At 73.0% G+C, this 54,672-nt stretch carries 49 protein-coding genes, 4 pseudogenes and 2 riboswitches (2 of these 55 running past the window's edge); of the genes and pseudogenes, 25 read left to right on the top strand and 28 right to left on the bottom strand.

Annotated features, from left to right (window positions below; genetic code table 11):
* Window positions 1–614: the 3' portion of a Ku protein gene (locus tag RMN57_RS01935; protein WP_313761578.1), read on the top strand. Its footprint begins 436 nt before the window's first position; 614 of the gene's 1,050 nt are visible here — the last part of the coding sequence; its start codon lies beyond the left edge, outside the window; its stop codon occupies window positions 612–614.
* Window positions 615–826: 212 nt separating this feature from the next.
* Here the strand turns inward: RMN57_RS01935 and RMN57_RS01930 are convergent, their stop codons facing one another.
* From RMN57_RS01930 to RMN57_RS01920, 3 genes are all read right to left on the bottom strand, one after another.
* Window positions 827–979 carry a hypothetical protein gene (locus tag RMN57_RS01930; RefSeq protein ID WP_209413824.1) on the bottom strand — a complete coding sequence of 51 codons (153 nt, stop codon included), beginning with the start codon at window positions 977–979 and terminating at the stop codon, window positions 827–829.
* Between the two features lie 260 nt (window positions 980–1,239).
* On the bottom strand, window positions 1,240–1,812 hold the full coding sequence (locus RMN57_RS01925) for a dihydrofolate reductase family protein (protein WP_313761577.1): 573 nt from the start codon (window positions 1,810–1,812) through the stop codon (window positions 1,240–1,242).
* A gap of 198 nt (window positions 1,813–2,010) precedes the next feature.
* On the bottom strand, window positions 2,011–2,553 hold the full coding sequence (locus tag RMN57_RS01920; RefSeq protein ID WP_313761576.1) for an ATP-binding protein: 543 nt from the start codon (window positions 2,551–2,553) through the stop codon (window positions 2,011–2,013).
* 394 nt (window positions 2,554–2,947) lie between these two features.
* Between RMN57_RS01920 and RMN57_RS01915 the strand changes: the two genes are divergently transcribed.
* Window positions 2,948–4,192, top strand: coding sequence for an XRE family transcriptional regulator (locus tag RMN57_RS01915; RefSeq protein ID WP_313761575.1), 1,245 nt, complete (start codon window positions 2,948–2,950; stop codon window positions 4,190–4,192).
* A gap of 32 nt (window positions 4,193–4,224) precedes the next feature.
* A complete protein-coding gene (locus RMN57_RS01910) occupies window positions 4,225–5,124 on the top strand; it encodes a phosphotransferase (protein WP_313761574.1) in 900 nt (299 codons plus the stop codon).
* Between the two features lie 96 nt (window positions 5,125–5,220).
* Here the strand turns inward: RMN57_RS01910 and RMN57_RS01905 are convergent, their stop codons facing one another.
* From RMN57_RS01905 to RMN57_RS01895, 3 genes are all read right to left on the bottom strand, one after another.
* On the bottom strand, window positions 5,221–6,585 hold the full coding sequence (locus RMN57_RS01905; RefSeq protein WP_313761573.1) for a carotenoid oxygenase family protein: 1,365 nt from the start codon (window positions 6,583–6,585) through the stop codon (window positions 5,221–5,223).
* An 88-nt stretch (window positions 6,586–6,673) separates the two neighbouring features.
* Window positions 6,674–8,224 carry an MFS transporter gene (locus RMN57_RS01900; RefSeq protein WP_313761572.1) on the bottom strand — a complete coding sequence of 517 codons (1,551 nt, stop codon included), beginning with the start codon at window positions 8,222–8,224 and terminating at the stop codon, window positions 6,674–6,676.
* A gap of 166 nt (window positions 8,225–8,390) precedes the next feature.
* Window positions 8,391–10,391 carry an AAA family ATPase gene (locus RMN57_RS01895; RefSeq protein WP_313761571.1) on the bottom strand — a complete coding sequence of 667 codons (2,001 nt, stop codon included), beginning with the start codon at window positions 10,389–10,391 and terminating at the stop codon, window positions 8,391–8,393.
* An 850-nt stretch (window positions 10,392–11,241) separates the two neighbouring features.
* Here RMN57_RS01895 and RMN57_RS01890 point away from each other — a divergent pair.
* Both RMN57_RS01890 and RMN57_RS01885 read left to right on the top strand, forming a co-directional pair.
* Window positions 11,242–11,874, top strand: coding sequence for a hypothetical protein (locus RMN57_RS01890; RefSeq protein WP_313761570.1), 633 nt, complete (start codon window positions 11,242–11,244; stop codon window positions 11,872–11,874).
* A gap of 208 nt (window positions 11,875–12,082) precedes the next feature.
* On the top strand, window positions 12,083–12,406 hold the full coding sequence (locus tag RMN57_RS01885) for a plasmid stabilization protein (protein WP_313761569.1): 324 nt from the start codon (window positions 12,083–12,085) through the stop codon (window positions 12,404–12,406).
* Window positions 12,407–12,605: 199 nt separating this feature from the next.
* Here the strand turns inward: RMN57_RS01885 and RMN57_RS01880 are convergent, their stop codons facing one another.
* The 3 genes from RMN57_RS01880 to RMN57_RS01870 all read right to left on the bottom strand — a co-directional run bounded on the left by RMN57_RS01880 (window position 12,606) and on the right by RMN57_RS01870 (window position 16,395).
* The gene (locus tag RMN57_RS01880) at window positions 12,606–13,136 is read right to left on the bottom strand and encodes a hypothetical protein (RefSeq protein ID WP_313761568.1); all 531 of its coding nucleotides are present in this window, start codon (window positions 13,134–13,136) and stop codon (window positions 12,606–12,608) included.
* 306 nt (window positions 13,137–13,442) lie between these two features.
* On the bottom strand, window positions 13,443–14,600 hold the full coding sequence (locus tag RMN57_RS01875) for a tryptophan 7-halogenase (RefSeq protein WP_313761567.1): 1,158 nt from the start codon (window positions 14,598–14,600) through the stop codon (window positions 13,443–13,445).
* Between the two features lie 160 nt (window positions 14,601–14,760).
* On the bottom strand, window positions 14,761–16,395 hold the full coding sequence (locus RMN57_RS01870; protein WP_313761566.1) for a LodA/GoxA family CTQ-dependent oxidase: 1,635 nt from the start codon (window positions 16,393–16,395) through the stop codon (window positions 14,761–14,763).
* A 476-nt stretch (window positions 16,396–16,871) separates the two neighbouring features.
* On the opposite strand from RMN57_RS01870, the pseudogene RMN57_RS01865 reads away from it, so the two are divergent.
* Both RMN57_RS01865 and RMN57_RS01860 read left to right on the top strand, forming a co-directional pair.
* Window positions 16,872–17,138, top strand: a pseudogene (locus RMN57_RS01865) (muconolactone Delta-isomerase family protein); the annotation flags it as partial.
* A 69-nt stretch (window positions 17,139–17,207) separates the two neighbouring features.
* Window positions 17,208–17,561: pseudogene (locus RMN57_RS01860) on the top strand (SgcJ/EcaC family oxidoreductase); the annotation flags it as partial.
* A gap of 621 nt (window positions 17,562–18,182) precedes the next feature.
* Here the strand turns inward: RMN57_RS01860 and RMN57_RS01855 are convergent.
* Complete coding sequence (locus RMN57_RS01855; protein ID WP_313761565.1) at window positions 18,183–19,283, bottom strand: DUF5937 family protein; 1,101 nt, start codon at window positions 19,281–19,283, stop codon at window positions 18,183–18,185.
* Window positions 19,284–19,411: 128 nt separating this feature from the next.
* Here RMN57_RS01855 and RMN57_RS01850 point away from each other — a divergent pair, with 128 nt between their 5' ends.
* Both RMN57_RS01850 and RMN57_RS01845 read left to right on the top strand, forming a co-directional pair.
* Window positions 19,412–19,882 (top strand): YbaK/EbsC family protein, encoded by a 471-nt coding sequence (locus RMN57_RS01850; protein ID WP_313761564.1) that lies wholly within the window; start codon window positions 19,412–19,414, stop codon window positions 19,880–19,882.
* A 97-nt stretch (window positions 19,883–19,979) separates the two neighbouring features.
* Window positions 19,980–20,615: a LysE family translocator gene (locus tag RMN57_RS01845; protein ID WP_313761563.1), complete on the top strand. Its 636-nt coding sequence runs from the start codon at window positions 19,980–19,982 to the stop codon at window positions 20,613–20,615.
* A 188-nt stretch (window positions 20,616–20,803) separates the two neighbouring features.
* On the opposite strand, the pseudogene RMN57_RS01840 reads toward RMN57_RS01845, so the two are convergent.
* A pseudogene (locus RMN57_RS01840) lies at window positions 20,804–21,361 on the bottom strand (Tn3 family transposase); the annotation flags it as partial.
* A gap of 14 nt (window positions 21,362–21,375) precedes the next feature.
* Here RMN57_RS01840 and RMN57_RS01835 point away from each other — a divergent pair.
* Window positions 21,376–21,627, top strand: a complete 252-nt coding sequence (locus tag RMN57_RS01835) for a DUF4158 domain-containing protein (RefSeq protein WP_313767689.1) — start codon at window positions 21,376–21,378, stop codon at window positions 21,625–21,627.
* On the opposite strand, the gene RMN57_RS01830 is transcribed toward RMN57_RS01835, so the two are convergent.
* Window positions 21,624–23,234, bottom strand: coding sequence for a CocE/NonD family hydrolase (locus RMN57_RS01830; protein ID WP_313761562.1), 1,611 nt, complete (start codon window positions 23,232–23,234; stop codon window positions 21,624–21,626). The genes RMN57_RS01835 and RMN57_RS01830 overlap by 4 nt on opposite strands.
* 160 nt (window positions 23,235–23,394) lie before the next feature.
* Here RMN57_RS01830 and RMN57_RS01825 point away from each other — a divergent pair, with 160 nt between their 5' ends.
* Entirely contained in the window at window positions 23,395–24,144 is a 750-nt protein-coding gene (locus RMN57_RS01825; RefSeq protein ID WP_313761561.1) for a TetR/AcrR family transcriptional regulator, read from the top strand.
* Window positions 24,145–24,224: 80 nt separating this feature from the next.
* Here RMN57_RS01825 and RMN57_RS01820 read toward each other — a convergent pair whose 3' ends face one another.
* Genes RMN57_RS01820 through RMN57_RS01810 form a run of 3 tightly spaced genes read right to left on the bottom strand, consistent with a single transcriptional unit; the run spans window position 24,225 to window position 26,055 of the window.
* Window positions 24,225–24,533: a hypothetical protein gene (locus RMN57_RS01820; protein ID WP_313761560.1), complete on the bottom strand. Its 309-nt coding sequence runs from the start codon at window positions 24,531–24,533 to the stop codon at window positions 24,225–24,227.
* On the bottom strand, window positions 24,524–25,444 hold the full coding sequence (locus RMN57_RS01815; protein WP_313761559.1) for a phosphatase PAP2 family protein: 921 nt from the start codon (window positions 25,442–25,444) through the stop codon (window positions 24,524–24,526). The genes RMN57_RS01820 and RMN57_RS01815 overlap by 10 nt, the downstream gene beginning before the upstream one ends.
* Window positions 25,441–26,055 carry a phosphatase PAP2 family protein gene (locus tag RMN57_RS01810; RefSeq protein WP_313761558.1) on the bottom strand — a complete coding sequence of 205 codons (615 nt, stop codon included), beginning with the start codon at window positions 26,053–26,055 and terminating at the stop codon, window positions 25,441–25,443. The genes RMN57_RS01815 and RMN57_RS01810 overlap by 4 nt, the downstream gene beginning before the upstream one ends.
* Window positions 26,056–26,279: 224 nt before the next feature.
* On the opposite strand from RMN57_RS01810, the gene RMN57_RS01805 reads away from it, so the two are divergent.
* Both RMN57_RS01805 and RMN57_RS01800 read left to right on the top strand, forming a co-directional pair.
* Window positions 26,280–26,957 carry a response regulator transcription factor gene (locus RMN57_RS01805; RefSeq protein ID WP_313761557.1) on the top strand — a complete coding sequence of 226 codons (678 nt, stop codon included), beginning with the start codon at window positions 26,280–26,282 and terminating at the stop codon, window positions 26,955–26,957.
* A gap of 112 nt (window positions 26,958–27,069) precedes the next feature.
* Entirely contained in the window at window positions 27,070–28,419 is a 1,350-nt protein-coding gene (locus RMN57_RS01800; protein ID WP_313767688.1) for an ATP-binding protein, read from the top strand.
* Window positions 28,420–28,460: 41 nt separating this feature from the next.
* Here the strand turns inward: RMN57_RS01800 and RMN57_RS01795 are convergent, their stop codons facing one another.
* The 3 genes from RMN57_RS01795 to RMN57_RS01785 form a co-directional block, all read right to left on the bottom strand.
* The gene (locus RMN57_RS01795) at window positions 28,461–29,669 is read right to left on the bottom strand and encodes an IS110 family transposase (protein WP_313761556.1); all 1,209 of its coding nucleotides are present in this window, start codon (window positions 29,667–29,669) and stop codon (window positions 28,461–28,463) included.
* A 409-nt stretch (window positions 29,670–30,078) separates the two neighbouring features.
* Window positions 30,079–31,317, bottom strand: coding sequence for a cytochrome P450 (locus RMN57_RS01790; RefSeq protein WP_313761555.1), 1,239 nt, complete (start codon window positions 31,315–31,317; stop codon window positions 30,079–30,081).
* A 217-nt stretch (window positions 31,318–31,534) separates the two neighbouring features.
* A complete protein-coding gene (locus tag RMN57_RS01785) occupies window positions 31,535–33,937 on the bottom strand; it encodes a glycosyl hydrolase family 65 protein (protein WP_313761554.1) in 2,403 nt (800 codons plus the stop codon).
* A 235-nt stretch (window positions 33,938–34,172) separates the two neighbouring features.
* On the opposite strand from RMN57_RS01785, the gene RMN57_RS01780 reads away from it, so the two are divergent.
* The 3 genes from RMN57_RS01780 (at window position 34,173) to RMN57_RS01770 (ending at window position 36,720) form a co-directional block, all read left to right on the top strand.
* Window positions 34,173–34,559 carry a nuclear transport factor 2 family protein gene (locus RMN57_RS01780; protein WP_313761553.1) on the top strand — a complete coding sequence of 129 codons (387 nt, stop codon included), beginning with the start codon at window positions 34,173–34,175 and terminating at the stop codon, window positions 34,557–34,559.
* A gap of 427 nt (window positions 34,560–34,986) precedes the next feature.
* Entirely contained in the window at window positions 34,987–35,598 is a 612-nt protein-coding gene (locus RMN57_RS01775) for a GNAT family N-acetyltransferase (protein WP_313761552.1), read from the top strand.
* 120 nt (window positions 35,599–35,718) lie between these two features.
* Window positions 35,719–36,720, top strand: a complete 1,002-nt coding sequence (locus tag RMN57_RS01770) for a PHP domain-containing protein (protein WP_313761551.1) — start codon at window positions 35,719–35,721, stop codon at window positions 36,718–36,720.
* A gap of 66 nt (window positions 36,721–36,786) precedes the next feature.
* Here RMN57_RS01770 and RMN57_RS01765 read toward each other — a convergent pair whose 3' ends face one another.
* Window positions 36,787–36,912, bottom strand: a complete 126-nt coding sequence (locus tag RMN57_RS01765) for a hypothetical protein (protein WP_313761550.1) — start codon at window positions 36,910–36,912, stop codon at window positions 36,787–36,789.
* 58 nt (window positions 36,913–36,970) lie between these two features.
* Window positions 36,971–37,486 (bottom strand): DUF6328 family protein, encoded by a 516-nt coding sequence (locus RMN57_RS01760; protein ID WP_313761549.1) that lies wholly within the window; start codon window positions 37,484–37,486, stop codon window positions 36,971–36,973.
* A gap of 323 nt (window positions 37,487–37,809) precedes the next feature.
* Between RMN57_RS01760 and RMN57_RS01755 the strand changes: the two genes are divergently transcribed.
* Window positions 37,810–38,406, top strand: coding sequence for a hypothetical protein (locus RMN57_RS01755; RefSeq protein ID WP_313761548.1), 597 nt, complete (start codon window positions 37,810–37,812; stop codon window positions 38,404–38,406).
* A gap of 83 nt (window positions 38,407–38,489) precedes the next feature.
* Here the strand turns inward: RMN57_RS01755 and RMN57_RS01750 are convergent, their stop codons facing one another.
* From RMN57_RS01750 to RMN57_RS01715, 7 genes are all read right to left on the bottom strand, one after another.
* Window positions 38,490–40,166 (bottom strand): CYTH and CHAD domain-containing protein, encoded by a 1,677-nt coding sequence (locus RMN57_RS01750; protein WP_313761547.1) that lies wholly within the window; start codon window positions 40,164–40,166, stop codon window positions 38,490–38,492.
* A 60-nt stretch (window positions 40,167–40,226) separates the two neighbouring features.
* Window positions 40,227–40,760 (bottom strand): flavodoxin domain-containing protein, encoded by a 534-nt coding sequence (locus RMN57_RS01745; protein ID WP_313761546.1) that lies wholly within the window; start codon window positions 40,758–40,760, stop codon window positions 40,227–40,229.
* Between the two features lie 130 nt (window positions 40,761–40,890).
* A complete protein-coding gene (locus RMN57_RS01740; protein WP_313761545.1) occupies window positions 40,891–41,172 on the bottom strand; it encodes a dsRBD fold-containing protein in 282 nt (93 codons plus the stop codon).
* 126 nt (window positions 41,173–41,298) lie between these two features.
* Window positions 41,299–41,997, bottom strand: coding sequence for a 2-phosphosulfolactate phosphatase (locus RMN57_RS01735; protein WP_313761544.1), 699 nt, complete (start codon window positions 41,995–41,997; stop codon window positions 41,299–41,301).
* A 51-nt stretch (window positions 41,998–42,048) separates the two neighbouring features.
* Window positions 42,049–42,465: a tRNA (N6-threonylcarbamoyladenosine(37)-N6)-methyltransferase TrmO gene (gene tsaA, locus RMN57_RS01730; RefSeq protein ID WP_313761543.1), complete on the bottom strand. Its 417-nt coding sequence runs from the start codon at window positions 42,463–42,465 to the stop codon at window positions 42,049–42,051.
* Between the two features lie 194 nt (window positions 42,466–42,659).
* On the bottom strand, window positions 42,660–43,040 hold the full coding sequence (locus RMN57_RS01725) for a TipAS antibiotic-recognition domain-containing protein (protein ID WP_313761542.1): 381 nt from the start codon (window positions 43,038–43,040) through the stop codon (window positions 42,660–42,662).
* Window positions 43,041–43,384: 344 nt separating this feature from the next.
* Window positions 43,385–44,665 carry a tannase/feruloyl esterase family alpha/beta hydrolase gene (locus RMN57_RS01715; RefSeq protein ID WP_313761541.1) on the bottom strand — a complete coding sequence of 427 codons (1,281 nt, stop codon included), beginning with the start codon at window positions 44,663–44,665 and terminating at the stop codon, window positions 43,385–43,387.
* A gap of 220 nt (window positions 44,666–44,885) precedes the next feature.
* On the opposite strand from RMN57_RS01715, the gene RMN57_RS01710 reads away from it, so the two are divergent.
* The 3 genes from RMN57_RS01710 to RMN57_RS01700 all read left to right on the top strand — a co-directional run bounded on the left by RMN57_RS01710 (window position 44,886) and on the right by RMN57_RS01700 (window position 47,810).
* On the top strand, window positions 44,886–45,989 hold the full coding sequence (locus RMN57_RS01710; protein ID WP_313761540.1) for a sensor histidine kinase: 1,104 nt from the start codon (window positions 44,886–44,888) through the stop codon (window positions 45,987–45,989).
* 80 nt (window positions 45,990–46,069) lie between these two features.
* Entirely contained in the window at window positions 46,070–46,690 is a 621-nt protein-coding gene (locus tag RMN57_RS01705) for a response regulator transcription factor (protein WP_313767687.1), read from the top strand.
* 406 nt (window positions 46,691–47,096) lie between these two features.
* Entirely contained in the window at window positions 47,097–47,810 is a 714-nt protein-coding gene (locus tag RMN57_RS01700; protein WP_313761539.1) for a hypothetical protein, read from the top strand.
* Window positions 47,811–47,957: 147 nt separating this feature from the next.
* On the opposite strand, the gene RMN57_RS01695 is transcribed toward RMN57_RS01700, so the two are convergent.
* The gene (locus RMN57_RS01695; protein WP_313761538.1) at window positions 47,958–48,578 is read right to left on the bottom strand and encodes an L-threonylcarbamoyladenylate synthase; all 621 of its coding nucleotides are present in this window, start codon (window positions 48,576–48,578) and stop codon (window positions 47,958–47,960) included.
* 141 nt (window positions 48,579–48,719) lie between these two features.
* A riboswitch (cobalamin riboswitch) is annotated at window positions 48,720–48,911 on the top strand.
* A gap of 209 nt (window positions 48,912–49,120) precedes the next feature.
* On the opposite strand from RMN57_RS01695, the gene RMN57_RS01690 reads away from it, so the two are divergent.
* The 5 genes and pseudogenes from RMN57_RS01690 to RMN57_RS01670 all read left to right on the top strand — a co-directional run bounded on the left by RMN57_RS01690 (window position 49,121) and on the right by RMN57_RS01670 (window position 54,488).
* Complete coding sequence (locus tag RMN57_RS01690) at window positions 49,121–50,620, top strand: CoA-acylating methylmalonate-semialdehyde dehydrogenase (protein WP_313761537.1); 1,500 nt, start codon at window positions 49,121–49,123, stop codon at window positions 50,618–50,620.
* On the top strand, window positions 50,617–51,765 hold the full coding sequence (locus RMN57_RS01685; RefSeq protein WP_313761536.1) for an acyl-CoA dehydrogenase family protein: 1,149 nt from the start codon (window positions 50,617–50,619) through the stop codon (window positions 51,763–51,765). Before RMN57_RS01690 ends, RMN57_RS01685 begins: the two co-directional genes overlap by 4 nt.
* A complete protein-coding gene (locus tag RMN57_RS01680; RefSeq protein WP_313761535.1) occupies window positions 51,765–52,838 on the top strand; it encodes an enoyl-CoA hydratase/isomerase family protein in 1,074 nt (357 codons plus the stop codon). Before RMN57_RS01685 ends, RMN57_RS01680 begins: the two co-directional genes overlap by 1 nt.
* Window positions 52,835–53,719, top strand: coding sequence for a 3-hydroxyisobutyrate dehydrogenase (gene mmsB, locus RMN57_RS01675; protein ID WP_313761534.1), 885 nt, complete (start codon window positions 52,835–52,837; stop codon window positions 53,717–53,719). The genes RMN57_RS01680 and mmsB overlap by 4 nt, the downstream gene beginning before the upstream one ends.
* Window positions 53,716–54,488 (top strand): annotated as a pseudogene (locus RMN57_RS01670) (enoyl-CoA hydratase). Before mmsB ends, RMN57_RS01670 begins: the two are co-directional and overlap by 4 nt.
* A 150-nt stretch (window positions 54,489–54,638) precedes the next feature.
* Window positions 54,639–54,672: riboswitch (cobalamin riboswitch) on the top strand (it continues 107 nt past the right edge of the window).

Below are 54,672 nucleotides of genomic sequence, written 5' to 3'. Positions count from 1 at the left end.
GCAAGGAGTACCTGACCGCCGTCCGCGCCGAGCACGGCCTGCTCGAACTGCACACCATGCACTTCGCCGACGAGGTCCGCGACCCCCGGCGTGAGGTGGACGGCCTCCCCGACGAGGACGTGAAGCCCACCACCAGGGAACTGGACACCGCGGAGCAGCTGATCGGCATGCTGGAGGTCGACTGGGACCCGGAGGAGTACCACGACACCTACGCGGAGCAGGTGCGCAAGCTGGTCGAGGACAAGGCCGCCGGCCGGGAGATCGCCGTCTCCGAGGGCCCGCCGGCCGAGGCCACCAACGTGGTCGACCTGATGGACGTGCTGCGCCGCAGCCTGGAGGGCGCCCGGGGTGGGAAGGCGGCGTCCGGCTCGGCGTCCGCCCCGTCGGAGTCCGCGGACGAGGCGCCCGCTGCAGGGAAGTCCGCTGCCGGGAAGCCTGCTGCGAAGAAACGGCCGGCGGCGAAGCACGGGGAGGACCTCGACCGGCTCACCAAGACCGAGCTGTACCAGCGGGCCTCCGACCTCGACATCCCGCACCGCTCCACCATGAACCGGGACGAGCTGCTGGGCGCCGTCCGGAAGGCCGGCCGGAAGGGCCTGCGCGCCGCGTCCTGAGTCCGGCTTCGCGGAAGGTGCCGCATGCTCTGCCGTGCTGTGCTCTACAACTCGGAGGTCAGTGGCCCGCCGACCGGCCCTCGCCGCCGGTGGCACGGGTCACGCGGTGGCCCCGACGCGAACGGCCGACAGGCGCCCTACAAGTAGGACGCCTGTCGGCCTGTCGGCGGTCCGGCCGTCACGCTGTCGGTGACGGCCCGCCGCGGTGGTGCTCATCCGCCGAGGCGGGCGAGGAGCAGGCGCGCCCGGCGGGTCTTCGCCTCGGCGCGGTTCTTCAGGTACAGCGCGTGGGCGAGCCGGTGCTGCTCGGCCTCACGCATCCGCTCGTCGATGATGGCGCGCGCGGTGTCGAGGTGGTAGTTCATGGCGGTCGTTCCCCCTGCCGGCGGGTGGCCTGCCGCTGGCTTCGGCATCGGCTCCGAAGGCCCCCCTGTACCTATGATTCTACACCAATCTTCGAGCCGTTGCCGCCAATTCTGAGCCGAGTCGGGGAGTTGTCCTGCTGTTTGAAGGTCTGTTGGTTGATGAGCAGTGGATGTGCCGGATGTGGCCGCCCGCCGTCCACTGGGGGACGGCGGACGGTGGACGGTGGACGGCGGGCGTGCGGGTGTGAGCCCGCCTCGCGTCAGTGGACGACGTCGAAGACGTTCAGCTGCAGCCCGTTGTCGTAGGCCCGGTGCTCGACCAGCTTGAGCTTCTGGGCGTCCTTGTCCGTGGTGCTGAACAGGCGCTTCCCCGCGCCCAGCAGGAGCGGGAAGACGAGCAGGTGGTATCGGTCGATCAGTCCGGCGTCCGAGAGGCTTTGGTTCAGGGAGGCGCTGCCGTGGACGATGATCGGGCCGCCCTCGGTCTGCTTCAGCGCGGCGACCTCGTCGAGCGAGCGCAGGATCGTCGTCTCGCCCCAGTTCGACACCAGGTCGCCCTCGTCGAGCGTGGTGGAGACGACGTACTTCGGGATCACCTTGTACTCGGCGAAGTCCGCCATGTCCGGCCACACCGGGCTGAACGCCTCGTAGCTGGTGCGGCCCATCAGCATCGCGGCGGCCTCGCTCTGCTCCCGGCCTTTGATCTCGAACGCCTCGGGCAGGAACTCGGTGTGCTTGAAGGTCCACCCGGAGTTCCGGTAGCCGGGCTCGCCGCCCGGCGCCTCGACGACGCCGTCGAGCGAGATGAAGGCCGTGCTGATCAGGGTGCGCATGTCCGGTGTTCCTTCGTGTTCGGTGGCTACGTCCCGACCGGTCCGTCGGCGACACCGTCACCATCACAGATGCGGTGCCATCCCGACCAGCCATGAGTTCTGACTGTGGATCATGGACGAAGTCATCGGTCGCCGTCCAACATCTTTGCCGGCGACACCCCGAAGCCTCCTCGCGCCGCGGTCCTCGATGCGGAGGACTCAAGCGGGCCTCAGCCCCACCGGAGTGTCCGAACCGTGCGGAATCCCTCCCCGTTCCATACGAGGCCCACCGCCGGACCTCGGCGGTGCGTCCGACGCAGTCCGTCGCCGGGCCGGACCCGTCGCGCCGGGCCAATCGGCCACCGGGGCTTCGAACCAGACGATCGTGCGGCCGTCGGCCCCGAGCTCGACGCCATGGTCGGCGGCCAGGCGCGCCACCAGGAAGAGCCCGCGGCCGTCCTCTGCGTCGGTGCCGGCAACCCTTGCACGCGGGCGGCCACGCCCGGCGTCGAGCACCAAGACGCGAACGCGACGGAGCGGAGGTACGAGTCGTACCTCGACTGTCAGCGTCGCCGTCGGATCGTCGCGATGGCTGCCATGGACAACGGCATTCGTCGCGACTTCGGACACGAGCAGTACGACGGTGTCGATCTCGTCCGGAGACAGGTTGATGCCCAGCCTCACCAGGGCAATGGGAATACGACGGCGGACTGCGGAGACTTCGGACTCCTTGGCGGGCACCGAGAAGATTTCAACAGTCATGAGTGAGCCCTCCCGGGCGGGTTCAAGCTGCGAGGGCCTGGCGGCCGATCGCGGTTGTCGCCAGGTTTGCGATCGCGTGATCCGGCGGCAACAGGAGAAATTTCGGACTGCCCGCCGAAGTCACTGCTTCGAAGCCGAAAGCGGGCTGGAGGCAGTAAGCAGTTACTGCTTCCAGCACACTCCGTATGCCGGATCACTACGCTGGGAAGCTGATTCGGCAGTCGAGGGGGTGACCGGGATGGCCCACGGACCGGCCTGTGCCGAGCGGCTTCGAAGCGACGGGGCCGCGCAGGGCTGGAGTGTCCGGCGGATCGTCGATGCAATCGTGGCGTGCTGCGGGGTCAGCCGGTTGCGGGCGCATCGGCTTGCGCACGGCTGGACACTGAGGACTGCCGTGGGCGTCCTGATCCAGCTGTGCGACGAGGCGGGCATCGAGCGTCCGAGGCTCGACGCGGACCAGCTCGGGCATTGGGAAACGGACCGCCAGCCTCGCGCGAGGACGATCGACCTCCTTTGCCGTCTGTACCGCACTGATGCCACCACTCTCGGGCTGGCGGGCGACTACCGCTCGGACGCTGAGGTGATCTCGGTGCCCCGACATCCAGGGCCCGGGAATCGTGCCGAAGCATCTGTGCGGCCTTCGACGTCGGAAGGGCTGTGGCAGACCTGGAGCGATCCGTTGACCTCCGCATTGGATTCCACCCGGCGGGCGGTCGAACGGACGCTGGCCGCGACGACAGTCGGCCCGACCCAACTTGAGCTCCTGGACGAGCGGGTGATGAGCCTGCGACATGAGTACGTGTTCACGCCACCCATGGCCATGCTCGGCCGGCTGCTTGCCGATCTCGAGGAGATCCGGCTGCACGCCGTGGAGCGCCAGCCCGCCGGCGTCCAGGTGAGGTTGTCCGAGATGACGGCTGTCGTCGCGACGCTCATTGCCGACGCACTGATGAAGCTGGGGCGGCTGGATGATTCCGAACGCTGGTACGGCACCGCCAGGATGGCTGCCGATGACTGCGGGAACGTGCAGATCAGAGCCAGGGTCCGAGTCCAGGCCGCGATGCTTCCCTACTACTACGGCCCGATGGAGAGGGCTGCCGAATTGGCCCGCCAGGCCCGGCTCCTCAACCGCGGACGGCCGACGGCTACGGGGGCTTTCGCCGCGGCCGCAGAGGCGCGGGCGCTTGCGCGGCTGGGGAGAACCGCGGAAGCCCATATGGCGATCGGCCAGGCCCAGGCGCTGTTCGAGCAGTGCGACCAGGGTGACCCCGAGGATGCCTGGGCCTTCCCCGAGCGGAGACTCTTCCTCTACCTCAGCGGTGCCCACACATTCCTCGGCGAGACCGGCCAGGCACGTGCCGCGCAGCACCGTGCGCTCGGCCTCTACCCGGACCGCACGGGGATCGACCCGGCACTACTCCGTCTTGAGGAAGCGATCTGCCTGATCAAGGAGCGCAGCCTGACCGAGGGCTGCCAACTCGCAGGTCACACCTATCTTCAGGTGCCGGAGGCCCACCGTACGGAGATCCTCGGCTCCCGGGCCCGGGCGGTGATCGACATCCTGCCGGCCCGAGTCCGATCGACACGCGCCGTTCGTGAGCTGGGCGAGATCCTTGCGTTGCCGTCGGGGACGACGTGACAGCCGGGCGGTCGTCGGCGAGCCTTGCGGCTATGAGTGAACCGAGCCGGATCGGCGGCTTCAGCGAAACCGAAGTGAACAAGGTCCTCGATGCCGCGTGCCGCAGAGTAGGACTGGACGCGTCAGGCGCCACCGTCCTGCGCGGGCACACCAACGCGGTGTTCCTGCTTTCCCGCAGCCCCGTGGTCGCCAAGATCGCACGGCGCGGCTCCGATACCGCGGAGGTGCGCCGCACCGTCCAGCTGGTCGAGTGGCTGACCCGAAGGGACTTCCCGACCGTCCCCCTGCTGCCGGTCGAACAACCGGTTCTCGTCCACGGGCACGCCGTCACGTTCTGGGAGTACCTGCCGCAGCCCGACCATCCGGTGATGGCGCAGCAACTCGCCGCCCCGCTGAGGATGCTGCACGAGCTCCCGACGCCGCCTTTCCCGCTCCCACCTCTCGACACGGTGGGTGCGATCCGCCGCTCATTGGTCGCTGTCACAGCGCTCGCTTCGGGTGATCTGGAGTACCTGTCCATCCGGCTCGACGGGTTGGAGAAGGCCCTGGCCGACGTCCGGTTCGTTCTTCCGCCGGCAGTGCTCCAGGGGGACCCGCAGCACCGGAACGCACTCCACCACGGCTCGGCCGCCGTCCTCTGCGACTGGGACACGGCCAGCTACGGGCCGCCGGAGATCGACTTGGTGACGATCGAGATCCACTGCCGCCGATTCGGATACGGCACCGCGCATTACGAGGCGTTCGCCGAGGCGTACGGCTTCGACGTCGTCGAGTGGCGGGGCTATGAGGTCCTTCGGGACCTGCGTGAGCTGAGGATGATCACGACGAATGCGAAGCGAGCCGCGCCGGGTTCGGCGACGCTCGCCGAGGTCGTCCGAAGGATCGCCGGTCTGCGCGCGGGTGACGACGAACAGCGCTGGAACATCCTTTGAGATGCGCCTGTTCGCTTCGCGGGTGGTACGTCGAAGGGCCCCGCTCCCTCGTGGCCGGAGGGGCGGGGCCGTTGGCTTCGTGCCGGGGTGGGGGCGTCAGGTGCGGGCGCCGTCCCGGTCGGCGTCGGGGATCCAGGAGCCGTGGAGTCCGGCGCTCACCCGGTGGGGCAGGTGGACGGTGGCGATGCGGTCGAGGCCGGTGGCGTCGAGGACCAGCAGCTGCGAGGCGTCCTGCTTGAGGTCGGACACGACGGTGAGCAGGTAGCCCTCGTCCTCGCCGGTGGCTCCGGCGGCCGGGACGAAGAGGGCCTCGCTGGGCATCCGGGCGTCGCCGATCGGCCGGATGCGGCGCGCCCCGGTGATGCGGTCGTACTTGACGACGCCGTAGCCGCCGAAGCCCTCCTCGTCGGGGAAGGAGACGGCGTACTGGTAGCGGTTCTCGGCGCCCAGGTACTCCTCGTTGAGGGTCGGGAACTCCACCGGCAGGTCGTCGATGATCTGCTCGTCGACGGTGCCGGCCACGAGGTCGATCACCCAGCGGCGGGTGTAGGAGCGGCTGACGGGCTCGCTGCCGCGCCCGGGGGCGCCGATCCACCAGTTCCAGGAGAGCCGGAACCCCTCCCGGTCCACGGTGGGGCCCTCCAGAATGATGCGGCCCAGCCCGTCCTCGTAGGCGTTGGCCACGTGCAACATGTTGCCCGGCTCGATGGAGAACCAGCGGACGCGCCCGGCGCCGTCGCCGCCGCGCGGCATGACGCCGATGCGGGCGGGCTGCTGGTCGCTCCAGCTGTAGGGGATGCCGGAGTGGTCGGTGGGGTCGAAGGTCACGGTGCCCTCGACGAAGACCACGTGGCGGCGGGTGATGGCGAAGTCGTGCTTGAGCGAGGCGGTCGCGCCCGGGACCTCGGCGCTGTGGACGATCTCGCCCTTGGCGTCGGCGACGTAGTACGTCAGGAACGGCGGGAAGGGCGAGGACGCGAAGAAGTGGAGCTCGCCCGTCACCGGGTCCTCCTTGGGGTGCGCGGTCATCGCGGTGCGCAGCTTGCCGCTGAAGTCGTACGCCCCGACCGTGTCCAGCTCCCGGGTGAGCTCGAACGGGAGGTTCGCCTCGCAGAGGGCGAGCAGCCGTCCGCCGTGCTCGATGACGTGGGTGCCGGCGGCGCTGGCGGTCAGGTCGGGACCGTGCTCCGTCAGGTAGGGCGCGCCGTCCAGGGCCGGGGTGCGCACCCAACGGTTGCGGTACCACTCGGCGCGGCCCTCGCGCAGCCGGATGCCGTACACCATGCCGCTGCCCTTGAACCAGTGGGTGGGGGTGACACCGGGCTTGGGGTTGTGGCTGTTGCGGACCAGTCGGCCGGTCAGCTCGGGCGGCAGGGTGCCCTCGACGGTCAGCCCGGTGGCGGTGACCTCGTCGGCGACGGGGGTGTAGTGGCCGGTCAGGTACGGCTTGGGGGTGCTCATGGCATTGGTCCTTCCGGTGTGCGGTGTGCGGTGTTCGGTGTTCGGGTTTCAGGGGTGGTGATGGGGTCGGGCGGTGCCGGGCAGGGGTTCAGGCGGTCTGCGGGTCGGGCGCCGGCCGCGCGGTCGCGGTCGCGCTCTTCCGGCCGGTGCACCTGGTGAGGAGGAACGCGAGGAGGGCGGTGGCGGTCAGCACCGCGGCCGAGACGGCGAAGGCGGTCCGGTAGCCGGCGGTGAGGGCTTCGAGGTGCGGCCGGTGGACGGCCGCGTGGCTGGTGACGGAGCCGGCCAGGGTCGTCAGGGCCGCGAGGCCGATCGCGCCGCCGACTTGGCGGGTGGTGTTGACCAGTCCGCCGGCCAGCCCGGCGTCCTGGGGCGGGACACCGTCCACGGCGAGGGCGGTGAGCTGGACGAAGGCGACGCTCAGACCCAGGCCGATCAGGATGCTCGGCCCGAGGATGTCGGCGAGGTAGCTGCCGTCGGCGCTGATCCGCGACAGCCAGAGCAGACCGGCGGCCTCGGTGAGCAGGGCTGCGACCACGGTCGTGGCGGGGCCGAGGCGCCGGGAGACCCGCGGTGCCACGGCGGCGCCGAGCATGTTGGCCGCGGCGAGCGGGAGTTGACCCGCGCCGGTGGCCAGTGGCCCCGACCCGAGGACCTGCTGCTGGTAGAGCGGCAGGAAGAAGAACAGGGCGATCCACACCGACCCCAGCAGCGCCATCAGCAGGTTGCCCGTGGCCACCCGGCCGGTGGTGAGCAGCCGCGGCGGTATCAGGGCGTCGGGCCGGCGGCGCTCGATCAGGGCGAAGGCCGTGAGCAGGACGGCGGCGGCGCCCAGGGCCCCGAGGACCCCGCCGTCGCTCCAGCCGGCTCCGCGTGCGGTGGTCAGGCCCCAGACCAGGCAGGTCAGGGCGAGGGTGACGGCGGCGGTGCCCAGCAGGTCGAACCGCCCGTTCGCCCGCCCGGTTGCCTGCTCGCCCTTCGGCCCGGCCACGCGTCCGGCGGCCGTGCGTCCGGCGGCCGTGCGTCCGGCCGCGCGCCCCGCCTCCGGCGGGACGAGCGCGGCCACGGCGGCCAGGACCAGCGCCGAGCCGAGCGCGACCGAGTGGAAGATCCACGGCCAACCCCATGCCTGGGTCAGCACACCGCCCAGCAGGACGCCGGCGGCTCCTCCCGCCCCGGAAACCGCGCCCCACACCCCCAGGGCCATACCGCGCCCGGGACCGGTGGGGAACTGCTCCATCGCCAGGGCGAGTGCGGCCGGGGCGATGGCCGCGGCGGCGAGGCCCTGGACGGCCCGGGCGGTGATCAGCACACCGGCGGTGGCGGCCAGCCCCGCCACCAGCGAGGCCGCCGCGAACAGGGTGAGCCCGGCGACCAGCACCCGGCGGCGGCCGAGCAGATCGGCCGCCCGTCCGCCGGCCAGCAGCAGCGCCCCGAACGCCAGGCCGTAGGCGTTGACCACCCAGGTGGTCGAGCCGTCCGAGAGGCCGACCCCGGTCCGGATCTGGGGCAGCGCCACGTTCACGATCGAGGTGGCGAGCATGACGGTGAACTGGGCTGCGGCGAGTGCCGCGAGCGCTGCTCCCGGTCTGTGAGCCCGGCCTGCCGCCGGCTCCGTCTGCGTGCGTGCAACGTTCATGGCGCACAGACTCGTTCGGGGCGCTGTCCAGTTGCCAGGCCCGACCGGGGCGAGGACTGTCCACCCCTGTCCACGGCCGTCCACTCGCGCCGCAAACCGCGCCGCCGCGTGGGCCGCACCGCCGCGTGGCCCACGCCGCGCCCGCCCCGGAGGCGGGCGCGCGTCCTCAGCGGGTGCCGTGCAGCTCCTGCTCCCACAACGCTTCGCAGAGCAGGTCCAGGCCCTGCCGCAGGTGACGCCGGTAGGTGCCGTACGGGAGGTTCAGGCGGCGGGCCGCGGCCTCCTGGGTGGGTGCACCGGAGAAGTACCCCGCCGTCACGGCGTCGCGGGCCCGGACACCGCGCGGGTCGCGGCCGAGGTCGTCCACGCTCCGGCGCAGCAGGTCGCGCAGCTCCTCGACGGGCTCGTCGAAGTCGGCCGCCAGGCGGACGCGCATCAGGGCGCAGGCCGCGAAGGCGCCCGGATCGCGCCAGTGCGCCAGCGCCTCGCGCACGGCCTGGTCGAACGCGCCGCGCGAGACACCCGACGGTCCGGCCTGCACGGGCACGGAGGTGGACGCCATCATGTGCCGCAGCCAGGTCTCGACGGGCACCTGCCGCCAGTCCACGCCGAACACGCCGTACGTGTGCTCGCCGACCCGCGGGCGGGCGCCGGTGTCGGTGAGGCTGCCCTTGACGCGCGCGGCCCACGCCTCGGCGTCCCGCCAGACGGCGAAGCCGAAGGCACGGCCGCGGGCGCGGGCGGACTCCGCCTGGGCGCGGGAACTGCTCAGGTCGATGACGCGCGAGGGTATCTGGTACCGCTCGGGGTAGACCGTGAAGCGGCTGACGCCGATGTGTTCGCCGGGGCGCACCGGCGCGGTGGCTTCGGTGTACGCCCAGGCGGCCGCCACGACCGGATCGGTGGCCAGGTCCTCCGGGTCGGCGGGGGCGGGCAGTGCCAGGCGGGCCGTGAACGCCACGATCCGGCCCGTGCTCACCAGGCGGTAGACGCTGAAGGCCTGCGGCTGGCGCTCCGCCCAGTAGCGGACCACCTCCGCGGAGGCCGGCCCCTCGGTCTCCGTGGCCATGCGCAGCACGACGTCGAGGTCGTCCGGGGTGAGGGGCCGGTCGTGCACCTCGTCCTCGCGGGACCAGGTGCGCAGGCGGGCCACGATCTCGCCCTCGCGGAAGAGGTAGAGGAGTTCGTCGGTGACGGTCCAGACCCGCTCCTCGGGTGCCTCGCGCAGCAGGCGCAGGTACTCCTCTGCGAGTCGGTGACGCATCGTCACGAAGGCGTTGGGGGCCCGCCAGCGCAGGTCGGCGGCCAGCGTCTCGCGCGCGGCGTCGTGCGGGTGGAGGCCCCGGTGGGTGGACTCCATGAAGGGCAGGTCCCTGAGCCAGGCGAAGAGCGGGTGGGCGTCCTCCTCGGGCAGGACGGCGGCGAGCACCTCCTCCGAGGTCGAGTAGGCCTGGGCCGCCACCTCCAGGGCGCGGCGGTGGGCCGGCGTCGGCACCTCGCCGATCAAGCCCGACAGCAAGGTGCGCAGGACGTCGGCCGAGGGCGCCCAGACGTCCTCCCGGTTCCAGTCGGCCGTCCTCGCGGCGGCCGCGAGGGAGAGGGCCAGCGGGTTGCCGCCGGCGAAGCGCAGGACCCGCTCCCGGAGCTGCGGGACGACCTGCGCCGTCGTCAGCAGGCTCCGGGCCTGCTCCTCCGAGAGCGGCCCGAGTTCGCGGACGGACAGTAGCCCGGCCCAGGCCGGGTCGGCGGTCCACTGCGGCTGCGGTGCGAGGCGGCCGGCCAGGACCACCAGGCTGTCGTCGGCGGCGCGGGGCAGGAACCGCTGCCACAGCCAGCTCTCCAGCCACTGGCAGTGCTCGAAGGAGTCGACCAGCAGGACCGTCCCGGGCACGTCCAGGAACGGGGCGGCGGTCCGTTCGAAGTCGGCCGGGTCCCGGCTCACGAAGCGGCCGTCCAGTTCCAGGAGCAGCCGTCCCGTCGCCCGGGCGTCGTCCGCCAGGCGGCGCAGCAGCGTCGACTTGCCGATGCCGCCCGGCCCGAACACGTAGAACGCGAACGGCGCCTGTGGATCACCGGCCAGCGCCTGCGCGAACTGCCCGAGCTCCTCGTCCCGGCCGATGAAGGCCTGGACGCGTGCGCTGCTCAGTCTCTCCCGGACGGACGCCATGACGGCTCCTCTCCCCATCTCGCGGTACCGGACCGGCCCTGAGGTCCGGAGGTCTCTGCAGCGCTCCTGCGGTGGCGGGCGCCGGGGTCGGCTCGAAGCCGCTCGGTGCCGAGCCACTCCCCGGTCACGCACGCCTTCCGGGCCACCTGAGGAGCCCCGCGTTCCGGTTTGACGCCGACCTGGTCCTTCGGCGTTGTCCCGTGGAGCTCCGGAGGGCGGTCTTCCGCTTCCTCGGGCGGGCGGCTGACGTACGGATCGGCCATGGCCGGGGCGGACCTCTCGGGGAACGGGCCCACCGGGGCGGCAGGGTGACGGGGTGGCGGGGTGACGGGGTGGCGGGGCTTCGGTGCCGGTGGGCGGTGGGCGGTGGGCGGTGGGCGGTGGGCGGTGATGAACGGGGGCGGTGCCCGGTCGGGTGCGGCCTCGGCGATGCGGATCCGCCTGTTGGCCGGAGGAGCCGCCGCCGACGGCCGAGGAGGTCCACCGCCAGGACGGCCCGGCGCCGACCCGCCCGCGGAAGTTGTCGTGGGCACTATAACTGACCCCCCGTCGACACCGTCCCCGGCCGATCCGGCTCCCGGCCGGCCCGCCGGGACCGGTCCTCGGGCGGTGGGCGCGCACAACACCTGCGCCAGGCTCGGCAGGAGGCGGCGTCGATCGGCTGACATGAACCGGAGGAACCGCGCACCGGCGTGTAGACGGCCGTCGGCGGAATGATCAATCCGGGACGGAGCATCGGGCTGACGGCCAACCGTGCGTGCTAGAACCTTCGACGGCAGTGAACGCTCACCCGCGACCACCGCCGTCAGCACCGTGCATCCATCGGCAACTCCCCACCCGAAGGAGACCCATGTCCGTCGCACGAACCGCACGAACCGCACGAACCGTCCGATCCGCGCTGCTCGCGGCCCTCGCCGCGCTGGCGCTGCTGCTCTCCGGTGCGGCCGCCACCACACCCGCCTCCGCCGCCACGACCACCACAACCACCACGACCGGTCTGGACGGCGTGTGGGCCTGTGACGTTCCGGCCGGCTACGTCTACGACCAGGTGTCGATGAACCGCACCTGCAGCGGCGGCGGCACCTGGAACTCGCCGCAGTTCCACCTGCGCACGCCCGTCGACGGGCTGACCGCGTGTGTCAGCTCGCCGGCCTTCGTCTACGACTCCATCTCCTGGGGCTACGCGTGCAGCCAGCAGTCCGGCGTGATCTCCAACGCCTACCACCTGCGCACCCCGTACGACGGCCTCACCGCCTGTGTGGGCACCCCGGCCTTCACCTATGACTACGTCGGCCGCAGCACCTCCTGCAACATATCGCCCGGAAGCGGCATCCCCTCCACCACCTTCCACCTCCGCACGCCGGTCAACGGCATGTGGGCGTGCGACGTCCCCCGCGGCTGGACCTACAGCGCCACCACCTCGAACCTGGACTGCGCCAGCATCCAGGGGGTGCCGACCACCAAGTTCCGCCTGGTCGGCTGAGTCCGAGCAGAACCCGTGGAACGGGCGGGCGACCCGGCGAGCGGCCGGGTCGCCCGCCCGCGGCCGTAGCCCTTCGCCGCCCTGTGGTTGAGCGGCTGCAGGGCGGGCAGGCGCGGGGCGGGGCGGCGGCGGCCGGGCGCGCGCGAGGCGTCGGAACCGGGGTTCCGGGTAGACGCTGCGCTGCATCCCGACCGGGTGAGGAGGAACCATGCCTGCCGGTTCGAGCAAGAAGCGCGAGCGCCAGTACGAGCACATCAAGGAGAGCGCGAAGGACCGCGGCGAGAGCGAGCAGCGCGCCGAGGAGATCGCCGCACGCACCGTGAACAAGGAACGAGCCCGGCACGGCGAGTCGAAGACCGCCAGCCGTTCCTCGATCCACGACATGTCGTCCGCGCGGCGCGGTGGTCTGCGTTCGCACACGGGCTCGCAGGGCCCGACGTACGACCAGCTGTACAACGAGGCGAAGCAGCGCAACATCCACGGCCGTTCGAAGATGAACAAGAAGCAGCTCGCCAACGCCCTGGGCCACTGACCGGCAGCCCCCACGAGCACGTGCGCGCGGGGGCCGGCGGGCGGGCACAGGCTGGTGCTGATGCCGTCCGTGTTCGGTTGGCCGGGCCCGGGGATCGGCAGCGCCCGCCCCCAGCGGCCCGCCGCTGCGCGGCCGGCGCCATGTCCGGGTACACGTTCGTCGCGATCCCGGCCTCGGCCGGTCCGGACCGACTGACCTGTCAGGCGGGTCGGCGGCGCCGGTAGTAGGCCCAGGCCAGGACCAGCACGATCGGCCCCCACAGCATCGCCGGTGTGATGCACACCCGGGCCAAGGCCATCCACCATCCGTTGCTGAATCCCGTCTCGGGCAGGATGCCCGCCCAGGCGAGCGGGTAGAGGTCGAACATCGCCACCAGCGCCAGGCTGCCCAAGGCCGCCGGGACCACCGCAGCGAGTGGCGCCACCCGCCTGCCGCCGAGGAGTGGCACCCGGCGCGGAACCACCTCGCCCCATCCGCTGACCAGGCCGGTGGTGAGCAGGGCCAGCAACTCGGTGAGCACACTGAGCCCGACGACGTAGAACGGAGTCCACCAAGGAGCGACCGGTGCCGCCGGGTCGACCATGCCCATCCGGAAGTCGGCGGCGAACGGCAGTCGCCACAGGCAGTGCGGCAGCACGACGAACGGGAGGGCTCTGGCGAGCCGGAGGGCCCAGACGGGGACGGGGCGCTCGGTGTCGCCGAGCGGGAAGATGGGACGTGTGGTCGGCATGACCCCACCCTCGCCGAACGCCGACGGCACTGCGTCGGCCACACGCACGATCGCGATCCCCCGCGAGAGCCACGCCTCGATCGTCCTGACGGCCGACCGGCGGCAGGAGCCAGTCAGCCGGCTCGGAAGTCAGTCACGGGACGGCCCTTGGCTTGATCTTCGACCTGTCGCGTCGAACGGCCTGCCGAACGCGATCACTCGTTCTGGTAACTGCCGTGCAGGGAAGCGGTTTCCGTCCGATCCTGTGCTGCGGCCAGCCTGTCGCTGCAGGACGGTGTCGCCGCCGAGCGGTGAACGCGACCGGCGCTACGGCGTGCCGGCCACCGGCAGTTCGGCGGTCGCCGTCTCCGCACCCCGGTGCCGGCGGCGCCAGAACACGGTGTCCCAGCGCGTCTCGCGTCCGTACACCGCGGCCCGGGTGCGGACGTATTCGGCGTGGACGGCCGCGATGCGCCGGGCGTAGGCCGGCAGGGCGTCGGGGTCGCCCGCCCGGTCGGCCAGGATCGCGCGCGCCGCGACGAGACCGGTGGCCAGGGCGGTGACGATGCCCCGCGCGGCCAGAGGGTCGGTCGCGGTGGCGGCGTCGCCGACCGCCAGCCAGCCCGGGGCGCCGGCGGGCGGCGCGGTGCAGGCCGAGCCGGCGGCCAGGACCCGCAGGTACGGCGGCGGGCCCTGGTGGTGGGCGATGCGGTCCCGGAGGTGACCGGCCCGCCGGGCCCGGGTCCACCACACCACCGGATCGAGCAGCCGCAGGCCGGGGAGCAGGTCGGCGTCCGTGACCGCCATGACGACCCGTCCGCCGTCGGGCAGCGGGGCGGTGTACCACCAGCCCCAGCGCGTGGACTGCACCAGCGAGGTCCGCTCCGGCTCGCCGGGTCGCCGCTGCGGGGCCAGCAGCCCGGCGACCGCGATCAGGCGGTCGGACCGGGTGGGCGTGGCGCCGATCCGGCGGGCCAGCCGCGCCGACCGGCCCGTGGCGTCGACGACGCGGCCGGCGCGCAACACGGCGCCCTCGGCGGTGAGCACATGCCAGTGGTCCGCCTCCCAGCGGGCGTCGCGGACGCGGCCGACGTGCCGGTCGGCGCCGTCGGCGAGGGCCGTGCTCAGGAGCGCGGCGTCGAAGCGGGCCCGGTCCAGGTGCCAGCCCGCGCCGTACGGCCCGAGGCGGTGGTCCACTGCCGTGAGCGCGTCCCCGCCCCAGGCGGCGAGGTTGCCGTCGCAGGGCGCGTGGCCGTCGGCGGCGAGGCGGTCGAGCACTCCCAGCCGTTCGAGCAGCGGGCGGGCGGTGGGGGCCAGGCTCTCACCGACGCGCCAGCCGGGCGAGGCGTCCGGGGCGACGAGGACGACGTGCGCCCCGGCCCGGGCGAGCGCCGACGCGGCCGCGCACCCGGCGGGGCCGCTCCCGGCGACGAGGACGTCGCACCGTCGGGTCCACGCGCCGTCGGCCGACCGGTCGCTCGTCATCGCACCGCCCCGGTTTCGGTGCGGTCGGTGTCGGTCCGGTCCGCGCCGTTGGGGCTCGCGCCGGTGAGGTCCGCTCCGTTGGGGTTCGCGTCGTTCCGGTCCGCTCCGTTCGGGCCCGCGCTGCTCGGGCCTGCGCCGGTGAGGTCCACGTCGGTCCGACCTACGGCGGATCGGGGGAGGACCGCTCGGTCTCGACCAGGACCTCGCCGCCGTCGGGAGCGGTCCGGGCGACGATGAACCCCAGCGTCCCCCAGTGCGAGACCATCTCGTTCATGCCCTTGACCGAGCCGCCGCCGTCGGCGATACCGCGGTCCCACTCCCGGAACGCGTCGGCCGACACCTGGAGCAGCGCGTCGTGCTCCGGCTCGGGCAGGACTTCGTCGGGCCGGGCGGCCGGCCACCAGTGCGTGTTGCACAGGAAGAAGTCGGCCTGCCACGGGACGGCCATGTACTTGCTGATGTCCCCGGCCGCCAGCCCGGTACGCAACCGGAAGGGCGCGGCCCAGGTCGCCGGTTCGGCGGCGATGTACGTCATCTCGATGCCCGGGAAGAACCCGCCGCCGTTGGCCGCCTCCAGCGCCGCCCGGACCAGGGCGTGCGGCTGGTCCTGCGGCGTGAGATCGGCGAAGGGGACCGGGGTGGGCGCAGCGGTCCCGTCGGGCAGGAAGTCGCCCGCCGCCCAGCGCCGCATCCGCTCGTACTGGCCGGGCAGCAACGCCAGCCAGGTCCCCGGCCGACCGTCCTGCGAATCGCCGTCGTCCCCCGCGAGGAGGGGCATGAAGCCGTCGTTGGCCTGGCTGACGTCCGTCCCCCCGGGCGCGCGGAGCCTGCGGAACACGGCCTGGCGGAAGGGGGCGTCGGCGGCGGCGTTCGAGGACAGCCGGGCCAGGCGTCCGGGGGACAGGAAGTTGTGCGCGGCATCGCCGTGCCGTCTGCGGGCGACCTCGTTCACCCAGGCCAGGCCGATCGGCCTGGCGAGCAGCGGGTATATGTCGCGGGTGAAGGAGACCTCCGGCGGCGTCGGCAGCCCGAGCGACGTGCGGGCGACCTCCAGCGCGACGTCGTACAGGGTGATCAGGCTCGGCGTGTACGGGGCGAAGTCGGGCGGGGTGACCAGGCACCAGGCCGGGGTCACCGGCACCTCGCGGCCCTGGGGGCCGCCCAGCCGCACCGTCGCGGTGACCGGGCCGTCGGAGGTGTCGTCGAACCAGGAGTCGTTGTTGGCGAAGTGACGGACCGGGTGGGCGGGTTCGACCGAGCCCGACCTCCCGAAGCCGCCGAGGACGAGCAGCCGCCCGGCCTCGTCGGTGCGCAGCTCACCCAGCGGCACCGGGGTGCCGAGGAAGGTACCGGTGTCGAAGCGGGCACCCGTGCCGTCGGCGGACGGGCCGGCCACGCTGCGCGGGCCGGGCCGGACGACCAGCCGCGCCCGGGCGACGGGATCGGCCGGATCGACCTGCCGGTTGCGGCGGGCCGAGTCCGCGGTGGACGTGTGGAACCGCCCGGCGAACGCGAACCACGCCCCCTTGGCGTTCGCCAGTTCCGCGGTCCAGGTGATCTGCGCGTCGGCCGAGGTGAGCTCGCCCAGGACACGGCCGGCGCCGTCGTAGGCGTACACCCGGAACCGGGCGGCCTGGCGCTTCACGCGTCCGGAGGCGTCCTTGAACCCGCCGTCGGGCCGGGGCGGGATGCCGGGGGCCTCGGGGCCGACGAAGAAGCCGTCGGGGCTGTTGCCCAGGCGGGCGATGCCGATGGTCGGATGGATCTCGCAGTGGACGACGTCTTCGGGATTCATGGTCGCTCCCGGTCGGGTGGGTCGACGTCGGCGGGCCGGCCGATGGGGCGTCTCGCAAGGCCCACTTCCCAGGCTTCCACACGGCCCGGACGGCCGCCACACGAGTCCCGTGACCACGAAGAGTAGTGGAACGGGCCTGCCGCACACCCATGGTGACGACCCCGCAGGCCCCCGGCCTGACGCGCACAACGCGTAACCGACCCGGCGGGCCCGGCCGACGGTCCTCGGGCTGTGCTCGGCCCGGCGCCGGCCGCATGCTCGGCCGGCCTGATCGTCGACGGTAGGATCCGCGCCGCCTTACCGCGCCGGATAACGGTGAGCCCTTGACGTGCCGTCACCTACGGGGGAGCGTGATGCAGAACTGCCCGAAGCCTCCGGGCTGGTAGCAGGCGTTCGGCGTCGTCCTGGTGTCGCTCCCGCTTCCGGCGCGCCCGGGCCCCGATACTCCGAGGCACCGGCACACGAGAGGGCGTTCCATGGAGTTCCTGGTCGACATGGTGACCACCGTTCCCGACGGCACGTCCGACGAGGCGGTGGCGGAGATCCGGGCGCGGGAGGCGGCCCGAGCGCGAGAACTGGCCGCTGGGGGAAGCCTGCTGCGCCTGTGGCGGCCGCCCCTCGAACCCGGACAGTGGCGCACCTGGGGGCTGTTCCGTGCAGCCGACGAGGAGCGGCTGGAGGAGGTGCTGGCGTCGATGCCGCTGCGGGTGTGGCGGCGCGACACGGTGACCCCGCTGTCCCCCCACCCCAACGATCCCGGTGCTGCCGCGGCCACGGGCGGCGACCCGGCCACTGCCGGGGACCGGGCGCGGGACGAGGAGGAACTGCGCGCGGTGATCGACCGCTGGAAGGCCGCAGTCGACGCGCACGAGCCCGAACGGGTCGCCGCCTGCTTCACGCAGGACGCGCTGTTCCAGGGCCTGCACCCGTACAGCGTCGGACGGCAGGGCGTGGCCGACTACTACCGGGCCCAGCCGCTCGGGATGGCGGCCGCCTATCGGGTGCTGGAGGTCCGGCGGCCCGGCCCCGACCTGCTGTCCGGCTACCTGGGCGTGGACTTCTCGTTCGTCGACCGGCCGACCCTGGCCGTCCACCTCGGCGTCCAGCTGCGGCGGACGGGCGACGGGTGGCTCATCGACCACTACCAGGTGTCGGCCCTGCCGTAACGGCGCGCAAGGTCGTCGTGACGCCGTCGGCAGACTGCGGTCGGGGCCCGGGGTCAGGCCTGCGCAGGCGTTCGAGTCCACGGACCAGGAGCGCCCTTGGCGCGCTGCCGGATTCGACAGCCCGGTCGGACGATTCCGGACATGGTTCCGATCAGGCCCTTTGAAGGTGTCCCGGGTGCCGGGTCGAACGATATTCGGTCTAGCTTTGGGGTCCCCGCCGGCGCTCGGAAGCCGGGTGCGGACACGACTGGACAGTGTCGGCCACTGCCGTGCCTGGACCCGTCGAACCCCCCTGCCTCGACCGGGTCCTCGATCCCGGCCTCGTCCAGGACGACGTTCTGCCGGGCGGTGGACTGCTGGTCGGTCGAGACCCGCTTGTAGACCAGGTTCGCCACCGAGGGGCCCCTTCCGCACGGATGATCGGACCCTATCTGTCGTCAAACCCTGTCTGTCGTCAAACCCTGTCAGCAATCACCATCGGATCTGATTGGATTCGCGGCGCCGCGAACCCCCGGATTGCGGGGGTTCATTGGACGCGTCGACCGCCTGTCGTCAAACGATCGCTTGCCGACACAGGTCTTGCTTCTGGCGATGCCCGCGGGGGCCTGCAACAGCGTTCGCTCAGGCCTCGGGCCTGGGGGCGAGGGTGATGAGGGCGGTGGCAATCTGGTCGAGGCGGGCGGGGGCGAGGGCGTAGAGAACGTAGTAGCCCTCGCGCTGGGTGGTGGTGAGTCCTGCCTGGGTGAGCTGATGGAGGTGGCGGGAGGTCACGGAGGGGGACAGGCCGAGGAGGGTGGCGAGTTCCTGTGTGGTGCGGCTCTGGGCGGCGAGGTGGGTGACGATCTGCAGGCGTGGGGCGGCGGCCAGGGCCCGGAGCACGGTGAGGGTGTCTTTCTGACTGGTGGGGCGGGCGGTCGAGGCGGGCGCGAGGGGCAGAGCGGGGTAGGTGATCCGCATGGGCCAGGGGGCGTCGCAGGTGACGCGGACGTGGGGCCAGACGTAGTGGCTGGCGGTGAACGTCACGGGGTGTTCATGGGTGACGGTGACGTCGTGGTCGTGCGGACGGTCGAGCCGCAGGGTCCGCCGGCCGGGGTCCACGCGGATCTGGGGAGCGAGGGTGCGGAGCATCGGGAACAGGCCCTGGTGGGCGATCCGGGCGCCTGAGCGGGCGATCGACTCGTACAAGGAGGGCTCGATGCGCTCCCACTCCTGGGCGAAGCCGGCGTCCCAGTAGTCCTCGAGCACGGTGAGTGCGTCGTCGAGGACGGGTCGGGGGTCGGTGAGGATGCCCTCCAGCCGTGCCGCCCGGCCGGGGTCGCTGTCCCGGTACTCGGTGAGTACCGCGTCGCGGGCGGCGGGGTCGTCGACGAGGTCGTCTCCGGTGTGGCGGGTGGTGTCGACGAGCGTTCTGGCGAGTTCGGCGGCCAGCAGAGCGGGCGGCAGGTCCCGTACGGCCGCGAGCTGGTCCGCGAAGTCGGCGTCGTGATCACCGGTGCGGCTTTCAAAGAGGGCGGGGATGTGGTCGGCCACGACGAAGTCGTGCTCGCGCATGCGCCGGCGCAGGGCGGTTGGCAGGCGGCGGCACCGCCGGACCCAGGGGACGTGCAGGGCGTGGTGGCCGGGGTCGGTGAGGACGTGCCAAGAGTGGACGGCTTCGAGTAGGGGTGAGACGGAGAAGGCGATGTCCTCCTCGGCCGTCTCGGCGAAGCGCAGGGTGATCACGATTGCAGGATTTCACAATCAGTTGATCGGAACCCGCTGCGTCGATCAGGCTCAGGAGCAGACCGCGCGCCGTCCGGCCGCAGGTCGACTCCCGTCCGTTTCGAGCCGAAGGCTGCAGGTGTCCCTCCATGAGTACGCCCGAAGCGCCCTGGCAAGCCGTGCTGGACGCGGATGGCTGCCCGTACACCGTCCACCAGCATGCCGCCGCGCACAGTGTCGCCGAGCGCCAGGCCTTGCCTTTCCCCTGGTCGCAGGCGGTGAAGACGCTCGCCTTCACCACTCCGGACGTCCCGCTGTTGCTCGTGGCGCTGCGGGCGGAGGACCGGGTGGACTTCGCCCGTCTGGCGGCCGTCCTGGGCACCAGCCGTTCCCGGCTGCGCACGGCGGACGCCGGCCTGCTCGCCGCGGAGGGCCTGGTGCCCGGGGGCGTGCCGCCGGTCAGCCACCGGCCCGGGGTGCCGTGCCTGGTCGATGCCACGGTCGCCGAACCGGACCGGCCCGTCTACTGCGGCGCCGGATCAGCCGACCGCACCCTCCAGATCGACTCCGCCGTCCTGGCCCGCCTCCCCCGCGCCCAGGTGGCCGCCCTCTCCCGGTAGCCATCCCGCCTGCGCGCCAGGCCCGCCCCCTCGTCACAGCTCGCACCTCGCGCAGCCCTTCACCGGCTGCGCGGCACAGATCAGGAAGTCCCGGCACATGGTGAGTACCGAAAGCCTTCTGGCGTTTGCCGCGATGTCCCTCGTTGTGATCGCGATTCCCGGCCCGAGCGTCCTGTTCATCGTCGGCCGCGCCCTCGCCCACGGTCGCGGCACCGCGCTCGCCACCGTCCTGGGCAACCTCCTGGGCTCCTACGCCCTCGTCCTCGCCGTCGCCCTCGGCGTCGGCGCCCTTGTCCAGAGCTCGACCACCGTGTTCACCGCCGTAAAGCTGGCCGGCGCCGTCTACCTCGTCTACCTTGGCGTCCAGGCGTACCGCCGGCGTGGTCGGCTGCGCGCCGACCTGACGACCGGGGAGGGCGAACGGCGCGGTGATCTGCGCACCGTCCTGGACGGCCTGCTGGTGGGCGCCACGAACCCCAAGGGCCTGGTCTTCTTCGCCGCGGTTCTGCCGCAGTTCGTGAACCACGACGCGGGGAACATCCCGCTGCAGATGATGGTCCTTGGCCTGATCCCGGCCGGGATCGGCCTGGTCTGCGACACCGTCTGGGGCCTGGGCGCCTCGGCGGCCCGAACCTGGTTCGCCGGCTCCGACCGGCGCCTGTCGATGATCGGCGGCGCGGGCGGCATCGCGCTGATCGGCCTCGGGCTCATCGTCGCCACCACCCGCCGCTGACCCCTCCCGAACCAGCGCAGCCGTGGGCCGCGCGGCGCTTGCTCGCTAGCCCGCATCAACGAGATCGACCCCTACGGCTGCCTCGGCGGACGCCTGAGCTGACTCCCACTGCAACGCCCATCCAGCGCGTCCGGCGGGGCGGGCGCGCTGGCACCGCCACAGCCGCCTGTCAGTCTCCGGTGCAGTCGTCTTCCCAGCTCAGGCGCGTCCGGGTCGCGCAGCGGGCGCAGGGCGCCGGCGGCTGGGACCCTGGCAGTGAAGCTGGATCGGCCGAGCAGGTTCAGGTTCTTGTGCTTGAGCGGGGAGAGACGGGCGATGTCCTCGTCGCGGATCTCCTGGCCCTCGGCCTTCAGCTGGTCGACGGCGGCGTCAATGTAGCGGGCGGTTCACAGCACGATGGCGTTGAGAACCAGGCCGAGCGCGCCGAGCTGGTCCTCCATCCCGTCGCGGTACGGCTGGTGGATGGTGCCGCGCTTGCCGTGACACACGTCCCGCGCGAGCTTGTGGCGGGATTCCTGCACGGTGAGCTGCCGGTTCATCTGCCGCCGATAGGTGTCGTCGACCGGGTCGACCACGCGCAGCAGGTGCTCGGTCTTGGCGATCCGCCCGTACTCCGCGAACGCTGCGCCCAGCGAAGTGGGGCGGCCCTCGCGGCCGAACATGCGGAGCAGGTCGTAGGCGCGGACCTGGTTGGTGACCAGGGAACCGGCGACCTTCAGCATGTCCGGCCACTGCATGATCACCTTTTGACGTACCGGGGCTGGAGGCAGCCCGCTCGAAGCGGTCGCCGGCGAACCGGCTTGGCTTCGCGGTGCTGTGGGGCTCGGTGCGGATGCTCGGGGCCTTCCCGACCGACGACCTGGCGGTCGTGCCGGCCGTGGTGGTGCGCTTCGCGGCTGAGCAGCTCGATGTCGAGGAGTTCGAGTGGGTCGGGTACGGGGTGCGGAAGCAGAGCCGCTACGAGCATGCCTGGGAGATCCGGGACGCCGATGAGGAAGGCGGCGATGCCTAGTCAGCTGCGGCCTCGTCTGCGATGGGGAGCACGATCACTGACGGGTGGTGGAGCGAGATCCGAACCGGTGCGAGGCGGGTAGCCGTTGCCGTGGGCTCGCCGGTTCCGGCGTTGCGGGCAAAGCGTGGGTGGGCTCCACCGCTGATCTGCAGGCGGATCCGGTGTCCGGCGGGGAATCGGTAGGCGGTGGAGCTCATGGCCACGGTGACGGTGGCCGGGTCCTCCTCATCGGGCTGGAGCCGTCGAATGCCGTCACAGACGTTGGTGGAACGGTTCCGGGGGTCCACGTCGCAGAGGCGGGCGAACACGTCGGCGTGGCCGGTGTCGGTACTGATCCGCAGGATCGCGCGCACCGGTCCGAGGATGGTGACCGGATCGGGGAGCGGTGCCGTGGTGAAGGTCAGTACGTCCTTGCGTGCCTCCAGAGGGCGGTTGTCTGCCTGTGCAGCCTTCCCGCCGGCCAGGGCACCGCCGAGGGAGGGTGTCGGGTCCGCCGGGTCGTAGCGGAAGGACAGCGGCTCGCTCGTGTCCTCGGGCGCTCGGTGGGTCAGGGCCCCGTCGGTGTCGATGTACCAGCGTCGGCCCCGGAGGACTGGCGGCCAGTCGGGCAGATCCTGCCAGGCTCCTCGGCCGCCGACCTGGACGCGAACCCTTGTCGGCCGCAAGGCGGACAGGTCGTCATACAGGTGGGCCCGCAGCCAGGCGAGGCTTTCGGTGAAGACCTCGGGCCAACCCTGCTGGAGTGCCGACTGATGCGACCAGGGGCCGACGAGCAAGGCTGTATCACAGCCGGCACGCCGCAGTCGCTCGTACTGCTGCAAGGTCTGGTCGAGATTCACGTCGTGCCAGCCGCCTATCAGGGCGGTCGGCACGATTAGGCCGTCGGCGGCGGATCCCACGTCCGCGCCGTCCCAGTGGATATCCCCGGCGTCGGGGTGCGCCATGGCCCCGTCGAGGAACGGCACCGGGCCTCCGAGGGCGGGCCGATATGCCTCGACGAGGGGGAGGTCGGCGGCAGCCCTTCGCAGATGGCGCTGCAGCCGCAGGGTCGCCCGCAGGAAACTCGGTACGCCTTGGTGCTGCGTGGTGAGGCCCATGGCGACGACGAGCGCGTTCTCCAGGGAGAACGTGCCTCCAGCGTGGAAGAAGCCGTGCGGATCGTGCATGCCGATCTGGACCACCATCGCGCGCAGCTCCGGGGGCGGATCCATGGCGAGCGCCCACTGGACGTAGCCGAGGTAGCTGGGGCCGATGGTCCCCAGGACGCCCGAGAACCAGGGTTGCTGGCGCAGCCAGGCGACGGTGGCCCGGCCGTCGGCGGCCTCGTTGCGCCAGAGGTGGAAGTCGCCGCCGGAGCCGCCGGTGCCGCGGCAGCTCTGGAGGACGACGTGGAAGCCCTGCTCGGCGAGGAGCACGCCGTACATCGGCGCCCAGGGGAATCCCCGGCCGTAGGGCGAGCGCACCAGCAGTGTGGGGAAGTCCCCTCCGTCCAGCGGGAAGTAGTGGTCGGTCAGCAGGGGGCTGCCATCTGCGGCGGGTACGACGAGGCCGGGATCGTAGGCGATGTCGTGCAGCTTGGGAGGAAGTCCCCGCATGGACCGCCGCATGGCCCTGGTACTCAGGGGTGGCTTCTTCCCGACTGGGCGGTGCGTGGGCATCGTCACGGTGCCTCGTTTCTGGGATGGCGCAGGCAGTCTCTCGCTTCTCGTACGATGTACGAGAATAGCTCATGCTTGGATTGACCGTCAGAAGGAGGGAGGTGTCACCATGGCCCGCACAGGCTCGGCGACCCCGTCAGGCAGCCGCGTCGGGGTGGATCCGGAGGCGCTCTGGTCGGCGGCCGAACGCCCGCGACGTGGCAGGCCGCCCGCCCACAGTCGCGCCGAGATCACCACGGCCGCCGTCGCCATCGCCGACACCGAAGGACTTGCCGCCGTCACGATGCGTGCGGTCGCGGCCCGGCTCGGCGCCGGAACCATGTCCCTGTACAGCTACGTCCCCAACAAGGAGACGCTGCTGGAGCTGATGATCGACGAAGTGAGCGGCGACCACCGGCTGCCGACCAACCCCACCGGCGACTGGCGCTCAGACCTTCGGCAGATCGCCCATGAGCAACGCGCCATCATGCGGCGCCACCCGTGGCTTCCGGCCGCGCTCCCGGCCCGGCAGACCCTCGGCCCGAACACCCTCGCCGTCCTGGATTACGCGCTCGCCGTGATGACCCCCACCGGCCTGGACGCCCAGGCCCGGCTAGAGACCTTCAGCCTCCTCACCGGGTTCGTGGCCAGCCAAATGTCGTACGAACTCGCCCAAGAGCGCGCGATCGAAGCGGCAGGGCGGACCCCCGGCGAAATCCTCGACGCCCAGACTCGCTACCTCCGCGCCGCAGTCGCTGGCGGCAACTATGCCCATCTCGCCCAAGCCCTGGCCGCAACGGGTGGCGACCAGAGCGCCCAAGCGGTTTTCGATCGCCTCCTCGACCGCGTGATCAACGGGATCGCGCCAGAGTCCGGGTAGTTGATCATTACGCCGCCCATTCAACAAACCGTCGTTTCCTGAAGACTGCCGGCCGGACCCCCGGCGGCCGGTCAGAGCCTTCAAAAGAAGTCCTTCAAAAACCAGGGCTGTTCAAGAACTTCCGAGCACCCTTTTCTGACAGAATCCAGGGTGGGAGCAACCCTTTCGAGCCCGCCGCCTTCGACTTCCTGGTCGCCGAGCCCACCCACCGCACCGAGATCCGCGAGGGCCTGGACGCCGCCCGTGCCCGCGGTCGGATCGGCGGCCGCCCTACCGTCGCCACCCCCGAGATCATCCGGGCCGCCCGTGACATGCTCCCCAACCCCGAGAACTCGGTCACCTCGATCGCCAAGATCCTCGGCGTCAGCCCCGGCACCCTCTACAACCACATCCCCGACCTACAAGAGCTCCGCATCTCCGGCCGCATCCCCGGGCAGCTCACCACCGGCTGGCCGCTACCGCCACTGGCCGTTCCGATCCTCCCCGGAGGCCAAGAGCCAGGCCACCCGTCGGCGACGGCGCTACGCACACCACCGCACCCCCGTGGCGAGCGGGCCGTTCGCCCCCGATTCCAGTGTGTCGGGCCGGGGGGCTTCAGGGGGAGTGGGGGAGAACCGGTGCCAGCGGGGTCGGCGTCGAGCCGCGGTGGTGGGGAGCGGTGCAGCAGGCGCAGGGCCGCGGCGGCGATCGCCAGCCAGCCGGCGGCGAGGAGCCAGGACCCGAGGACGTCCAGCGGCCAGTGCACCCCGAGGTAGACGCGGCTGAGGCCGATCGCGACCGCGAACAGGGCGGCACCGGCGGCTGCCGCCCGGGCCGCGGTGGGACGCGTACGGGCCACGGCCATGGCCAGGAGGCCCGCGCTCACCGCGGAGGTGAAGGTGTGCCCGGACGGGAAGGAGAACCCGGCGGCGGTCGTCGCCCAGTCCGTCCGGGGCGGGCGGGGACGGTCGAAGGCCTGCATGAGGCTCCGGCGCAGATACTCGCCCGCGAGCAGCCAGCACAGCGGCGCCACCAGCAGCAGCACGGTTCTGCGCAGCGGGCGGGGGCCGGGGGTGGCCCGCACGAGGACGACTCCGGCCGTCATCGCCATCAGGTAGGGCACCACCCCGGTACCGAGCGCGGTGAGGGCGACCACCGCGGACCGGGCGGCCGCGGGCCGGTCCGCCGCGCTCCAGCCGACCGCGGCCCGCTCGAACGGGAACGGCGCCCAGCTGCGGGTGGCCAGCAGCACGGCGAGCACGGCGAAGAGCAGCCACGCCGTCCCCAGGACGACCAGCCACTCCCGTCCGCGCCCGGTCATGCGCCCAACCACCTCTCCAGTGCACCCCCTCGGACGCGTTCCACCAAACCCCCGCCGCGGCCGGCCAGCAGGCCCAGCCCGTATCCCGCCGCGGTGCCGACCAACGCGCCGAGCACCACGTCGTGCGGGTAGTGCACACCGACCACCACCCGCGAGACCCCCATGGCCACGGCCAGGAGCAGCGAGAGGGCGCCGATCCGCCGGTCCACCAGCCACAGTGCAGCAGCACCGGCGAACACGATCACGGTGTGGTTGCTCGGCAGGGCCCAGTCCCCGGTCCCCGGGCAGGCCTCCAGGGTCGGAGCAGCGGGCAGCACCTGGCACGGGCGGGGCTCCTGCAGCACGCCCTTGAGCAGGGTGTCGGCGGCGAACGCCAGCGTCACACAGAGCGGGGCCGCCAAGGCCCGCGCCATCGCCGCGCTGCCGATCCGTCGGGCCCGCCACCAGGCCGCGAGCATCAGCACGGCCAGCAGGCCCAGCCCGTACGAGGAGAACGCCGCGACGGCCTCCTGCCAAGGGCGCGGCAGGTGCTGCGCCCAGTGGACCACCTGCAGGTAGAGCCCGCCGTCGACCGGGCGGCCGTCGAACGCCAGCAGGCCGGGGCCGGTCATCGGGGGGTCTCCCCGAACGAGCCGGTGTCCGGCGGGGCGACGGCCGGCATGCCGGACGAGAGGTGCATCGGGGTGTGGGCCCTTCCTCGGGAGACGGTGCGGACGGCTCGGCTGGGGCGGTCCGCGTGCTGTAGGGCCAGCATGGCCCGGTCCGGCTGAAGGAGAGCTGAAGACCTGAAGACGCCTTCAGCTTCGCTGCGGCGCGACCTGCCACCCTGGTGGGGATGCGGGTACTGGTGGTGGAGGACGAGCGCCGACTGGCGAGGGCGCTGCAGCACGGGCTGACCGCCGAGGGATTCACCGTCGACCTTGCCCACGACGGGCTCTCCGGCCTGGCCATGGCCGTGGACCACCCGTACGACCTGATCGTGCTGGACATCATGCTGCCCGGCCTCGACGGCTACCGGGTGTGCTCGCGGCTGCGCGCGGTCGGCAGCGACACGGGCATCCTCATGCTGACCGCGAAGGACGGCGAGTGGGACGAGGCCGAGGCCCTGGACACCGGCGCCGACGACTTCCTCTCCAAACCGTTCTCGTTCGTGGTCCTCGTCGCCCGGCTGAACGCGCTCGCCCGCTGCCTCGGCAGCCGCGCACCGCGGCGCACCGTCCTCGGCGACCTCGTCGTCGACTCCGCCGCCCGCACCTGCACCCGCGCCGGCACGGCCGTCCCGCTCACCCCGCGCGAGTTCGCCGTCCTGGACCACCTCGCCCGCCGTGCCGGCGAGGCCGTCTCCAAGCGCGAGATCCTCGACGCCGTCTGGGACGGCGCCGGCGACGGCGACCCCAACACCGTCGAGGTCCACATCAGCGCCCTGCGACGCAAGATCGACGCTCCGTTCGGCCGGTCGTCGCTCCAGACCGTCCGGGGGACCGGATACCGGCTGGCGGCCGACGGTGGCTGACCCGACCCGCGCGACCCGAACCCCCGGCCCCGCCCGCAGGGCACTGCGCCGCCTGCGCGGCGCGCTGCGCAGGGCCGCGACCCGCTCCCGGTTCGCCGCCCTGGCGACCCGCCTGGCGCCGCGCTCCGTCCGCACCCGGACCACCCTGGCCGCCTGCGCCAGCGTGGCCGTCGTCCTGCTCGTCGCCTCCGCCGCCGCGGTGCTCCTGGTCCGGGCCAACCTGGAGCGCAGCGCCGAGGCCGACGCACGCGAGCAGGCCGAGGTCGTCGCCGGGCTGGCCGCGGACGGCCGTCTCGACGCGTTCCTCCCGCTGGACCACGGGACCGACTTCGTCCAGGTGGTCGACGCCGGCGGGCGAGTCGTCGCGGCCGGCCAGAACCTCGCCGGGCGCCCCGCCCTCACCCAGGGCGGCCAGAGCTCCCACGACCTCCTCCGCGGCGAGCACCACCAGAGCGTCACCACGATCACCGCGGCCACCCCCACCGGCCCCATCACCGTGCACGTCGGGGCCTCGCTGCGCACCGCCGACGACGCCGAGGACGTCACCAGGGCCGCACTCGCCGTGCTCAGCGGCGTCCTGGTGCTCACCGTCGGCGTCCTCACCTGGCGTGCCACCGGCCGGGCCCTGCGCCCCGTCGAGGACATCCGGGCCGAGGTGGCCGCCATCGGTGACCGCGACCTCCACCGCCGCGTCCCCGAACCCCCCAGCGACGACGAGATCGCCCGTCTCGCCGACACCATGAACGCCATGCTCGCGCGCCTCGAAGCCGCCGGCACGCGGCAGCGCCGCTTCATCGCCGACGCCTCGCACGAGCTCCGCAGCCCCCTCGCCGTCCTGCGTACCCAGCTGGAGGTCGCCCTGGCCCACCCCGACCCCCAGGTGCGGTCCGACCTGGTCGCGGGCGCTCTGGAGGACACCGAGCGCCTCCAGGCTCTCGCCGCCGAACTCCTCCTGCTCGCCCGTCTGGACTCCACCGGGCGCACCGGGCGCACCGGGCCCGTGGAGCCCGTCGACCTCGCCGAGCTGGTCCGGAACACGGTCACGGCCCGCGGGGCCGAAGCCCACCCGGTCACCGTGCGCGCCTCTGCCGCGGTCACCGTGGCCGGCAGCCCCCTGTGGCTCGGCCGGCTGCTGACCAACCTGCTCGACAACGCCCGGCGTCACGCCCGGAACGCCGTCACCGTCCGTCTCGACACCGACCGGGCCTCCGGCACCGCCACCCTCGACGTGGCCAACGACGGCCCGGCGATCGAGCCCGGCGACCGCGAGAAGATCTTCGAGCGGTTCGCCCGCCTCGACGACGCCCGCAGCCGGGACGACGGCGGCGCCGGACTCGGCCTCGCGATCGCCCGTGACATCGCCACCCTCCACGGCGGCACCCTCACCGTGCTCGACACTCCCGGCGAGACGACCTTCCGAGCCCGCCTCCCCACCACCCCGGCACCGCCCGCCGACCGGTGAGCCGGGGGGTGCCTCTATGTCCTTCGTCAAGGCTGGGCGGGTCATGCTGGCGCGGATTCGGGGGTGCGGGGTTCGTAGAGGGTGCCGTCTCGGAGCATGGCGAACAGGACGCTGATGCGTTGGCGGGCGAGGCGGAGGAGGGCCTGGGTGTGGGTCTTACCGCGGTCTCGTTGCCGGTTGTAGTAGGCGCGGGAGTCGGGGTCGTGGAGGGCGGCGAACGCGGAGAGGAACATGGCTCGTTTCAGGAGCCGGTTTCCGGTCCTGGGGGCGTGTTCGCCGCGGATGGAGGACCCGGAGGACTTCGTCGTCGGCGCCAGGCCGGCATAGGAGGCCAGGTGGGCGGCCGTGGGGAAGCTAGTGCCATCGCCGATGGTGACCAGAAGGGTGGCGGCGGTCCTGACGCCGACTCCGGGCATCGAGGTCAGGACCGTGGAAAGAGGGTGGGCCTCCAGCAGTTCGCTGATCTGGGCTTCGACGGCTCGTCGTTGTTCGTGGACGGCGGCGAGCGAGCGGGCCAGGGAGGGCACGACCGTGTCCAGGGTGGTGGTGCCCGGGACGACGACGGTCTGCTCGTCGAGGGCGTCGAAGATCTCGTCGATCAGGCGTTCGGCCATGCGTGGGGCCTTGGGCCGTATCAGGCTGACGAGTTTTCGTCGGCTGGCCTTGCGCAGGGCGGCCGGGGAGCCGTGCTGTTCGAGCAGGTGGGTGACGGCGGGGTGGTCCAGGCGCGGGCCGAGGACGCGTTCGAGGGAGGGGTGGAACTGGGTGAGCAGGCCGCGCAGGCGGTTGCTGGTGCGGGTGGCCTCGGCGGCGAGGTCCTGGTCGAAGCCGGTCAGGACGGTGAGCTGGGCCGCGGTCTCGTCGGCGAGTTCGAGGGCGCGCAGGGTGTGGGGCATGGTGCGGGCGGCGTCCGCGATCACCTGGGCGTCGCGGGCGTCGGTCTTGGCCTCGCCGGGGTAGAGGTCGGCGATGCGGCGCATGGCCAGGCCGGGCAGGTAGGCGACCTCGCAGCCGGCGTCACGGGCTACGGCGAGTGGCAGGGCTCCGATCGAGGCGGGCTGGTCGACGATGACCAGGACGCGGCCGAACTTGGCGGTGAGTTTGTCGAAGACGGCCCGCAGTTTCGGTTCGCTGTTGGGCAGCCGCTTGTCGAACACGGTCTTGCCGGCTGTGGTCAGGCCGTGGCCGTGGTGGTCGCCCTTGCCGACGTCCAGGCCGAGGAAGACCGCGATGTCACTCGTGTCGAACACCGAACCCCCGAGGGTCGTTCGCCGTCCTGGCCTCGCCCTTTGGCACCGTTCGCGCGCATCCACGTTACGCAGACCCGGCACCCGTCAGCGGCCGGGCGTTGCGCTCGGCCGGGTGCCGGTCAGGCCTCTCATCAGCGGTCATACGGTGCTCCGGGCCGCGGTGACACCACCCCCCAGGTCATGCGATCGACAGGGGGCAACAGTCATGCCGGGCCCGGAGGCCAGGAGCCCCGTTTCAGGGCCACGAAGAAGGTAACGGGGTGGGCCGGGCGGTCGGTGGGCCGGTGGGCGCCCGTGAGCCGGTGGGCCGGTGCCGCAGGCGGACCGGCCCGTTCGGTCGCGGGCGGGTACAACAACCAACCAGGGCCATGCATTTGACGGGCCGTCAACCACCCTGACGGAACGCGTCCTACGGTGCGCGGCGGACGGGCACGGTGCGGGGGCCGCGGACGAGGAGGCCCGGGCGGTAGGGGAGGGTGCCCGGGTCGGCAGCCAGGTGCAGATCCGGCAGGGCGTCGAAGAGCCGGGGCAGCGCAACCATGGCCTCCAGCCGGGCCAGCCGGGCGCCGAGGCACACGTGCGGGCCGTGACCGAACGCGAGGTGCGGGAGCGCCCGCTCGCCGCCGGGTGCGTAGCGGTCGGGGCGGAAGGCGTCCGGGTCGGTGAAGACGGCCGGATCGCGGTTGGCGGCCGCCAGCACGACCAGGACCGAGGCGCCGGCCGGGACGACCGTGCCGTCCCCGAGGTCCACCTCCTCGCTCGCGCGCCGCCAGGTGGTCCCCTCCAGCGGGCTCGCGTGCCGGAGCGTCTCCTCGATCACGGCAGCCCAGCCGGAATCGCCGTCCCGCCGTGCGGCGCGCAGCTCGTCGGGGTGGCCGAGCAGCAGCAGGGCGGCGGAGGCCAGGAGGTTCATCGTCGTCTCGTAGCCGGCGAAGAGCAGCAGGAAGGCCATCGCCAGCAGCTCCCCGTCGTCCAGGGCCGCCTCGTCATCGTCGTGCGCCAGCAGGCTGAACAGGTCCTCGCCCGGCCGGCGGCGCTTCTCCGCGATGAGCTGCGAGAAGTACCGGTGGAGGCTCTGCCAGGCCTGGTCGAGCTCGCCCGGCGCGAGGGCGCCGGCGGGGGAGCCCACGCGGTAGGTCCAGGTGCGCAGGTCCAGGCGGTCCTGCTCGGGGACGCCGAGGATCTCGCTGATCACCAGGACGGGCAGCGGGAAGGCGAAGTCGTCGACGAGGTCGACCACCCCGCCGCGCTCCGCCCGTGCCGTGAGCTCCGCGAGCACGGAGTCGGTGAGGCCGGCGATCCGGTCGGTGAGGGCGTCCACCCGGCGGGGCGTGAAGGCGACCGACGCCAGGCGGCGCAGCCTCCGGTGCTCGGCGCCGTCGGTGTTAAGCATGTGCTGCTCCAGCACCGACCGCGCGCCGGCCGTCGTCCCCTCGGAGGTGCGGCGGCCGGCCTTCGGTGCGGGGACGTTGGAGAATCTCGGATCGGCCAGGACCGTCCGGGCCTGCCGGTAGCCGGTCACCAACCACGCCGACGTCCCGTTGGACAGGGCCACCGGCGCCGCCGGGCGGCCCTGCTCGCGCAGCGCGGCGTAGAACGGGTACGGGTCGCGGGCGAACGCGGCATCGGCGGGGTCCAGAGCAGTCATCACCCGGTCATTCTCGTCCGGGGCCCGGGACGGGGCGGACGCGGCCCCCTCACCCGCCGACACGGCCCCTCACCGGCGGCCTGCGGAGCCGCGCCGACCGGCCGCGCGGGAGCCGCTGGCCGGGCCGTCCTTTGGACCCGAGCGCGAACCGCCGGACCCGAGCGCGAGCCGCCGGACCACAGCGGGAGCCGCCGGACCCGAGCGGGACCCCGCGCGGTCACAGCGGGAAGCGACGCACCTCCCCGGGCCGGACGATCGTCGGCCTGCCGCGGAAGCGGATCAGCACCGGCTCCTGCCGGTCCTCGCGCAGGCTCACGGTGGCCGCGCCCCGGTCGACGGCGACCACGACGCCCCAGTGGCCCCGGTAGCGCAACTCCAGTTCCAGCCGACCGAGGGCCGAGGGCAGCCGCGGGTCCAGCCAGAGGGCGTCCTCCCGGATCTCCAGGCCGGTGTAGCAGCGCTGCAGCAGGTCGACCGCGCCCGCCATGGCGCCGAGGTGGACGCCCTCGGCGGTGGTTCCCCGCTGGCTGTCCCGGAGGTCGGCCACCAGGGCGTCGCGGAAGTACCGCCAGGAGGCGCGGCGGTCGGAGCGGGTGAGCACCCAGGCGTGCACGACGGAGCTGAGCGTCGAGCCGTGCACGGTGCGCCGCAGGTAGTACTCGGTCGTGCGGCGGAGCAGTTCGTGGCCGGCGGGGTGGCCGAGGTGGCGCAGCAGGTCGCGGACCTCGCGGGCGGAGAACAGGTACCAGAGCATCAGCGCGTCGGCCTGCTTGGACGCCTTGTAGCGGTTGACCGTGTCGCCCTCGGCCTCCAGGATCCGATCGAGCCGGCGCAGGTCGGTGTACCGGCTCCGGTAGGCGGCCCAGTCGAGTTCGGCGAGCCGCTCGTAGCCGTCGAACTGGCTGAGGACGCCCGCGTGGAACGGGACGTGCAGGCGTCGGCCGACCTCCTGCCAGCGGTCCAGTTCGAGCGCGTCGAGGGCGAGGCGCTCGCGCAGCTCGTCGCGCCGGTAGCCGGGCAGGGCCTCCAGGGCGTCCCGGGCGCGGGCCAGCACCCAGGAGGCCAGCACGTTGGTGTAGGCGTTGTCGTCCAGGCCGGGGCCGCGGGCCCAGGGGTAGGCGTCGTGGTACTCGTCCGGCCCGAGCACGCCGCGGATCGACCAGCGTTCGCGGCCCCGGTCGTAGGTGGCGGCGGAGGACCAGAACCGGGCGATCTCCAGCAGCATCTCCGCACCGGCCGTGGCGAGGAAGTCCCGGTCGCCGGTGGCCTGGTAGTACTGCCAGACGTTGTAGGCCACCGCCGAGCCGACGTGCCGCTGCAGGTGGCTGTGGTCAGGCAGCCAGCGGCCGGACAGCGGGTTGAGGTGCAGCCGCTGCGACTCCTCGCGGCCGTCGCTCGCGCTCTGCCACGGGTACATCGCGCCGCGCCGGCCCGCCGCGCGGGCCTGCCGGCGGGCGGCGTCCAGGCGGCGGTGGCGGTAGCGGAGGACGGCGCGGGTGAGTTCGGGGAAGCGCAGGTTGAGCAGCCGCAGGACGAACAGGTCGTCCCAGAAGACGTGGCCCCGGTACGCCTCGCCGTGGAGTCCGCGGGCGGGGATGCCGGCGTCCAGGTCGACGGAGTGCTCGGTGTAGGTCTGGAGCAGGTGGAACAGGTTCAGGTGCAGCGGTCCGGTGCCGTCGAAGTCCGCCTCGATCCGGCAGCGGCGCCACAACTCGCTCCAGCGCAGGGCGTGTTCGGCCAGCAGCCGGTCGAAGCCCGGGGCCTCGGCGGCGAGCAGGGCCGAGGCACGCAGCGGTGTTCCGACCGCCGGGTCGCGGGAGGTGTGCAGGGCCACCGTCTTCTCCACCGTGACGGGCCGGCCGCGCTCGGCGTCCGCGGTGAGGAGGTGGGCCGCCCAACCGGTGCGGTACTCGGTCGCGACCTCGGCTCCCCGGCCTCCCTCGATACGCGTCCGGGCGCACAGGGCGATCCGCAGCGGTGAACCGGCCGTCCCGGCCTCCAGCCAGAGCCGCCCGGCGTCGTCCACGCCCTGGCCGGCCGGGACGAGGTGCCGCTCGGCCAGCCCCCGGTAGCGGGCGACGCCGGTGTTGGCGATGTCCCCGTCCAGTCCCGAGCGGACCTCCAGGGGGCCGGACCAGTTCTCCGGCGTGAACGTGCTCTCCAGGGCGAGCAGGTGGGGCCGGGCCTGGCTGGCGAGGCGCCGCTGGAGGAGGCGGGTCCGCCGCCCCCGCTCGTCGACGACGAGGGCGGTCCGGGTCAGCACACCCCGGCGCAGGTCCAGCTCCAGCGCCTGTTCGGCGGGTGGACCGGTGAACCACGGGCCGCCCGCCGGGCGGAAGGTCAGCGGCAGCCAGTTCGGGCAGTTGACGAGGTCCTCATTGGCGACGACGCGCCCGGCGACCGTCGACTCCGCCCGGTCGTAGCAGCCCGCCAGGTACGTCCCCGGGTAGTGGACCCCGTCGGCCACCGACTCGGGCGCGGCACCCCGGGTGACCGCGTAGCCGTTGCCGACCGCGCACAGCGCCTCCCGAAGCCCCTCCTCCGCGGGGTCGAAGCCTTCGAAACGCAGGATCCACGGGTCCGGCATGAGGGGATTGCCCGCCGCTGCGTCCGCTGCCACGTCGCGACCTCCGTGCCGACCGGTCTGACTCCAGTGTGCGCACCGCACCCCCCGGGTCGCTCGTCGCCGGGGCGGAGGCCGAAGGGCGGCCTTCCCCGGAGCGGCGGCGGGCCGGCGCGGCCGGGCGTCGACGGTGCGACCCGTGGACGGTGCGACCCGTGGTCTGATCGAGGTGACGGCGAGTAGCCTCCTCCCAGGACCCGTCATGCCGCTCCACTCGCCGGGAGGACCCGCCATGCCCGACTCTCCGCAGGTAGCCGCCGTCCGCCGCTACTACGGCGCGAAGGGGGACCTGGACGTCATCCGGTCCGTGGTGGCCGAGGACGCCCGGTGGGACGTGGCGGACGGCTTCCCCCGCGGGGGCGTGTACGACGGCCTGGACCGCATCGTCGGGGACTTCTTCCCGTTCCTCGCGGACTTCCGGGAGTTCGAGTGTGTCGGCGACGCGTACTACGAGGACGGTGACCACGTCATCGTGCTGGGCCGCTACCTCGGCGTCACCACCGCCGGCAAGCCGGTGACCTCACGGTTCGCCCACTTCTTCACCCTGCGGGACGGCAGGATCACCCAGCTGCGGCAGACCTCCGACACGCTGCCCATCGCCCGCGCGCTGGAGGACTGACGCCCGCCGGCCGCCCCGCGGCCGGGAACCTCGGCGCTGCCGGGGACGGGGATTCACGCGATGCCCCGCTATCCGATCATGCAACCCGTCCGTGCCGCAGGCGCGTTGCCCACCCGACGTCCAGTGGCTCCGCGAGTTCCGGCGATCCGAAGGCCGCCGGACGTGGGCAGGCCAGCCGCTGAGCGGCCCCGTCACGGGGGCGCACGTCGTACCGCCGCGGTCGACCCGGCAACCGCCCCTTTCGCCCTGCCGGAAGGGAGTGACGGGGTGTCACCGACTCGATTCGTCTCCATCGCGCGCGGGCCGTGGGCGATCTGACGCCCCATTCTCCTCGCTGCTCAGCGGATTCCGCCGGAATCAAAACCCTGTGCGGCTTGTTGCGCATGAGGTGCAGTTACCTCACTGGGAAGAGAAGGAGCCGGGGTCGATGGCGGGAACGCCGGTGGTGCCCAACGTCCGCCGCGTGGACGGGACCGCGCTGCTCGGCCTGGCGGCCGACGTCCGCGACGTGTACGCGCTGGCCTTCGGCAGGCCGCCGTGGAACGAACCCGCGGCCTTGGCCGACGACTACCTGAGCCGTCTGCGCCGGGACGTCGGCCGGCCGGGATTCACCGCGGCCGCCGCCCTCCGCACCGACGGCCGGCTCGTCGGCTTCGCCACGGCCTGGACCACGCCGGAACCCTTCCCCTCCGAAGGCTCCTACCGCCACGCCGGCGACGGCCTCGGTGAGCACGGCGTCCGCGAGCTGCTGGGCGGGGCCCTGAAGATCGACGAGCTGGCCGTCCACCCCGACCACGCCCGCCAGGGCCTCGGCCTGGCCCTGCTGAACGCGGTGTCCGCGGCGGCGCCCGGCGGCCGGAGCTGGCTGTTCACCGTGGCCGCCGCGGACGGGCCGATGGCCTTCTACCTGCGGCACGGCTGGAGCCCGGTCACCCGCCCGGCGCCGGACCCCGACGGCGTGGTCGTCATGCTCGGCCCCGACCACCCGGGAGCACCGGCGTCCACCGACCGCGACGCTCGCGCCGCAGCCGTACGCTGACGTCGCCCGCACCCTGCGCCCCGCGATCGGCCCGGGGCCCCTGCTGTCGCGTTTCGCCCGTGATGCCCGCGGGAAGACGCGCTCGCGCAACCACGCCCGCGAGCTGAGGCGGTACCGGCTGTGGACCCCGTGGAAGCGCTTCGGCGGATCGCCTTCCTCCTGGAGTGGAACGGCGCCTCGCCCTACCGGGTCCGGGCCTTCCACACGGCCGCCGACGCCGCCCGCCGCCTCCCGCCCGGCCCGGTGTCCGCCGCCCGGGCGCAGGGGCTGAGAGGGGTCGGGCCGGTCACCGCCGCCGTGATCGCCGAGGCCTCGGCCGACCGGACGCCGGCCTACCTGGCCGACCTGGAGGCGGCGGCCGGACCGGCCGGGCAGGCCGGCTGGGAGCTGGCCGCCGTGGCGCAGGGCGACTGCCACCTGCACTCCGACTGGTCCGACGGCGGTCACCCGATAGAGGAGATGGCCGCGGCCGCCCGCGAGCTCGGCCACCGCTGGGCCGTGCTCACCGACCACTCGCCCCGGCTGACCATCGCCCACGGACTGAGCTCCGACCGGCTGCGGCGCCAACTGGACACGGTCACGGCGTACAACGGGGCGGACGGCGGCTTCCGCCTGCTCACCGGGATCGAGTGCGACATCCTGGAGGACGGCTCCCTGGACCAGGAGCCCGACCTGCTCGACCTGCTCGACGTGGTCGTGGTCTCGGTCCACTCCAAGCTGCGCTCCGAGCCGGAGCCGATGACCGACCGGATGGTGTCCGCCGTGTGCAACCCCCGGGCGGACGTCCTCGGCCACTGCACCGGCCGGATCGTCACCGGCCGTGGCCGGCCGCAGTCCCGATTCGACGCCGCGGCCGTCTTCGCCGCCTGCGCCGACGCCGGAACGGCGGTGGAGATCAACTGCCGCCCCGAGCGCCGCGATCCGCCCGACGACCTGCTGCTCCTGGCGGCCGAGGCGGGCTGCCTGTTCGCCGTCGACACCGACGCCCACGCCCCCGACCAACTGCACTGGCACGCCTCCGGCTACGCCCGGGCCGCCCGGATCGGTCTCGGGCCGGACCGGCTGGTGACCACCTGGCCACGCGAACGGCTTCTCGCCTGGACGCGACGGGCCTCCGGTTGATCGCGTCTCCGGTTGATCACACGGCCGGTGCGGACGTGGCAGGACGTGGCGGCGGGAGCGCGGCCGCTACGCGGAGGCGCTTGCCACCTCCAGGGGCTCGCGGGTGGCCGTGCGCTTCGCCACTTCGAGCCGGTCGCCGAGCTCCCGCAGGCGGTTGCGGCCCGTGGCCTTGCGGCGGGCGGTGCGGTACACGGCTGCGCCGCGGTCCTCAGGACGGGACGGGGCGGGGCGGCGCGGTCCCGGCGGCCGCTCAGCGCGAGGGGCGGGCTCGGCGGCCGTTCGGCCGGCGGTGGAGCACCAGTTGGGGGAGGACGAGCCAGCACACGCAGAACCAGACCGCGGCCGCGCCGGTCAGGACCCAGGCGGTGGCGGAGAGCCCGGTGGCCGTGCGCAGCAGGAGCAGCAGGGCCGCGGTGATGGTGAGCGCGAGCAGGACCAGCCCGAGGGAGATGAGTCGGCCGGCGACGCGGATGAGCTCTGGCTTCAGCCCGTGACCGGCCAGGAGGCGGTGGAACGCCACCGGGGCGATGAGGGTTCCGGTGGCGAGGGCGCCGAGGAAGACGGTGGCGACGTACAGGTGCCGGTCGAACTCGGGCAGGGTGGGGAAGCGGGGGGTGAAGACGACGCTGAGCAGGAAGCCGAAGAGGATCTGCGCGCCGGTCTGGCACACCCGGACCTCCTGCAGCATCTCGCTCCAGAGGCGGTCCGCGCGTTCTTCGGGCGTTTCGTCCCGGCCGGGGCCGCCGGAGCTCTCGTCGTCGGTCATGGGCGGCTCCTGCGGCGGGACGCCGCGGCGGGGTGGGCGGTGCGGCGGGGCACGGCTCCAGGGGTGTCGGCGGTGCTCAGCCCAGTCTGCGTGCGGCACACGGGGGCCGCCACCGAGGAGCGCGAACGGGGCGGAGGGAGCGTGCGGAGGGACGGTGCGCGCAGACGGGGCCCGTGCCGTTTCCGCCCGGTCGCAGTGGGCAGCCGCGACCGGGCGGAGCACGAGAACGGCCCCACCGCGACGACGGCTGGACGAAGGCCCTGCTGCGACCCACCGCACTGGCCGCCCGACCGGCGGCCACCGCACCGCGGAGGAGGAACACCATGACGGACACCGACCGTCACATGACGACGGGCACCGGCGGCACGACGACGGACATCGACGGCGAGCACCTGCTCGCGATCTACCTCAACGACCACCTGGCCGGCGCCTACGGGGGTGCGGCACTCGCGCGCCGGATCGCCCGCGAGCACGCGGACGGCCCGGACGCGGCCGACCTGCGAACCCTGGCCCGGGAGATCACCCAGGACCGCAACGAACTCGTCGACCTGATGCGGGCCCTCGGCGTCCGGCCCCGGTGGCACCGGCGGCTGCTCGGCGCCGCGGCCGAGAAGGCCGGCCGGCTCAAGCTCAACGGGCGCCTGGTGCACCGGTCGCCGCTGAGCGACCTGCTGGAGGCGGAGGCCATGCGCTCGGGTGTCCAGGGCAAGATCGCGCTCTGGCGGACGCTGCGGGCGGCGGGCTTCGACGAGCTGCTCGGCTCCAGACTGGAACGCCTGGAGGCGCGGGCCGGCCGCCAGGCCGACATCCTCGACGCCCGGCAGACCCAGGCCGCTGCCCGGGTGCTGCGGCACGCCCTCGACCGGCACTGGCCGGTGACCGGGCACCCGGTCCGTCTCACGACGGCCCACCATGCGTGACGGTACGGCCCGCCGACGACCACTGCGGTCGTCGGCGGGCCGTACCGTTCAGCCGCCGACCGGCTCACGCCAGCCGGGTCGGCTCACGCCAGGCGGGTCGGCTTGCGCCGGGCAGCGCGGCTGCGGAGCGCGGGCAGGCGCCGGACGGCGGCGTCGGCCCGCTCCCGCTCCCGCTCGTGGAGCACCCCGTAGGCGAACGCGTGCGGCGCCGTGGTTGCGTCCTGGCCGGCGAGTCGACTCAGTTCCCGGCGTTCCACGACGCTGTCCTGGTGAGTGCCCAGCACCTTGTGGAGCTTCTTCATCCGCTTGCCGAACGTGCGGGTGCGCTTGCGGGCCCGCTTCGACAGGGCGGGCCGCCGGCCGTCCTCGGCCGTGTACCGGGCGCGCTTCGCGGCCTTGCGCGCCCGGTGCAGGGCCTCGTCGCGCTGCGGGCCGGGCTCGCTGCGCAGTGCCCGGTCGAGCCGCTTGACGGTCCGTCGCTGCTCGTGCCGCAGCACGTCGGACAGCTGCTCGGTCGCATCGCGGTCGGCCCGGGCGCGCAGCGGAGGGTCGGCCGCGAAGGCTTCGAGGTCGGCCAGCAGGGTGAAGTACCGCGGGCCGTCCATGGTGGCGACGGCCCGTTCCCAGGCCCGCTGGTAGCCCCGGTCGTAGCGCTCGGTGACCAGAGCACGCAGCGTGCGCAGGGCACCGCGACGTCCCCGGTCGGGCACCGCACCCAGTCCGTCCAGCAGCTGCTCGCCGAGCACCTCCTGGTCGCGGGCGTCGCCGAGGACGTGGCCCAGCCAACGCAGCTCGTCGGCCAGGTGGTCGGCGCGGTCCCGATCGAACAGCCGGTGGTGGACCCTCAGCAGGCTGCGCAGACGCCGCGTGGTGATGCGCAGCTGGTGCACCGAGTCCTCCTCCCCCCGGCGCACCGCGGCGTCGAGGCCGAGAAGTCGCGCGAGGTGCTCGCGGAAGCCGGCCATGACGAGGGCGCCGGCCGTACCGGTCGGCAGTGCGGCCGGTGCGGCGCTCCGAGCGCGGTCCGGGCCGAGGGCCCGGGCGAGCTTGGCGGGCCACGGGGAACGGAACAGCCCCGCGTCTGCGAACACCGCGTCCACGCGGTCCAGCAGGTCGGCCGTGCCGGCCGCCTCCAGCTCGACCTCGATCTCCGTCCACCCGCTGACCTCGGTCGGGCTTCCGTCGCCCGACCCGGGCCCGGACGGTTCCGCGCCGCGCTCTCCGTCCCCGGGCGCGGTCGGCCGCCCGGCGAGCACCTGGGCCGTGACCCGGTCCTCGACGATCTGGGCGAGCACCGCGCCCTCCTCGTCCTTGAGCTCCACCCCCGTGCGGCGGGTCCGCAGGTGGGCCACCGGTACGAGCGTGGCGCCGCGCGTGAACGCCTTCACCCGGACGGCGAACTCCTGCGGCGCCGCGCGCTCGCCCTCGCCCGCTGCCTCGCCCTCGCCCTCGCCCGCTTCCGCGGCGTCCAGCGGCAGCCGAAGCTCCTGCCGGGAGTCCCCGTCGAGGGGCAGTTTGAGGTGCCAGCCCGCATCCGTGCCGCCGCTGCGCCGCCGCAACGTGACGTGCCGGTGCAGCAGCCGCAGGTCCTCGGTGTCGTAGTAGACGGCGTCGAGGTCCTGGGGCTCGACCGGCTCGGCGGCCGCCACGCCCGGCAGCTCGTCCAATCGGCGCGGCAGCGGACCTCCGTCGTACTTCCGTTCGGTCTCGGTGTGGTTCGTGCCCATGCCCGCGCGGGTACCCACCCGGTCGGCGGTCATGCCGGGAGCCTGCGGTCGTTGCCCGTGGGCGGAACGGCGCCGACGACGGGGCCCCGGCGGTCAGAGCAGCCCGGCGCCCCAGGCGCGCGCCCGCTCGACCTCACCCTGCCGCAGCGGGCCGTCGCCCTCCTCGACGATGAACCCCTCGGGTTCGGCGACGACGTCGTAGTGGTGGCGGGTGAGCCGTTTGGCGATGCCGTTCGCGGCTCCGCCGCTCCTCCGTATGTCGGCGCGGGTGTCGAAGGCCGCCGCGTGCGTTCCGCGCCCGGCCTTCGGGAGCGAGTGGAACCAGGACCGCAGTCCGGGACCTTCGGCGGTCTCGTACGCCTCGCGTGCGGCGTCCTCATGGCCCTCCTTCTTCGCCTCGGCCATGGCGGCCATCCGGCGGCTGGCACCGGAGGACATGCCGTGCATGTGGGTCGGTCCGCCGACGACCAGCAGGTCTGCCGTGCGGGTCGCCTCCGCGTCCGCCCGGGCCACGGGCAGGCAGTCGACGGATGCCTCCGGATCGGCCTGGTGGACGCCCTCGGCGATGGCCTCGGCGATCTCGCGGGTGTTGCCGTACATGCTCTCGTACACGATGACGGTGTGCATCGATCCCACCTCCTGGCACCAGTCTGGGGCCGTGGGACGGGCCGGAACCTGGGCCGTTCGTCCCGTTCGCGGGAGCCGACCGGCCTTCGGACGGGCACCGTGGCGGGCACCGTGACCCACGAACGACCGGTCAGGCCGAGCCGGACCGGTCGTTCGCGGTCGCATCGGCCATCCCGGACCGGAGCAGCAGGTGCCCGAGCTCGACCAGGGCGCGCCCGGCGGCGTACTCGTCGCCGATCTCCGGAACGGGCGGGTCGTGCGGGTTGCGGCGGGCCTCCGTGCGGCTCTCCAGCGTGTTGTCGCCCGTGTCCAGCACGGCGTGGACCTTGGTGACGTCCTCCTCCTCGAAGAGGTCCAGTCGCAGAGCCCAGCGCTTGGTCCGGACGGGGCCGGTTGGGGCGCTCTCGTTCATGGGGGTCTCCTCACCGACGGAGGGTTCCGGACGACCGACCGGTCGTCCCGCGGGAGCCTTCCCGCACCTCCATGGTGGGCCGAACGGGGCGCACCGGCGCGGGGAGGGCCCGGCAGCGGGACGGGTTCAGACGGGGAGGTCGGCCGGCGACGGCACGGCCCGCGGACGCAGGACCATGTGCGAGTCCTCCAGGGCCGCCACCATGGCGAAGGGGAACCGGTCGAGTTCAAGGCAGAGCGCGACGTCATCGGGGTGGACTCCCTCGCGCACACCGTTCGCCAGCTCGGCGGCGGCGCGCGACTCGCCGGCGCGGCGGAGGAACGCGGCCGCATCCGTCCCGGCCCCGCCGGCCCTTCGGGCGATGTACTGGGCGCAGGCCAGGTCCTCGTCGGCTTGCCCGTCCTCGCCGGTGACCACGAACGTGACGCTGTCGCTCCCGTGCGCCCGCAGGAGCCGGGCCGTGGCCTCCGCCACCACGAAGCCGGCGCACAGCACCAGCGACGCCTCCTTGACCGCGAGGGCGCCGACCGTCCCTGCCGTGGTCTTCTGCACGACGGTCCGTCCAGCGAGGTCGGCAGAGCGCAGCAGACCCGGCGAGTTGACCAGGTCGAACCCGGGTGCGGCCGGACCGTCCTTGAGTGCCACCCAGCCCGGGTGGCGGGCCTTGAGGGCCAGGGCCTCGTCCAGCGACCCGGCCAGAACGATCCGTTCCGCTCCCCGGGCAAAGGCCCAGGCCGCCACGGTGTAGGCACGCATGACGTCGACCACGACCGCCACGGGCGGGGCTTCGACCAAATCGGGGATGCCGAGGAAGCGAGTGTTCATCGCGTCATGATCGCGCACGCCCGCCCCGGAGCACCCGGTGGGGGCGGGTGGTCAACGCTCGCTGCTGCGGGGCAGGACGGGCTTGACGTCCAGCACCGGGGTCCCGTCGATGGCCTCCAGGTCGCTGACCCGGATCCGCCGCCCCTCGACGGCGAGGATGGTGACCCGGTGCAGGCCGATCGGGTTGGGTCGGTCCGGGGAGCGGGTGGCGAAGACCCCGGTCTCGGGCCGGGAGAGGTCCCCGCGCGGGTGGACGGCGAGCACCTCGCGGTCCGCCCGGTCGAGCCAGGTCAGCAGCAGTACCTCCTGCCCGACCACCAGCTCGCGCAACCCCCGTTCCACCGAAGGGTCGAAGGCCAACCAGGCCTCCGGCCCGCCCTCGTCGCCCTGCTTCGGCGCGTCCCGTCGCTCCAGCAGCGACGATTCGACCCTGCCGATGACCCGTGCCTGGAAGTGCTGCTCCGCCATCGTCGCCCCGCTCGCCGGTCCTGCGTCCGAGAGTTATGCCGCGCACCACCGTAGCCGCGTCCCGACGGCCGATGAGGTGGACGTGGCCCGCCGCGCCCGCGCGGCGGGCCGAGACGGGGCGGGCGGTCGCGTCGTGCCGCTCCGGAGCCCCTCCCCCTTCCCCGGCCGGCAGGACACGATCCACAGGTGGAGTACTACGAGGTGAAGCCGACTCCCCGGTCGGCGAACATCCTCATCGCCTCGCCGAGGAATTCCACCATCCTGGGGTGGTAGGAGTTGTGAAACTCCCTCATGGAGTCGTCTTCCGCATAGAAGAGTGCCATCCCGACGTACGCTTTCCTGCTGGGGGCGTAGAACCGGCAGGCTATGCCGAAATGCCGGCGGACGAGTTCCTGGATCCGGGGATCCCCGGGCAGGGAGTCGTCCAGGCAGGCCGCGATCTCCCGGTACAGCACGTCCCAGTCCTGGTGGACCTGAGGCCTGTCGACGTGATCCCAGTTGTTGGTCTCGGCAAGGCTCTTGGCCTGCTCCTCGGCCAACGACCGACGACACTCTTCCTCGTACTGATTCCCCATGGCACCAATTCTCTTGTCCGGCTGTCTATCCAGGCGGAACAGTGACACAGGCTCACCGGATCGGCAACGTATTTGATTTGAGTGGCTCGGTCGAGGCAGGACTCGTTGCCCTCGGCGCCCTGCATCCCGATGCACGACTCGTTCTCGTCATCGGTGAGCAGGACCCGTTCGGGCAGAGGGCCGCATGCGACCAGTCGTGCGAATCCGGCCTCGAGTGCGGCCAGGTATTCCTTGCCGACAAGTCCGGTGCCGACGTTCGGCCAGTGCCGCCCACGAAGGACGCGGGACGGCCCGGCCCCTGCCGCGTGGGCGGAAAGGGCCGGGCCGTCCGCTGCGAGGCCGGGCTATGAGCGGGTGGTCGGCCGCGCCCACGCCTCCAGCTCGTTGAACGCCGCGACGAAGGACGGCAGCATCGGCTTGTACAGTTCCTTGTCGATCTTCACCAGCCCGTCGGTGTGGGTACCGCCGGGAACGTGGACGTAGCGGTGCAGGGGCGCGTTCCCGGCAGCGGTGACCATCCGGTCGTACACGTCGCCGAAGGTGGCCGGCGGGGTCAGTGCGTCGAGCGTGCCCTGGATGCTGATCAGCGGGCGCTTGATGTTCCCGGTCAGCGAGATCCGCTCGACCGTCCGGTGCACCGACTCCGGGCGCGAGGCGAAGTCGTAGTCGGTGTCACAGCCGGGCGCGGTTCCCGGCAGGCAGAGCGGGGTGCCGCCCTGCTGGGCGCCGTCGTAGTCGGGGTCGACCTCCTCGCGGACGGTGCGCTGCAGCAGGTCCCACTGGTTGTAGTAGTGGTAGCCCCACTGCTTCTCGGAGCCCTCCGGGTAGCCCGCTGCGAGGATCTCGTCGTGCGCCGACTGGTCGCCCTTGACCAGTCGGGGGTAGGCGCGCAGGGCCGGCGGGAGCGTGGCCAGCAGGCCGCCCTCCTTGGTGAAGACGAGGGCGTTCCAGTCGATGCCTCCCGTGTAGAGCTCCGGGTAGTGTTCCAGCTGCCAGCGGACCAGGTACCCGCCTGCGGAGAGCCCGGCGGCGTAGGTGACGCGGGGCGAGCACCCGTAGTGCTGCCGGGCGACCTTCTTCGCCGCCACGGTGAGCTCCGCCACCCGGCGGTGCCATTCCATGATGGCGTCGCCGGGGCGGTCGCCGTCCTTGTAGAGCTCGTCGCCGGTGTTGCCCTTGTCGGTCGCGGCGTAGGCGTAGCCCTTGGCGAGGACCTGGTCGCTGATGATCGGGTCGTTGGCGTACTGCTTGCGGGTCCCGGGCGGGCCGGCCACGACGAGCCCGCCGTTCCAGTTCCTGGGCAGCCGGATGACGAACTGGCTGTCGTGGTTCCAGCCGTGCTCGGTGTTGGTGGTGGAGGTGTCGGGGAAGTAGCCGTCCACCTGGACTCCGGGGACCCCGGACGGCAGGACGGCGGTCTCCGCCAGCAGTCCCTTCCAGTCCTTGTCGTCGGTGTGCCCGGTCAGGGCGGTTCCTGCGGTCGTCAGGTCGGCCAGGCAGCTGGACACCGCGTACTCGGCTCCCGGGACCCGGACGCCGGAGCAGCGGTCCCCGTGGTCGGTGCCCACCGGGACGGTCAGGGCGGTGGCGAGCAGCAGCGGTGCGACGGCGAGGTGGCGAAGCAAGACGCCCCCCTCTCGATCGGGAATGTGACGCCTCGAAATCTAGGAATCGCAGGTCATCGTGGGTAAGTGAGGGATGGCCGATCGGCTGTGGCCGGAGGTCACATGACCTCCGGCCAAACCTCGGGCCGGGTCCCCGCGCGCATGCCGGATCGCGGCGGCGGCCGCGTACGCTGCGGGGCAGGAGAGCCTTCGAGCTTCCACGAGTCCTGGAGGAGACCCGATGTCACGGCCCGTTCCCTGGATACCCGGCGTCCTGTACGGCGCCGTCCTGCTCGGGGGTGTCTACTACGCCGTGATCGGTCCGGGCCCGGGGGCCAGGACCGCCGGATTCGTGGGTCTGCTCGGTGCCCTGATCGCCCTGGACGCGCGTGACCGGGGGCGGTGGCGGGGACGCCGGACCGGGCCGGGCACGGTGTTCGCCCTCAGGGTGCTGCTGCTTTGCGCGGTCGCTGCCGTCGACGAGTCCGGACTGTCGCGAGTGCTGTTCGTCCTGGTGCCGTTCCTGGCGTTCTTCGTGTACGGATCCGCCGTGGCCGTCGGTCTCGGTGCCGGCTGCGTGGTGGCGCTGGCGGGCGCGTTCACCCTGTGGGTCCCGCACTGGCAGGTGCGGGCCGAGTACATCGCGGACCTGCTGATGTTCGCCCTCGGGGTCGTCCTGGCCCTCGCGATGGCGGCGGTGGCCGTCCGCGAGCAGCAGGCCCGCGCCCGGCTGGAGGGCACGCTCGCCCAGGTCGCCGAGCTGTCCGCGGCCCGCGAACGCAACCGGCTGGCCCGCGAGATCCACGACAGCCTCGGCCACCACCTGACCGCGATCGGGATCCAGCTGGAGAAGGCCGAGGCGTTCGCCTCCCTCGATCCGCGGGCCTCGGCCCAGGCGGTGTCGCATGCCCGCTGGTCGGCCAACCGCGCCCTGGACGAGGTCCGGGCTTCCGTGCGCACCCTCGGTCCCGAGTCGGAGTCCGGGCCGGTCGTGCTCTCCCGGGCGCTCGCCGACCTCGTCCACCACCTGGACGGCGGGAGCCGTCGCGTCACCCTGGAGATGTCGGGCGTCGAGCGCCGGCCGCTGCTGGTGCTGTACCGGGCCGCGCAGGAGGGGCTGACCAACGCCTGCCGGCATTCCGGTGCCACCGAGATCGGGGTTCACGTCGCCTACGACGAGCGCGGAGCCCGACTCCGAGTGGTGGACAACGGCACCGGGTTCGACGCCGCCGAGGAGGGGTTCGGCCTGACCGGCCTGCGCGAGCGGGTCCGCCTCGCCGAGGGAACGGTGGCCATCGACAGCTCGGCCGGCGGTACGGTCCTCACCGTCGGGGTCCCGTGGTGACCGAGGACGGGAACGAGAACGGGCACGAGGACGCGAACGAGAACGGGGTCGGAAACGTGCGGGTGGACGGGAACGCGGACGTGGACGCGCCCGTACGGGTCTTCGTCGTCGACGACCAGGACCTCGTGCGGGAGGGCATCACCGCACTCCTCGGCATCCAGCCGGGCATCGAGGTGGCGGGCAGCGCACGCGACGGGGCCGAGGCGGCCGCAACGGCCCCGGCCTGCCGCCCCGACGTGGTGCTGATGGACGTCCGGATGCCCGGGATCGACGGCGTGGCGGCCACGGAGCTGCTCCGCCGCAGTCTGCCCGTCTGCAAGATCGTGATGCTGACGACGTTCGACGACGACGAGTACGTCACCCGGGCGCTGAAGGCCGGGGCGGTGGGCTACCTGCTCAAGAACCTGCCCGCCGTCGAGTTGGCGCGGGCCGTACGTCTCGCCCATGCGGGGGTGGCCCAGTTCGACCAGACGGTGATCGCCAACCTGGCGGCCGGGCTCCCCACCCCCGAACTGCTCACGCCCCGCGAGACGGACGTCCTCCGCCTCGTCTCCGCAGGTGCCACGAACAAGGAGATCGCCTCCCGCCTCTACCTCAGCGAGGGCACCGTCAAGAACCACATCTCCCGCGTGCTGAGCCGTCTGGGCCTGCGCGACCGCACCCAGGCCGCGCTCTACGCCAAGGACAACGGCCTTGTCTGACCCGGTCACGAAGCCGCCGTCCCCGGCGCCGAGGAGGTTGCAGACGTCGCGGGGGCGGTGGCCCAGGGCGGCCGGTCAGGGCCGGGACTGGCGCCGGTAGGTCGAGGGGCTGACGCCCATGCACTCCCGGAAGTGGTGGCGGCTCGTCATGCCGGCACGCCACCTGTCCCCGGCCGGGCGTGGTGAGCCGATGCGAGGGGCTGTCGGCGGCGGCAACCAGGTGAAGGAGGGGACGCGTGATTCGGGAGCCTACCTCGGTCATGTTCCGGCCAAGTTGTGCCGCCCATGGTTTGCACACCGGATATCCACGTGATCTCCGCACTAGGGTGAGGCCGATCCACCGCTCGGTTACCCCCGACCAACGGGCGTCGCGCATGCCCGCCGCCAGGACTGGAGTGAACCGCCCATGCATCTCCGTCATCTGTGGAAGCGCCTGACCGGCGCCGTCGTCCGCCGCGGCGTCGGTGCGACCGTGGGCGCACTCGCACTCGTCGCCGCGTTCGTCCTCGCCGGCACCGCCACGAGCGCGTCGAGCGCGGCCGCGCAGCCGGCCGGCCTGACCGGCTCCGGTCAGTGGTCCTGCGCCGGCGCCCCGATCCCGAGCGGGTACGTCCTCACCGCCTACAACGCGGCCGGCTGCAACGGCAGGGGTTCCTGGTTCCAGGAGCCGGTCAAGGACGGGATGTGGACCTGCGGCGGCTCCCCGGTCGTCCCCGGCTACGTGAGCACCGCCTACAACAAGGCGGGCTGCAACGGCGTCGGCGCCTGGCAGCACAACCTCGCCAAGGACGGCATCTGGACCTGCGGCGGCTCCCCGGTCGTCCCCGGCTACGTCATCACCGCCTACAGCCGGACCGGCTGCCAGGGCGTCGGCGCCTGGCAGCACAACCTCGCCAAGGACGGCATCTGGACCTGCAGCGGCTCGCCGATCGTCGCCGGCTACGTCACCAACGACTACCTTCGCTCGGGCTGCAACGGCGTCGGCGCCTGGAAGCACCGGATCGCCAAGGCGGGCATCCTGACCTGCCCCGGTTCGCCCATCCCGCCCGGCTTCCGCTCGACCACGTTCCAGGCGAGCGGCTGCGGCGGCCTCGGCGCCTGGCTCCTCGCCCGCGCCTGACCGCCGGACGGCGGTCGGCGGTCGGCCCGCGGCCGGGTGGCTACGTGCCGCCCGGCCGCGGGTCGTCCACGGCCTTCGTCGACCCGCCGGGCCCGCCGGCCCCGCCCGGCCCGGTGGAGTCCGGGGCGGGTGCGCAGGCCCGGCCCGTCACTCGAAGCGCGAGGGATCGCCGGCCCCGCGCCGGACGATCTCCGGCTCGCCGCCCGAGAAGTCGACGACCGTCGTCATCTCCGTGCCGCTGTCGCCGGAGTCCACCACGGCGTCCAGCACGTGGTCGAGGCGTTCCTTGATCTCCCACCCCTGGGTCATCGGCTCGTCCTCGCCGGGGAGGATCAGGGTGCTGGAGACCAGCGGCTCACCGAGTTCGGCGAGCAGGGCCCTGGCGACGGTGTGGTCGGGGATCCTGACTCCCACCGTCTTCTTCTTCGGGTGCATCAGGCGGCGGGGCACCTCCTTGGTGGCGGGCAGGATGAAGGTGTAGCTGCCCGGCGTCGCGGCCTTGACGGCACGGAAGACGTTGTTGTCGAGTTGGACGAACTGCCCCAGCTGCGCGAAGTCCTCGCACATCAGAGTGAAGTGGTGGCGCTCGTCGAGGCGCCGGATCGACCGGATCCGTTCGAGGCCGTCGCGGTTGTCCAGTCGACAGCCCAGGGCGAAACAGGTGTCGGTCGGATACGCGATGAGGGCACCGGACCGGAGACTGGCGGCCACGGTGCCGATGGTGCGCGGCTGGGGGGACTCTGGGTGCACGTCGAAGTACTTCGCCATTGGCCGACCCTACGGCATCCCGGTGCCCGGCCGGCGCAGCCGGGGCCTCCCGCGTCCGGTGGGGAGCGGCCCGGGTGCTGCCGGCGGTGGCGGGACCGGGACGGCGCGGCGGCGCGGCGCGTGCGCGAACCCTGGACTTACTAGGACGTCCAACTATATGGTCGACGACAGGTCCGCGGTGTCAGGGAAGCCGGTGTGAGTCCGGCACGGTCCCGCCACTGTGACCGGGGAGTTCGTCCTCGCAGATGAAGGCCACTGGCAGCCAGCCGGGAAGGCCCGGGGGCGGGCGCTGATCCGGGAGTCAGGATACCGGCCGCGGGTGGTCCGTGTTTTCCACGAGGATGGAGACGACACGCATGACTTCGGGCTGCCTCTCCCGTTCCGCCGCCCCTCGCCCGGCCGTGCCGAGTGTCGGGGCGCAACTCCGCCCCTGACGCCGACGTCAACCGTCGACTGCCGTACGCGTGCACGACCGTGCGCCCGGACGGTGGCGGTGGTCTCTCCATTCCTCCTCTCCCCATCCGCGATGAGAGAAGGAACCGATGGTCCGTGAACTGACCCATTTCGTCGGCGGCAAGCGCACCGCCGGGACGTCCGGCCGCTTCGGCGACGTGTACGACCCCAACACCGGCCGGGTGCAGGCCCGGGTTCCGCTGGCCGACCGGGCCGAGGTCGAGGCGGTGATCGCCGACGCCGCACAGGCCCAGCCCGAGTGGGCCGCCTGGAATCCGCAGCGGCGGGCCCGGGTGCTGCTGCGCTTCCTGCAGCTGGTCGAGCAGGAGAAGGAGGAGCTCGCCCGGCTGCTCTCCGCCGAGCACGGCAAGACCGTCGCCGACGCCCACGGGGACATCCAACGCGGCCTGGAGGTCGTCGAGTTCGCCGCCGGGATCCCGCACCTGCTCAAGGGCGAGTTCACCGACAACGCCGGCACCGGCATCGACGTGTACTCGATGCGCCAGCCGCTCGGCGTCGTCGCGGGCATCACGCCGTTCAACTTCCCGGCGATGATCCCGCTCTGGAAGGCCGCGCCCGCGCTGGCCTGCGGCAACGCCTTCGTCCTGAAGCCCTCCGAGCGGGACCCCTCGGTGCCGCTGCGCCTCGCCGAGCTGTTCCTGGAGGCCGGCCTGCCGCCGGGCGTGCTCAACGTCGTCAACGGCGGCAAGGAGGCCGTCGACACGCTGTTGGAGGACCCGCGGGTGGAGGCCGTCGGCTTCGTCGGCTCGACCCCGATCGCCCAGTACGTGTACGCGACGGCGGCCGCCCACGGGAAGCGGGCACAGTGCTTCGGTGGCGCGAAGAACCACATGATCGTCATGCCGGACGCCGACCTCGACCAGGCGGCCGACGCGCTGATCGGCGCGGGGTACGGCTCGGCCGGCGAGCGCTGCATGGCGATCTCGGTCGCCGTCCCGGTGGGGGAGGAGACCGCCGACGCCCTGGTGGCGAAGCTGGTCGAGCGGATCGCCGGGCTGAAGGTCGGCCGCTCGGACGACCCGGCGGCCGACTTCGGCCCGCTGGTCGGAGCCGACGCGCTGGCGCGGGTGCGCGGCTACCTCGATCTCGGGGTCGAGGAGGGCGCCGAACTCGTCGTCGACGGCAGGGACTTCCGCCTGGACGGGCACGAGGGCGGCTACTTCCTCGGCGCCTCGCTGTTCGACCGGGTCACCCCGGAGATGCGGATCCACCGGGAGGAGATCTTCGGCCCGGTGCTCACCGTCGTCCGCGCCGCCGACTACGAGCAGGCCCTGCGCCTGCCCAGCGAGCACGAGTTCGGCAACGGCGTCGCCATCTTCACCCGCGACGGCGACACCGCCCGCGACTTCACCCGCCGCGTCAACACCGGCATGGTCGGCGTCAACGTGCCGATCCCGGTGCCGATCGCCTACCACAGCTTCGGCGGCTGGAAGCGCTCCGCGTTCGGCGACCTCAACCAGCACGGCCCGGACGCGATCCGCTTCTACACCCGCACCCGCACCGTCACCTCGCGCTGGCCCTCCGGGGTCAAGGAGGGCGCGAGCTTCACCATGCCGACGATGGGATGAGCGCCGTGCACGACCTCACCGAGGACCAGCGGGCCGTCGCGGACACCACCCGGGCCTTCGCCGACGAGTACCTGGCGCCGCACGCGGTGGAGTGGGACCGCGCCAAGCACTTCCCGGTCGACGTACTGCGCAAGGCGGCGGACGTCGGCCTGGCCGGCGTCTACGTGCGCGAAGACGTCGGCGGCTCCGAACTCTCCCGCGCGGACGGGGTGGTGGCCTTCGAGGCGCTCGCCACCGGCTGCCCGTCGATCGCCGCCTACCTGTCCATCCACAACATGGTCGGCTGGATGGTCGACCGCTACGGCACGCAGGCGCAGCGCACCCGCTGGCTGCCCGCGCTCTGCTCGGCCGAACAGCTGGGCAGCTACTGCCTCACCGAGCCCGGCGCCGGCTCCGACGCCGCCGCGCTCACCACCCGGGCCGTGCGGCAGGGCGACCACTGGGTGCTGGACGGCGTCAAGCAGTTCATCTCCGGGGCGGGCACCTCGCAGGTGTACGTGGTGATGGCTCGCACCGGTGGTGCGGGTGCGCGTGGTGTCTCCGCCTTCGTCGTGGAGCGCGACGACCCGGGCGTCTCCTTCGGCCCGAACGAGCAGAAGATGGGCTGGAACGCCCAGCCGACCCGGCAGGTGCTGCTGGACGGCGTCCGGCTGCCCGCCGACCGCCTGCTCGGGGCGGAGGGCGAGGGCTTCCGCATCGCCATGGGCGGCCTCAACGGCGGACGGCTCGGTATCGCGGCCTGCTCGCTGGGCGGCGCCCAGAGTGCGCTGGACCGCGCGGTGGCCTACCTCGCCGACCGCGAGGCGTTCGGGGCCCGCCTGCTGCACGCCCAGGCGCTGCAGTTCCGACTCGCCGACATGGCGACCGAGTTGGAGGCCGCCCGGGCCCTGGTCTGGCGGGCCGCCACGGCCCTGGACCGGGGTGACGCCCGTGCGCAGCAGCTCTGCGCGATGGCCAAGCGGCACGCCACCGACACCGGCTTCACGGTGGCCAACGAGGCCCTCCAACTGCACGGAGGCTACGGCTACCTCGCCGAGTACGGCATCGAGAAGATCGTCCGCGACCTGCGGGTGCACCAGATCCTGGAAGGGACCAACGAGATCATGCGCGTCATCGTCGCCCGCGGCCTGACCGGAGCCGCGTGATGACCGGCAACACCGTGGACGAGGTCATCGTCCAGCGTGAGGGCAGGGCGGGCCTGATCGTCCTCAACCGGCCCGCGGCCCTGAACGCCCTCACCCACGGCATGGTGCAGCGGATCTCGGAGGCCCTGGACGCCTGGGAGCAGGACGAGCGGATCGAGACCGTCGTCGTCACCGGGGCCGGCGACCGCGCCTTCTGCGCCGGCGGCGACATCGTCGCCATCCACCGCGCCGCCACCGGCGGCGACCCGCGAGCCGTCGAGGAGTTCTGGCGCGACGAGTACCGGCTCAACGCCCGGATCGCCCGCTACTCCAAGCCCTACGTCGCCGTCATGGACGGCATCGTGATGGGCGGCGGCGTCGGCGTCTCCGCCCACGGCAGCGTCCGCATCGTCACCGGGACCACCCGCGTCGCCATGCCGGAGGCGGGCATCGGTTTCGTCCCCGACGTCGGCGGCACCTACCTGCTCGCCCTCGCACCGGGCGAGCTCGGTACCCACCTCGCCCTGACGGCCGGCTCGGTCGGCGGCGCGGACGCCCTGCTGTGCGGGCTCGCCGACCACTTCGTGCCCGCCGAGCGGCTCCCGGCCCTGCTGGACGACCTCGCCGAGCTGCCCGTGCACGACGCCCTCGAACGGCACGTCGAGCCCGCGCCGGCGGGCGTGCTGGACGGACACCGGGCGTGGATCGACAGCTGCTACGCCGCCGACACCGTGGCGGAGATCCTCGACCGGCTGCGGGAGAGCGGCGAGCCCGAAGCCAAGAAGGCCGTGGACCGGATCACCGCCAACTCCCCGACCGCCGTGACGGCGACGCTCGCCGCACTGCGCCGGGCCCGGGCCCTCGGCCCGCTGGAGGCGGTGCTGGACCAGGAGTACCGCACGTCCTGTGCGGCGCTCTCCACGCCCGACCTCGCCGAGGGGATCCGGGCCCAGGTGATCGACAAGGACCGCACGCCGCGGTGGAGCCCGGCGACGCTGAGCGCCGTCGAACCCGCCGCCGTGGCGCGCTACTTCGCCCCGCTCGGCGAGCGCGAACTCGGCCTCGCCGCCATCACACCCCTGGAGCGCTGGTGACCCACCGCATCGGATTCGTCGGACTGGGCAACATGGGCGGCCCGATGGCGGCCAACCTGGTCAAAGCGGGGTACCGGGTGACCGGTTACGACCTGGCGGAGGACGCCCGGGAGCGCGCCGCCGCGCATGGCGTGGTCGTGGCCGGCTCGGCGGCGGAAGCGGTCGGCGACGCCGAGTCGGTGGTCACCATGCTGCCGACCGGACGGCAGGTCCTGGACGCCTACCGGGAGCTCACCGCCGTCGCCCGGGGTGCGCTGTTCGTGGACTGTTCCACCATCGCCGTCGGGGACGCCCGGGTGGCCGCCGACCTCGCCCGGGTCGCCGGGCACCGCGCCGTCGACGCACCGGTCTCCGGTGGCGTGGCCGGTGCGGAGGCGGCGAGCCTCACGTTCATGGTCGGCGCCGGGGACGCAGACTTCGCCGCCGTCGAACCGGTGTTGGCGGCGATGGGCCGCCGCGTCGTCCACTGCGGAGCCTCCGGCGCCGGCCAGGCGGCGAAGATCTGCAACAACATGATCCTGGGCATCTCCATGATCGCGGTCGGCGAGGCCTTCGCCCTCGGGGAGAGCCTCGGCCTGAGCCACCAGGCGCTGTTCGACGTGGCCTCCACGGCCTCCGGGCAGTGCTGGGCGCTCACCACCAACTGTCCGGTGCCCGGCCCGGTGCCGACCAGCCCGGCCAACCGCGGGTACGCGGCCGGGTTCGCCGCCGCGCTGATGGCCAAGGACCTCGGGCTCGCCGCCGACGCGGCCACCGCCTCCGCCGTTCCGGCCGAACTGGGCAGGCGGGCAGCCGAGTTGTTCGCCGATTTCGCCCAGGGCGAGGCCGCCGGCCTGGACTTCTCCGCCATCATCACCACCCTCAGGGAGACCTCCGCATGACGTACGAGACGATCCTGGTCGAGCGCAAGGGCCGGGTCGGGCTGATCACGCTCGACCGTCCCAAGGCGCTCAACGCGCTCAACACCCTCCTGATGAACGAAGTCGTCGCGGCGGCAACGGAGTTCGACCGCGATCCGGAGATCGGCTGCCTGCTGGTCACCGGCTCGGAGAAGGCCTTCGCGGCCGGCGCCGACATCAAGGAGATGCAGTCCCTCGGCTTCGTGGACGCCTACCTGGGCGACTGGTTCGCCGCCTGGGACCGCTTCGCCGCCCTGCGCAAGCCGGTCGTGGCGGCCGTCGCGGGCTACGCGCTCGGCGGAGGCTGCGAGTTGGCGATGATGTGCGACATCCTGCTGGCGGCCGACACCGCGAGGTTCGGGCAACCGGAGATCAAGCTCGGCGTGATCCCCGGCATCGGCGGCTCGCAGCGGCTGACCCGGGCGATCGGCAAGGCCAAGGCGATGGAGCTCTGCCTGACCGGCCGGATGATGGGCGCCGAGGAGGCCGAGCGGGCCGGTCTGGTCTCGCGGATCGTCCCGGCCGACCAGCTGCTCGCCGAGGCCCTGCCACCGCGGAGAAGGCCGCGGAGATGTCGACCCCGGCGGCCGTCATGCTCAAGGAGAGCGTCGACCGCGCGTACGAGACCACCCTCGCCGAGGGCGTCCGGTTCGAACGCCGGCTCTTCCACGCCGCGTTCGCCACGGCGGACCAGAAGGAGGGCATGGCCGCCTTCGCCGAGAAGCGCCCGCCGTCCTTCACCCACCGCTGACAGGCCGCGTGGTGCGCCGCCCCCGGACGAGGGGCGGCGCACCACGGGCCGTCGGCCGTCGGACCGCCGGCGCGGGTGGGCGTCCAGGTGGGGCCGGGCCGCCCGGACCCACCGTGATGTGACGCACGATCCCTTGACCGGATCTTTTCCGCTTCGCCATGATGAGCCGTCAAGTTGTGACTCC

The sequence above is a fragment of the Kitasatospora sp. CM 4170 genome, from assembly GCF_032110285.1.
Lineage (GTDB): Bacteria > Actinomycetota > Actinomycetes > Streptomycetales > Streptomycetaceae > Kitasatospora > Kitasatospora aburaviensis.
This window is presented reverse-complemented; position numbering and strand designations above follow the sequence as displayed.

Bases quoted from the DNA above. Each gene is read 5' to 3' on its own strand.
- RMN57_RS01930 (WP_209413824.1), bottom strand. From the start codon at position 979: ATGAACTACCACCTCGACACCGCGCGCGCCATCATCGACGAGCGGATG.
- RMN57_RS01925 (WP_313761577.1), bottom strand. From the start codon at position 1,812: ATGCGCACCCTGATCAGCACGGCCTTCATCTCGCTCGACGGCGTCGTC.
- RMN57_RS01920 (WP_313761576.1), bottom strand. From the start codon at position 2,553: ATGACTGTTGAAATCTTCTCGGTGCCCGCCAAGGAGTCCGAAGTCTCC.
- RMN57_RS01910 (WP_313761574.1), top strand. From the start codon at position 4,225: ATGAGTGAACCGAGCCGGATCGGCGGCTTCAGCGAAACCGAAGTGAAC.
- RMN57_RS01905 (WP_313761573.1), bottom strand. From the start codon at position 6,585: ATGAGCACCCCCAAGCCGTACCTGACCGGCCACTACACCCCCGTCGCC.
- RMN57_RS01900 (WP_313761572.1), bottom strand. From the start codon at position 8,224: ATGAACGTTGCACGCACGCAGACGGAGCCGGCGGCAGGCCGGGCTCAC.
- RMN57_RS01895 (WP_313761571.1), bottom strand. From the start codon at position 10,391: ATGGCGTCCGTCCGGGAGAGACTGAGCAGCGCACGCGTCCAGGCCTTC.
- RMN57_RS01890 (WP_313761570.1), top strand. From the start codon at position 11,242: ATGTCCGTCGCACGAACCGCACGAACCGCACGAACCGTCCGATCCGCG.
- RMN57_RS01885 (WP_313761569.1), top strand. From the start codon at position 12,083: ATGCCTGCCGGTTCGAGCAAGAAGCGCGAGCGCCAGTACGAGCACATC.
- RMN57_RS01880 (WP_313761568.1), bottom strand. From the start codon at position 13,136: ATGCCGACCACACGTCCCATCTTCCCGCTCGGCGACACCGAGCGCCCC.
- RMN57_RS01875 (WP_313761567.1), bottom strand. From the start codon at position 14,600: ATGACGAGCGACCGGTCGGCCGACGGCGCGTGGACCCGACGGTGCGAC.
- RMN57_RS01870 (WP_313761566.1), bottom strand. From the start codon at position 16,395: ATGAATCCCGAAGACGTCGTCCACTGCGAGATCCATCCGACCATCGGC.
- RMN57_RS01850 (WP_313761564.1), top strand. From the start codon at position 19,412: ATGAGTACGCCCGAAGCGCCCTGGCAAGCCGTGCTGGACGCGGATGGC.
- RMN57_RS01845 (WP_313761563.1), top strand. From the start codon at position 19,980: ATGGTGAGTACCGAAAGCCTTCTGGCGTTTGCCGCGATGTCCCTCGTT.
- RMN57_RS01830 (WP_313761562.1), bottom strand. From the start codon at position 23,234: ATGCGGCGGTCCATGCGGGGACTTCCTCCCAAGCTGCACGACATCGCC.
- RMN57_RS01825 (WP_313761561.1), top strand. From the start codon at position 23,395: ATGGCCCGCACAGGCTCGGCGACCCCGTCAGGCAGCCGCGTCGGGGTG.
- RMN57_RS01815 (WP_313761559.1), bottom strand. From the start codon at position 25,444: ATGACCGGGCGCGGACGGGAGTGGCTGGTCGTCCTGGGGACGGCGTGG.
- RMN57_RS01810 (WP_313761558.1), bottom strand. From the start codon at position 26,055: ATGACCGGCCCCGGCCTGCTGGCGTTCGACGGCCGCCCGGTCGACGGC.
- RMN57_RS01805 (WP_313761557.1), top strand. From the start codon at position 26,280: ATGCGGGTACTGGTGGTGGAGGACGAGCGCCGACTGGCGAGGGCGCTG.
- RMN57_RS01790 (WP_313761555.1), bottom strand. From the start codon at position 31,317: ATGACTGCTCTGGACCCCGCCGATGCCGCGTTCGCCCGCGACCCGTAC.
- RMN57_RS01780 (WP_313761553.1), top strand. From the start codon at position 34,173: ATGCCCGACTCTCCGCAGGTAGCCGCCGTCCGCCGCTACTACGGCGCG.
- RMN57_RS01775 (WP_313761552.1), top strand. From the start codon at position 34,987: ATGGCGGGAACGCCGGTGGTGCCCAACGTCCGCCGCGTGGACGGGACC.
- RMN57_RS01760 (WP_313761549.1), bottom strand. From the start codon at position 37,486: ATGACCGACGACGAGAGCTCCGGCGGCCCCGGCCGGGACGAAACGCCC.
- RMN57_RS01755 (WP_313761548.1), top strand. From the start codon at position 37,810: ATGACGGACACCGACCGTCACATGACGACGGGCACCGGCGGCACGACG.
- RMN57_RS01750 (WP_313761547.1), bottom strand. From the start codon at position 40,166: ATGACCGCCGACCGGGTGGGTACCCGCGCGGGCATGGGCACGAACCAC.
- RMN57_RS01745 (WP_313761546.1), bottom strand. From the start codon at position 40,760: ATGCACACCGTCATCGTGTACGAGAGCATGTACGGCAACACCCGCGAG.
- RMN57_RS01740 (WP_313761545.1), bottom strand. From the start codon at position 41,172: ATGAACGAGAGCGCCCCAACCGGCCCCGTCCGGACCAAGCGCTGGGCT.
- RMN57_RS01735 (WP_313761544.1), bottom strand. From the start codon at position 41,997: ATGAACACTCGCTTCCTCGGCATCCCCGATTTGGTCGAAGCCCCGCCC.
- tsaA (WP_313761543.1), bottom strand. From the start codon at position 42,465: ATGGCGGAGCAGCACTTCCAGGCACGGGTCATCGGCAGGGTCGAATCG.
- RMN57_RS01725 (WP_313761542.1), bottom strand. From the start codon at position 43,040: ATGGGGAATCAGTACGAGGAAGAGTGTCGTCGGTCGTTGGCCGAGGAG.
- RMN57_RS01710 (WP_313761540.1), top strand. From the start codon at position 44,886: ATGTCACGGCCCGTTCCCTGGATACCCGGCGTCCTGTACGGCGCCGTC.
- RMN57_RS01700 (WP_313761539.1), top strand. From the start codon at position 47,097: ATGCATCTCCGTCATCTGTGGAAGCGCCTGACCGGCGCCGTCGTCCGC.
- RMN57_RS01695 (WP_313761538.1), bottom strand. From the start codon at position 48,578: ATGGCGAAGTACTTCGACGTGCACCCAGAGTCCCCCCAGCCGCGCACC.
- RMN57_RS01690 (WP_313761537.1), top strand. From the start codon at position 49,121: ATGGTCCGTGAACTGACCCATTTCGTCGGCGGCAAGCGCACCGCCGGG.
- RMN57_RS01685 (WP_313761536.1), top strand. From the start codon at position 50,617: ATGAGCGCCGTGCACGACCTCACCGAGGACCAGCGGGCCGTCGCGGAC.
- RMN57_RS01680 (WP_313761535.1), top strand. From the start codon at position 51,765: ATGACCGGCAACACCGTGGACGAGGTCATCGTCCAGCGTGAGGGCAGG.